General features: G+C 69.1%; 54 protein-coding genes and 1 tRNA gene (2 of these 55 running past the window's edge). 38 read left to right on the top strand and 17 right to left on the bottom strand.

The genetic code is table 11. From position 1 onward, the window contains the following. The 6 genes from ATL31_RS07595 to ATL31_RS17085 all read left to right on the top strand — a co-directional run. Positions 1–878: the 3' portion of a cellulase family glycosylhydrolase gene (locus ATL31_RS07595; protein WP_101395239.1), read on the top strand. 235 nt of this gene lie to the left of the window's left edge; only the last 878 of its 1113 coding nucleotides appear in the window; the start codon falls outside the window, past its left edge; its stop codon occupies positions 876–878. After that, positions 868–1701 carry a phosphotransferase gene (locus tag ATL31_RS07590; protein ID WP_101395238.1) on the top strand — a complete coding sequence of 278 codons (834 nt, stop codon included), beginning with the start codon at positions 868–870 and terminating at the stop codon, positions 1699–1701. Before ATL31_RS07595 ends, ATL31_RS07590 begins: the two co-directional genes overlap by 11 nt. Positions 1702–2047: 346 nt before the next feature. Further along, positions 2048–2644, top strand: a complete 597-nt coding sequence (locus ATL31_RS07585; RefSeq protein WP_158239805.1) for a sugar transferase — start codon at positions 2048–2050, stop codon at positions 2642–2644. Beyond that, positions 2644–3939 carry a glycosyltransferase gene (locus ATL31_RS07580; protein WP_143598357.1) on the top strand — a complete coding sequence of 432 codons (1296 nt, stop codon included), beginning with the start codon at positions 2644–2646 and terminating at the stop codon, positions 3937–3939. The genes ATL31_RS07585 and ATL31_RS07580 overlap by 1 nt, the downstream gene beginning before the upstream one ends. Beyond that, positions 3936–7043 (top strand): LamG-like jellyroll fold domain-containing protein, encoded by a 3108-nt coding sequence (locus ATL31_RS07575; protein ID WP_101395235.1) that lies wholly within the window; start codon positions 3936–3938, stop codon positions 7041–7043. Before ATL31_RS07580 ends, ATL31_RS07575 begins: the two co-directional genes overlap by 4 nt. Positions 7044–7048: 5 nt before the next feature. Further along, a complete protein-coding gene (locus ATL31_RS17085; protein WP_143598356.1) occupies positions 7049–10267 on the top strand; it encodes a fibronectin type III domain-containing protein in 3219 nt (1072 codons plus the stop codon). Between the two features lie 61 nt (positions 10268–10328). Here ATL31_RS17085 and ATL31_RS07565 read toward each other — a convergent pair whose 3' ends face one another. The 3 genes from ATL31_RS07565 to ATL31_RS07555 form a co-directional block, all read right to left on the bottom strand. Next, positions 10329–11834: a S10 family peptidase gene (locus tag ATL31_RS07565; protein ID WP_143598355.1), complete on the bottom strand. Its 1506-nt coding sequence runs from the start codon at positions 11832–11834 to the stop codon at positions 10329–10331. A gap of 18 nt (positions 11835–11852) precedes the next feature. Next, positions 11853–12431, bottom strand: a complete 579-nt coding sequence (locus ATL31_RS07560) for a TMEM165/GDT1 family protein (protein WP_101395233.1) — start codon at positions 12429–12431, stop codon at positions 11853–11855. A 226-nt stretch (positions 12432–12657) separates the two neighbouring features. Beyond that, the gene (locus ATL31_RS07555; protein ID WP_245862048.1) at positions 12658–13128 is read right to left on the bottom strand and encodes a MarR family winged helix-turn-helix transcriptional regulator; all 471 of its coding nucleotides are present in this window, start codon (positions 13126–13128) and stop codon (positions 12658–12660) included. Between the two features lie 76 nt (positions 13129–13204). Between ATL31_RS07555 and ATL31_RS07550 the strand changes: the two genes are divergently transcribed. The 3 genes from ATL31_RS07550 to ATL31_RS07540 all read left to right on the top strand — a co-directional run bounded on the left by ATL31_RS07550 (position 13205) and on the right by ATL31_RS07540 (position 15611). Next, entirely contained in the window at positions 13205–13396 is a 192-nt protein-coding gene (locus ATL31_RS07550; protein ID WP_170062492.1) for a hypothetical protein, read from the top strand. Positions 13397–13484: 88 nt separating this feature from the next. Then, on the top strand, positions 13485–14513 hold the full coding sequence (locus ATL31_RS07545) for an NADP-dependent oxidoreductase (RefSeq protein ID WP_101395230.1): 1029 nt from the start codon (positions 13485–13487) through the stop codon (positions 14511–14513). A gap of 141 nt (positions 14514–14654) precedes the next feature. Next, positions 14655–15611 carry an aldo/keto reductase gene (locus ATL31_RS07540; protein ID WP_101397361.1) on the top strand — a complete coding sequence of 319 codons (957 nt, stop codon included), beginning with the start codon at positions 14655–14657 and terminating at the stop codon, positions 15609–15611. A 27-nt stretch (positions 15612–15638) separates the two neighbouring features. Here ATL31_RS07540 and ATL31_RS07535 read toward each other — a convergent pair whose 3' ends face one another. Both ATL31_RS07535 and ATL31_RS07530 read right to left on the bottom strand, forming a co-directional pair. Then, positions 15639–16115 carry a CoA-binding protein gene (locus ATL31_RS07535; protein WP_101395229.1) on the bottom strand — a complete coding sequence of 159 codons (477 nt, stop codon included), beginning with the start codon at positions 16113–16115 and terminating at the stop codon, positions 15639–15641. Beyond that, positions 16112–17407, bottom strand: coding sequence for an O-acetylhomoserine aminocarboxypropyltransferase/cysteine synthase family protein (locus tag ATL31_RS07530; protein WP_101395228.1), 1296 nt, complete (start codon positions 17405–17407; stop codon positions 16112–16114). Before ATL31_RS07530 ends, ATL31_RS07535 begins: the two co-directional genes overlap by 4 nt. 622 nt (positions 17408–18029) lie before the next feature. On the opposite strand from ATL31_RS07530, the gene ATL31_RS07525 reads away from it, so the two are divergent. Then, positions 18030–19616, top strand: coding sequence for an N-6 DNA methylase (locus ATL31_RS07525; RefSeq protein WP_101395227.1), 1587 nt, complete (start codon positions 18030–18032; stop codon positions 19614–19616). 31 nt (positions 19617–19647) lie between these two features. Here the strand turns inward: ATL31_RS07525 and ATL31_RS07520 are convergent, their stop codons facing one another. Beyond that, complete coding sequence (locus ATL31_RS07520) at positions 19648–20844, bottom strand: phospholipase D-like domain-containing protein (protein WP_101395226.1); 1197 nt, start codon at positions 20842–20844, stop codon at positions 19648–19650. Between the two features lie 115 nt (positions 20845–20959). Next, on the bottom strand, positions 20960–21700 hold the full coding sequence (locus ATL31_RS07515; protein WP_143598354.1) for a hypothetical protein: 741 nt from the start codon (positions 21698–21700) through the stop codon (positions 20960–20962). Positions 21701–21805: 105 nt separating this feature from the next. On the opposite strand from ATL31_RS07515, the gene ATL31_RS07510 reads away from it, so the two are divergent. Then, the gene (locus ATL31_RS07510; protein WP_101395224.1) at positions 21806–22456 is read left to right on the top strand and encodes a hypothetical protein; all 651 of its coding nucleotides are present in this window, start codon (positions 21806–21808) and stop codon (positions 22454–22456) included. 294 nt (positions 22457–22750) lie between these two features. Here the strand turns inward: ATL31_RS07510 and ATL31_RS07505 are convergent, their stop codons facing one another. Beyond that, a complete protein-coding gene (locus ATL31_RS07505) occupies positions 22751–23569 on the bottom strand; it encodes a nuclease-related domain-containing protein (RefSeq protein ID WP_101397359.1) in 819 nt (272 codons plus the stop codon). Positions 23570–23706: 137 nt separating this feature from the next. On the opposite strand from ATL31_RS07505, the gene ATL31_RS07500 reads away from it, so the two are divergent. The 7 genes from ATL31_RS07500 (at position 23707) to ATL31_RS07465 (ending at position 31942) form a co-directional block, all read left to right on the top strand. After that, positions 23707–23895, top strand: coding sequence for a helix-turn-helix domain-containing protein (locus ATL31_RS07500; RefSeq protein ID WP_101395223.1), 189 nt, complete (start codon positions 23707–23709; stop codon positions 23893–23895). Between the two features lie 516 nt (positions 23896–24411). Continuing rightward, on the top strand, positions 24412–24666 hold the full coding sequence (locus ATL31_RS07495; RefSeq protein ID WP_101395222.1) for a hypothetical protein: 255 nt from the start codon (positions 24412–24414) through the stop codon (positions 24664–24666). A gap of 3 nt (positions 24667–24669) precedes the next feature. Then, complete coding sequence (locus ATL31_RS07490; RefSeq protein ID WP_143598353.1) at positions 24670–25095, top strand: hypothetical protein; 426 nt, start codon at positions 24670–24672, stop codon at positions 25093–25095. After that, positions 25092–27635, top strand: coding sequence for an ATP-binding protein (locus tag ATL31_RS07485; RefSeq protein ID WP_101395220.1), 2544 nt, complete (start codon positions 25092–25094; stop codon positions 27633–27635). Before ATL31_RS07490 ends, ATL31_RS07485 begins: the two co-directional genes overlap by 4 nt. Position 27636: 1 nt before the next feature. Then, positions 27637–29700: a type IV secretion system protein gene (locus ATL31_RS07480; RefSeq protein ID WP_143598352.1), complete on the top strand. Its 2064-nt coding sequence runs from the start codon at positions 27637–27639 to the stop codon at positions 29698–29700. A 572-nt stretch (positions 29701–30272) separates the two neighbouring features. Beyond that, positions 30273–31349, top strand: coding sequence for a C40 family peptidase (locus ATL31_RS07470; protein WP_101395217.1), 1077 nt, complete (start codon positions 30273–30275; stop codon positions 31347–31349). Positions 31350–31489: 140 nt separating this feature from the next. After that, entirely contained in the window at positions 31490–31942 is a 453-nt protein-coding gene (locus tag ATL31_RS07465; RefSeq protein WP_211283983.1) for an HD domain-containing protein, read from the top strand. On the opposite strand, the gene ATL31_RS07460 is transcribed toward ATL31_RS07465, so the two are convergent. Continuing rightward, positions 31934–32404, bottom strand: coding sequence for an NUDIX hydrolase (locus ATL31_RS07460; protein ID WP_101395216.1), 471 nt, complete (start codon positions 32402–32404; stop codon positions 31934–31936). The genes ATL31_RS07465 and ATL31_RS07460 overlap by 9 nt on opposite strands. Positions 32405–33077: 673 nt before the next feature. On the opposite strand from ATL31_RS07460, the gene ATL31_RS07455 reads away from it, so the two are divergent. The 8 genes from ATL31_RS07455 (at position 33078) to ATL31_RS07425 (ending at position 40460) form a co-directional block, all read left to right on the top strand. After that, entirely contained in the window at positions 33078–34205 is a 1128-nt protein-coding gene (locus ATL31_RS07455) for a hypothetical protein (protein WP_101395215.1), read from the top strand. Between the two features lie 76 nt (positions 34206–34281). Beyond that, positions 34282–35220, top strand: coding sequence for an HAD family hydrolase (locus ATL31_RS07450; RefSeq protein ID WP_211283982.1), 939 nt, complete (start codon positions 34282–34284; stop codon positions 35218–35220). After that, on the top strand, positions 35217–35867 hold the full coding sequence (locus tag ATL31_RS07445) for a hypothetical protein (protein ID WP_211283981.1): 651 nt from the start codon (positions 35217–35219) through the stop codon (positions 35865–35867). Before ATL31_RS07450 ends, ATL31_RS07445 begins: the two co-directional genes overlap by 4 nt. A gap of 353 nt (positions 35868–36220) precedes the next feature. Further along, complete coding sequence (locus tag ATL31_RS07440) at positions 36221–38083, top strand: DUF262 domain-containing protein (protein WP_101395213.1); 1863 nt, start codon at positions 36221–36223, stop codon at positions 38081–38083. Positions 38084–38094: 11 nt separating this feature from the next. Further along, positions 38095–38535, top strand: a complete 441-nt coding sequence (locus tag ATL31_RS07435; RefSeq protein ID WP_211283980.1) for a GIY-YIG nuclease family protein — start codon at positions 38095–38097, stop codon at positions 38533–38535. 208 nt (positions 38536–38743) lie between these two features. After that, on the top strand, positions 38744–38866 hold the full coding sequence (locus ATL31_RS17080) for a hypothetical protein (protein ID WP_281256260.1): 123 nt from the start codon (positions 38744–38746) through the stop codon (positions 38864–38866). 82 nt (positions 38867–38948) lie between these two features. After that, the gene (locus tag ATL31_RS07430; protein ID WP_101395212.1) at positions 38949–39170 is read left to right on the top strand and encodes a hypothetical protein; all 222 of its coding nucleotides are present in this window, start codon (positions 38949–38951) and stop codon (positions 39168–39170) included. Positions 39171–39233: 63 nt separating this feature from the next. Further along, the gene (locus tag ATL31_RS07425; RefSeq protein WP_101395211.1) at positions 39234–40460 is read left to right on the top strand and encodes an IS256 family transposase; all 1227 of its coding nucleotides are present in this window, start codon (positions 39234–39236) and stop codon (positions 40458–40460) included. Between the two features lie 343 nt (positions 40461–40803). Here the strand turns inward: ATL31_RS07425 and ATL31_RS07420 are convergent, their stop codons facing one another. Continuing rightward, a complete protein-coding gene (locus ATL31_RS07420; protein ID WP_101395210.1) occupies positions 40804–41547 on the bottom strand; it encodes an XRE family transcriptional regulator in 744 nt (247 codons plus the stop codon). A 144-nt stretch (positions 41548–41691) separates the two neighbouring features. Between ATL31_RS07420 and ATL31_RS07415 the strand changes: the two genes are divergently transcribed. The 8 genes from ATL31_RS07415 to ATL31_RS07385 all read left to right on the top strand — a co-directional run bounded on the left by ATL31_RS07415 (position 41692) and on the right by ATL31_RS07385 (position 47434). Next, complete coding sequence (locus ATL31_RS07415; RefSeq protein ID WP_101395209.1) at positions 41692–42120, top strand: plasmid replication, integration and excision activator; 429 nt, start codon at positions 41692–41694, stop codon at positions 42118–42120. A gap of 1 nt (position 42121) precedes the next feature. Further along, on the top strand, positions 42122–42370 hold the full coding sequence (locus tag ATL31_RS07410) for a hypothetical protein (protein ID WP_101395208.1): 249 nt from the start codon (positions 42122–42124) through the stop codon (positions 42368–42370). A gap of 93 nt (positions 42371–42463) precedes the next feature. After that, the gene (locus ATL31_RS16425) at positions 42464–42715 is read left to right on the top strand and encodes a hypothetical protein (protein WP_158239804.1); all 252 of its coding nucleotides are present in this window, start codon (positions 42464–42466) and stop codon (positions 42713–42715) included. Next, a complete protein-coding gene (locus ATL31_RS07405) occupies positions 42712–44163 on the top strand; it encodes an FtsK/SpoIIIE domain-containing protein (RefSeq protein WP_158239803.1) in 1452 nt (483 codons plus the stop codon). The genes ATL31_RS16425 and ATL31_RS07405 overlap by 4 nt, the downstream gene beginning before the upstream one ends. Continuing rightward, on the top strand, positions 44160–44558 hold the full coding sequence (locus ATL31_RS07400; protein ID WP_101395206.1) for a WhiB family transcriptional regulator: 399 nt from the start codon (positions 44160–44162) through the stop codon (positions 44556–44558). Before ATL31_RS07405 ends, ATL31_RS07400 begins: the two co-directional genes overlap by 4 nt. Next, positions 44533–46062, top strand: a complete 1530-nt coding sequence (locus ATL31_RS07395; RefSeq protein ID WP_101395205.1) for a replication initiator — start codon at positions 44533–44535, stop codon at positions 46060–46062. Before ATL31_RS07400 ends, ATL31_RS07395 begins: the two co-directional genes overlap by 26 nt. Continuing rightward, positions 46059–46262, top strand: coding sequence for a helix-turn-helix domain-containing protein (locus ATL31_RS07390; protein ID WP_101395204.1), 204 nt, complete (start codon positions 46059–46061; stop codon positions 46260–46262). The genes ATL31_RS07395 and ATL31_RS07390 overlap by 4 nt, the downstream gene beginning before the upstream one ends. Then, positions 46259–47434, top strand: a complete 1176-nt coding sequence (locus ATL31_RS07385) for a site-specific integrase (RefSeq protein ID WP_245862043.1) — start codon at positions 46259–46261, stop codon at positions 47432–47434. Before ATL31_RS07390 ends, ATL31_RS07385 begins: the two co-directional genes overlap by 4 nt. 82 nt (positions 47435–47516) lie before the next feature. On the opposite strand, the gene ATL31_RS07380 is transcribed toward ATL31_RS07385, so the two are convergent. The 4 genes from ATL31_RS07380 to ATL31_RS07365 form a co-directional block, all read right to left on the bottom strand. After that, positions 47517–47591, bottom strand: a tRNA-Lys gene (locus tag ATL31_RS07380). 155 nt (positions 47592–47746) lie between these two features. Then, positions 47747–48040, bottom strand: coding sequence for a DUF4193 family protein (locus ATL31_RS07375; protein WP_055816891.1), 294 nt, complete (start codon positions 48038–48040; stop codon positions 47747–47749). A 278-nt stretch (positions 48041–48318) separates the two neighbouring features. Continuing rightward, entirely contained in the window at positions 48319–49437 is a 1119-nt protein-coding gene (locus ATL31_RS07370; RefSeq protein ID WP_245862040.1) for a serine/threonine-protein kinase, read from the bottom strand. Between the two features lie 109 nt (positions 49438–49546). Next, positions 49547–50692 (bottom strand): YihY/virulence factor BrkB family protein, encoded by a 1146-nt coding sequence (locus ATL31_RS07365; protein ID WP_211283978.1) that lies wholly within the window; start codon positions 50690–50692, stop codon positions 49547–49549. Positions 50693–50820: 128 nt separating this feature from the next. Between ATL31_RS07365 and ATL31_RS07360 the strand changes: the two genes are divergently transcribed. The 4 genes from ATL31_RS07360 to ATL31_RS07345 all read left to right on the top strand — a co-directional run bounded on the left by ATL31_RS07360 (position 50821) and on the right by ATL31_RS07345 (position 53729). After that, on the top strand, positions 50821–51465 hold the full coding sequence (locus ATL31_RS07360; RefSeq protein ID WP_101395203.1) for a hypothetical protein: 645 nt from the start codon (positions 50821–50823) through the stop codon (positions 51463–51465). Between the two features lie 294 nt (positions 51466–51759). Next, positions 51760–51984: a hypothetical protein gene (locus ATL31_RS07355; RefSeq protein ID WP_101395202.1), complete on the top strand. Its 225-nt coding sequence runs from the start codon at positions 51760–51762 to the stop codon at positions 51982–51984. 120 nt (positions 51985–52104) lie between these two features. Further along, a complete protein-coding gene (locus ATL31_RS07350; RefSeq protein ID WP_101395201.1) occupies positions 52105–52728 on the top strand; it encodes a DUF47 domain-containing protein in 624 nt (207 codons plus the stop codon). Between the two features lie 5 nt (positions 52729–52733). Beyond that, positions 52734–53729 (top strand): inorganic phosphate transporter, encoded by a 996-nt coding sequence (locus ATL31_RS07345; protein WP_170062491.1) that lies wholly within the window; start codon positions 52734–52736, stop codon positions 53727–53729. Between the two features lie 67 nt (positions 53730–53796). On the opposite strand, the gene ATL31_RS07340 is transcribed toward ATL31_RS07345, so the two are convergent. From ATL31_RS07340 to pstA, 3 genes are all read right to left on the bottom strand, one after another. Next, a complete protein-coding gene (locus ATL31_RS07340; protein ID WP_101395200.1) occupies positions 53797–54837 on the bottom strand; it encodes a hypothetical protein in 1041 nt (346 codons plus the stop codon). Between the two features lie 177 nt (positions 54838–55014). Next, complete coding sequence (pstB, locus tag ATL31_RS07335) at positions 55015–55791, bottom strand: phosphate ABC transporter ATP-binding protein PstB (RefSeq protein WP_101395199.1); 777 nt, start codon at positions 55789–55791, stop codon at positions 55015–55017. A 46-nt stretch (positions 55792–55837) separates the two neighbouring features. Further along, on the bottom strand, positions 55838–56169 hold the 3' portion of the coding sequence (gene pstA / locus ATL31_RS07330) for a phosphate ABC transporter permease PstA (protein ID WP_101395198.1). Its footprint extends 595 nt past the window's final position; the window shows 332 of its 927 coding nt (coding positions 596–927); its start codon lies off the right edge, out of view — the gene reads right to left on this strand; it ends in the stop codon at positions 55838–55840.

Here is a 56169-nt window from a genome sequence, read left to right as displayed (position 1 = left end):
TGCGCCTCGACGTCGCTTGGGCCTCCCTCCAGCCGGACGGCCCGAACCGCTGGGACATGGGATGGGGGGTGCCGCGGGTCGACGAGGCCATCCGGATCGCCCGGGCCCAGGGCCTGAAGGTGCTGCTCGAGGTCTACTGGGCGCCCCCGTGGGCCACCGACGGCGGCGGCAAGGCCGCGCATCCCGACCCGCACGCCTTCGCCCGCGCCCTCCGCTGGATGGCCGAGCGCTGGGGTGCCGACGTCGACGCCTACGAGATCTGGAACGAGCCCAACGGCAAGCGGTTCTGGAACCCGCCCGACGCCCGGGCCTACGCCTCGCTGCTCAGGGCCGCCTACCCGGCCGTGAAGATCGCCGACCCCGACGCCCCGGTCGTCGTCGGCGGGCTCGAGTACGTCGACATCGACTGGGTCGAGCAGCTGTACGCCGCCGGCGCCAAGGGCTCCTACGACGTGATGGCCGTGCACCCCTACCCGAGCCCCGGCGACCTCTCGCCCGGCACGGCCGCCGACGGCACGCGCTACCGCTTCCTCAACCTCGACGAGCTCGTGGTCGTCATGCGCGCCCACGGCGAGGCGAAGGTGCCCATCTGGCTCACCGAGGTGGGCTGGTCGAGCCACGAGAACGCCGCCGACGCGCCCGTCTGGGCCCTGGGGGTGAGTGAGGCCGAGCAGGCGCGCTTCCTCTACGACTCCGTGCGCATCGTCGCGCGCCGGTACCCCCAGGTGAAGGGCTGGTTCTGGTACACCGCCCGCGACACCGCGCTCGGCGACGTGCACCAGGACGGCTTCGGGCTGCTGCGGGCCGACGGCTCGCGCAAGCCCGCCTGGGCCGCCCTGCGCTGTGTCGCGTCACGGGTCTGCCCGGATGCTCCCTGAGCCGGTGCGCGCCGCGGTCCGGGCCGCCGGTGCCGATCCCGACGCCCTGTCCGAGGCCGTGAAGCCGGGGCCCCCCCGCCCCGTGCGCCGGTGGGTCGACGACACCCTCGTCGTCGACCTCGCCGCCTCCGAGGCCGGGCGGCGCCTGGTCCGGCTCGAGGTCGACGGCCGACGCTGGGCCACGGCCGCCGGCGTGCCGGTGCCCGCGGTGCACGGCGCCGCGCCGGACGGCTCGTGGCTGGTGGGGGCCCGCGCGCCGGGTACCTCGTGCCGGGGGGCCGAGGCCGTGGGCGCCGCTCTCGACGCCGCCGACCGCATCGCCGCCTGCCCCGCGCCGCTGCCGGCCGAGGCGCCCTCGACCTGGCGGGCCGACCGTCGGACGCTGGCCGTGCGGGTCGTGCGCTCGGTGGCCGGCGGACTGCCGATCCCGAGGTTCCGGGCGGCACGAGCGGCGGCCGCGGGGCTCGCCGACCGGGTGCCGGGCCACGGCGACCTCTACCGCCGCAACGTCCTCGCCGACGGGGCCGACGTGCTCGTCATCGACTGGGAGTTCCTGGGCGGGCATCCCCGCTGGACCGACCACGTGCGGCTGTGGTCGACGCTCACCGACCCGGCCGACCGCGCGGTGGCGCTGCGGCGCATCGAGGGGTCGGTGCCCACGTCGGGGCACCCCCACGTGGCCGTCCTGGTCCGGCACCTGACCCTGCGGCTGCTCGCCGAGAACCTCGCCTCTCCTGTGAGGCAACGCAACGGCGATGACCTGGCGCACGCCCGGCGGATGGTCGGCGAGGGCGAGGATCTCGCCCTGCGGCTCCTCTCCTGAGGCGCGCCCACTCTTCGCAGCGGCGTTCCGCGGCGGATGGAATACCCTGCCCGGCAGAGGTTTTCATGCACCTTCGTGACCGACCTCGCCCCGGGTGTATCACGAGCGCCCTCCGGCTGTCCTGAGAACCGACAGCTTCAGGGCCGTTCGGGCCCGAGTCCCGCGCGTCGTCCACATGGCCCGTTCGGCCAGTTGCGCAATGGCGTGGGCCTCGGTCACTATGGCCTTTTCCGCGACTTCGCTCTTGCAGGGGGAGCTCATCGTGGCGTTTATCGACGACCTCGTTTCGCGGCCGGCATACCCGGTCGCAGCACGTCCACTTCCGGTGGCACCGCGTCTCGAACGCGTGGCCAAACGGATCCTCGACGTTCTCTTCGCCTCCGTGGCGTTGGTGATGCTCGCTGTCCCCTTCGTGGTGGTGGCGGTCCTCATCAAGCTCGACTCCAGCGGGCCGGTCTTCTTCCGGCACACCCGGGTCGGCGAGCACGGGCGGTCTTTCCGTATGTGGAAGTTCCGCACGATGGTCAGCGACGCGGAGGCCCGCCTCCGTGAGCTGTCCGCCGCCGGCAACGTCTACGACGCGGGCCCGTTCGTGAAGATCGCGCACGACCCGCGCATCACGCGCCTGGGCTCCTTCCTCCGGAAGACCTCCGTCGACGAGCTGCCCCAGCTCCTCAACGTGGTCACCGGCCAGATGTCGCTCGTCGGCCCACGTCCGCTCATCGCGGCCGAGGTCGAGGCGCTCGGCGCGGCCGGCGACGAGCGGCTACGGGTGGCCCCGGGCATCACCGGGCTGTGGCAGATCTCCGGGCGGTCCACGACCACCGCCGACGAACGGCTCGAGCTCGACCTCGAGTACGTGCGCCGCCGCGGCCTGGTCTTCGACCTGCGGATCCTCCTCCTCACCATCCCCGCCGTGCTCTGGGGCCGGGGTGCCATGTGATGCCGTCCGACCGGGCCCCCCGGGTCCTGCACGTGTCGCAGCCGGTCACGGCCGGCGTCGCGGTGGCCGTCACGGGGTACACGCGCATGCTCGCCGAGCGCGGCTGGGACGTCGTCGTCGCCAGCCCGCTCGGCGGTGACCTCCCGTACACCGCGCGGGAGGCCGGCGGGCGCTGGACCCGCTGGGACGCGACCCGTTCCCCGGGCCGCTCCGCCGTGGCCGAGGCGCGGGCGCTGTCGGCGGTCGTGCGGCGCGAGCGCCCCGACCTCGTACACCTGCACAGCAGCAAGGCCGGCCTCGCCGGGCGGCTGCTGCGGCTCGACGTACCCACCGTCTTCACCCCCCACGCCTGGAGCTGGCACGGCGCCGAGGGCGTCGTCTCCCGCGCCGCGCGGTCCTGGGAGCGGCTGGCGGTGGGGCGCACCGACGCGCTGCTGCTGTGCGGCGACGACGAGGCCGTCGAGGGCGTCGATGCGGGGGTCGAGGCCACCCGCTCCGAGGTGCTCGGCAACGTCATCGACCCGCGCGACCTCCCGCCCTCCGACCGCGCCGCCGCCCGCGACGCGCTGGGTGTCGCCCACCGCGACCCGGTCGTGGTCTGCGCGGCGCGACTCAGCCACCAGAAGGGCCAGGACGTCCTGTTCGAGGCCTGGGCGCGTGCCGGCCGCCCCGGAGTGCTCGTGCTGGTGGGCGCGCTGAAGGGCGCGCCGGCCCTGGTCGACCAGCTGCCGCCCGGCACCACGGTCGTCATCCCGGCCTCGCGCCGCGACGTGCTGCTGTGGTGCGCCGCGGCCGACGTCGTCGTCGCCCCGTCGCGCTACGAGGGCATGTCGCTCGGGGTGCTCGAGGCCGCGGCCATGGGTGCCCCGGTCGTCGCCACCGACGTCGGCGGGATGCGCCAGGCCCTGGCCGGCACGCCCGCCACGTTCGTGCGGCCCGAGGACCCCGCGGCCCTGGCCGCGGCCCTCACCGGCGCCGTCGAGGCCCGCGCCGAGCTCGCCGAGACGGCGGCCCGCGCGGCCGTCGTCCTGCGCGCCCGGCTGGCCCACGACTGGTCGGCCGGTGCCCAGCGGCTCGACGCGCTCTACCGCGACCTCACCGGGCTGCCCGCCGCGGTCGAGGCCCACCTCCCCGTCGCCCCGGCGACCACCGACCAGCTCCCGGCGCACGTGCCGGGCAGCCACCGTGGGGCGCCTCTCGCCGCGCCCCGCGAGCACGACCGGGCACGTCCGCCCGCCGTGCGCCACCACTCCCCGGCAGTCGTCGGGAACATCCCCGTAGGAGGATCCCGATGATCCGTCGTCTCGCATGCGTGCTGCTCGCGGCCGCATCGATGGTCATCACGCTCCCGGCCCAGGCACCCGCCCTGGACGCCGGGATCGAGACGCTCACCGCCACCCCGCTCTCCACCTGGCAGACCAACGGCACGGTCTGGGCCATCCAGGTCGTCGGCAACGTCGCCTACGTGGGCGGCAGCTTCACCGCGGTGCGCCCCCCGGGTGCCGCACCGGGCACGCAGGAGGTGGCGCGTCGCTTCGTCGCGGCCTTCGACGCCCGCACCGGGGACCTGCTCCCCTGGAACCCGATCGTCTCGGGCACCGTGTCGACGAGCACCGACGCCAACTGCCCCAAGGTCACCAGCACCACCCGCGAGTGCGGCACGGTCTGGGACATGGACGTCACGCCCGACGGCAAGACGCTCTACCTCGGTGGTGACTTCACCAAGGTCAACGGCCAGTGGCGCCTCGGCCTGGCCGCCTTCGACACCGCCACCGGCAACCTCGCCGGCGGCTACAAGGTCGGGATGTACGGCCGCGTCATGTCGGTCACGGCCAGCGACAGCACCGTCTACGTCGGCGGCAGCTTCACCAAGCTGTCCGACAGCACGGTGCGCACCCGCCTGGCCGCGTTCAACCGCACCACCGGCGACACCCTCCCGTTCGCCCCGGCCGCCGACAGCACGGTCCGCAAGATGAAGCTCACCCCCGACGGCTCCAAGCTCGTCGTGGGCGGCAACTTCAACACCATCAACGGCACCGGCCCGCGGCGCCTCGCGGCCGTCGACCCGGTCACCGGGGTGCGCGTCTCGTTCAACGACACCAACAACTTCAACTCCGCCGCGTGGGTCGAGGACATCGAGGTCTTCAACGGCCTGATCTACGTCGCCGGCGAGGCCAGCGGCTCGATCAACGAGGGCGTCGACGTCTACGACCCCGCCACGGGGCTGCGCAAGAACTTCGACAACTGTCTCGGTGCCTCGCACTCCATCGCCGTGCTGCGCGGGGTCGTCTACGCCGGGTCGCACTCGCACAACTGCGGCCAGATGGTCGACGGGTTCCCGGAGCAGTACCAGAGCACCGACCCCGAGACCTCGCGTCGCTACAAGCTGCGCGCCGAGGTCCCCACCAGCAACGGCAACTTCCAGCTGCTCAACTGGACCCCGCAGACCGACGACGGCAACGGCCCGCGGGAGATGGCCACCGTCGGCAACGACATCCTCTGGGTCGGCGGCGAGTTCACCCTCGTCAACGACAACCAGCGGCAGCAGGGTCTGACCCGCTTCGCCTACAAGGACGCCGGCGGCGTGCAGCAGGCGCCCCAGCGTCCCGGCGCGCCCATCGTCTCCAGCTCCACGCCGGGCCGGGCCACGGTCAACTGGTCGACCAGCGAGGACCGTGACAGCCGGATGGTGACCTACCAGGTCATCCGCGACGGCAACACCGCCGCGCCGGTCTACTCGGTCACCACCGAGACCAAGCCCTGGTTCCCGGGCTGGATGTCGTTCACCGACACCGCCGTGCTGGCCGGCTCCACGCACACCTACACGGTGCGCGGGGTCGACCCTGACGGCAACGTCGGCCTGCAGTCGGCCGCGAGCACCGTCACCGTCGCGTCCGCCGTCCCGGCTCCCGCCGACGTGCAGCGCCTCGACGCCGCCCGCCTCTTCTACCCCCTCGACGAGACGTCCGGCAGCACGGTCCGCGACGTCGTCACGGGGCGGACCATGACGGTCGGCTCCGGGGTCACTCTGAACCGGCCTGGGGTGCCCAACCTCGGCCAGGCGGTCACCCTCAGCGGCGCCAGCGGCGGTGCCATCGTCGACCAGACCAACGAGTGGGCCAAGAAGCAGGCGAGCGTCGAGCTGTGGTTCAAGACCACGACCACGTCGGGGGGCCGCCTCGCCGGTTTCGGCAACTCCAAGACCACCACGGGCACCTCGAGCAGCACCGACCGGGCGGTCTACATGACCAACGACGGCAAGGTCGTCTTCGGCAGCGGCGAGCCCCGCCGCTACTTGAGCTCCGCCGCGGGCCTCAACAACGGCCAGTGGCACCACGTGGTGGCCACCATCGACTCGCTCGCTGGCACCAAGCTGTACGTCGACGGCAGCCAGGTGGCGGCCGACCCCACCAACAACGCCATCGTGCGCTGGAACGGCTACTGGCGCATCGGCGGCGACAACCTCAGCGGCTGGGCCTCGCGCCCCGCGAGCGACTGGTTCTCCGGCACCATCGACCAGTTCGCGCTGTACACCTACCCGATGCCGGCGGCCCAGGTCGCCCGGCACGCCACCCTGGCCGACGCGCCGGTGGTCGACAGCCAGGCGCCGTCGGTGCCGGCCGGTCTCACGACCTCGGTCAGCGGGCAGGACGTCAGCCTGACGTGGCAGGCCTCGACCGACAACGACGCCGTCGCCGAGTACCGCGTGTACAAGGGCACCTCGGCCGACTTCACGGCCGACGCCGCTTCGCTGCTCACCCGGACGACGGCCCTCTCGGCCGCCGACCCGAACCAGGCGACCGGGACGTACTACTACCGGGTGGCGGCCGTCGACCCCACGGGCAACGTCAGCGCGGCGTCCGATGCGGTCGCGGCGACCATCGCGCCGCCGCCCCCGCCGCCGCCGACGACGTCCAACCTCGTCCCCACCGAGGACACCTGGGTCAACGCGGCCAGCCCCACGGCCACGGCCGGCAACAGCTGGGTCATGCGCAGCAAGGGCGGCACGTCGCCGCAGACGTCGTACCTGAAGTTCCGGGTGCCCGCCGTCCCCGCCGGGACCTCACTGCAGACCGCGACACTGACCCTCTCCACGACCGCGAACTCGTGGGCCTCGAGCGTCGACCCGCAGCAGCTGATGCTGGTCACCGACTCCAGCTGGTCCGAGGCCACGATGACCTACGACACCGCACCGGCGGTCTCGGCCACGGTCCTGGGGTCCTTCACCGGCATCGGGGTCGACGGGAGCACGACAGTCACGCTCGACGCCGGCGCCCTGGCCGCGTACGCCGGGCAGGACGTCACGATCGCGATCGTCGGAGGCGGCAACGACAACGCCGAGTTCGACACCAGTGAAGCGCCCAGCGGGCAACCCGTCCTCAGCGTCCTGATCGGCTGACGACCATGAGCGAGCACCGTCGAGTGGTTCTGACCATCCTCTCGGCGGTGCTCGCCGCTGTCTCGGCCGTCGTCGTCCCCGGGGTCGCGCGTGCGGCCATCGACGACGGCACCGTCCTTCCCTCGTGGCGCCCCGACAACGGGCACGTCTACGCCCTGGTCCGCGCCGGCGACACCATGCTCCTGGGTGGTGACTTCACCTGGATGCGCTCGCCCGACGGCGCCACCGTGCAGCGGCGCAACGGGCTCGCGGCGGTCAGCGTCAGCACCGGGGCGCTGCTCGCCTGGGCACCCTCGGTCACGGGCACCGTCCGGGCCCTCGAGCTCACCTCCGACGGCGCCTCCGTGTACGTGGGCGGCGCGTTCTCGGCCGTCGGGGGCATCTCCCGGGCCAACCTGGCCGTGGTCGCGCTGGCCGGCGGGGCCGTGGGGTCCTTCCGGGCCGACACCGACGGCGAGGTCCGCGACCTCCAGGTGGTGGGCGGCAACCTCTACCTGGTCGGGTCCTTCGCCCGGGTCGCGGGGCAGAGCCGCAGCCGGGGGGCGGTGGTCACCGCGGCCACCGGGACCGTCGGCGCCTGGAACCCGCGGGCCAACAGCGGCATCCGGTCCTTCACCCTGTCCCCGGACGGTGGCACGGCCTTCCTCGGGGGCACCTTCACGACGCTGTCCGGGGCGGGCCGGCCCTACGTCGGGGCGGTCGACGTCAGTGGGGGCGCGGTCACGGGGTGGGTGCCGAAGTCCTCCTGCAACGACCTCACCAACCCCTGCTACGTCTTCGAGACCGTCGTCACCGACGACCTCGTCTACCTGTCGGTCGGGGGCCCCGGCGGCCGCGTCACCGCCCTCGACCGCGCCACCGGTTTCGAGCGCTGGTGGGCGGGCACCGACGGCGACGTGCAGACCCTCGAGCTGCGCGACGGCAAGCTCTTCGCCGGAGGCCACTTCGACACCGCGTTCGCCGGGTCGCCACGTGCCGGTGTCGTCGCCCTCGACGCCCGCAGTGGCGCCGTGCTCCCCGACATCGACGCCCGGGTGGTCGGCTGGTCCGGGGTCTGGGCGATGACGCTCGACGGCTCCCGCCTGGCGCTCGGCGGCCACTTCGAGACCGTGGACGGCGCGACGGTCCGCCGCTACGCCGCCTTCGCGGTCACCCCCGACCCGGCCGACGGCTCCCCGCCCACCGCCCCCACCTCGGTACGGGCCCCGGCCACCCTGTCCGACGAGGTCAGCCTCACCTGGAACCCGGCCGCCGACGACGTCGCCGTCTCCCACTACGTCGTGCTGCGCGACGGCGTGGCGATCGGGCAGGCCAACAAGACCTTCTACCGCGACCGCACCGTGCTGCCCGGGACCCCCTACCGCTACACCGTCGCGGCGGTCGACACCTCCGGCAACACCGGCCCCGCCGCGTCCGCGCCGCTCCTCACCACCGAGTCGGCACGGTCGCTGTTCGTCGGGTCCGGCACCCCGGTGCGGTTCTGGTCCACCGGCACCGCGCCCGCGGGGGCCTGGACCACCACCGCGTACTCCGACACGGCGTGGTCGACCGGTGCCGGTGAGCTGGGCTACGGCGACGGCGACGAGGACGTCGTGATCAGCCCGCTGGGGGTCACCCACTACTTCCGCACGGCGTTCACCGTCCCGTCCCTCGCGTCGGTCGGCAACCCCCGCCTCCGGCTGCTCCTCGACGACGGTGCGGTCGCCTACCTCAACGGCACCGAGCTGGTCCGCGAGAACATGCCCACAGGCGCGATCGGCGACACCTCACTGGCGGTCAACGGCATCGGGGGCACCGACGAGATGGACTGGTCCTCCTACGCCATCCCGGCGGGGCGGCTCGTGCAGGGCGCCAACGTGCTCGCCGTCGAGGTGCACAACTCCTCGACCACCTCGAGCGACGTCAGCTACGCGGCCCGCGTCGAGTACACCTCATCGGCTCCCACGGCGCCGGCCGCACCCACCGGGGTCACCGCCACGCCCTCGTCCGCGACCTCGGTCGAGGTGTCCTGGGCCGGGTCCGCCGGGGCCACCGGCTACCTGGTGCAGCGCGACGGCGTCACCGTCGCCACCGTGGCCTCGACTGCGTTCTCCGACAGCGGTCTCGTGCCGTCCACCAGCTACGGGTACCGGGTCATCGCCACCAACTCCACCGGTGCGAGTGCGCCCAGCGCCACCGTCACGGCCACCACCCCGGCCGCCCCCACCCCGCCCCCCACCCCCGGTGCGCCGGTCGTGGGCACCGTGGGGGCCACGAGCGTCCAGCTCGGATGGACGGCCGTCGCCGGCGCCACCGGCTACACCGTCCTGCGCGACGGCCGGCCGGTCGCCGCCACGGCCTCCACCGCCTACCTCGACACCGGGCTCACCCCGGCCACCGCCTACGACTACTCGCTGGTCGCCTCCAACGCGGCCGGCCCCAGCGCGCCCGGCCCCGTCACCACGGTCACCACCACCGCGGTCCCGGCCGCGCCGCCGCCCGCCCCCACCGGCCTGACGGCCTCCGGCGTCACGTCCACGACGGCGGGGCTGTCGTGGCAGGCGTCCGCCGGCGCCGACTCGTACACCGTGCTCCGTGACGGCGCGCCCGTCGGCACCACGGCGGGCACCTCGCTCACCGACACCGGCCTGTCGGCCGACGTCACGTACTCCTACACGGTGACGGCGGCCAACGGCAACGGCGCCAGTGCGCCCGGCACCGCGCTCATGGTGCGCACCCGCACCCTGCTCCTCAGCGGAGACGCGTGGCGGATGAACGGCACCGGCGCCGATCTCGGGACCGCTTGGACGGCGCCGTCGTACGACGACTCCCGGTGGCAGCTCGGTGCCAGCCAGTGGGGGTTCGGTGACGGCGACGAGCGCACGGTGCTCACCTGGGCCACCAACCCGCGCCCGACCACGGCGTACGGGCGCACGGTCGTCGACGTCGGGCCCACGACGGCCGGCATCACGGCCCTGCGGATGCGCCTCCTGGTCGACGACGCCGCAGTCGTCTACGTCAACGGCACCGAGGTCTACCGCTTCAACCTGCCGACCGGCCCCGTCGCCTACGACACCCGCGCGCTGCGCTACATCGCCGGGAGCGAGGAGAACCTCTGGCGCACCGTCGACGTCCCGGCCACTGCGTTGGTCCCGGGTCGCAACGTGGTGTCGGTCGAGGTCCACCAGGACCAGCCGAGCTCGAGCGACATCTCGCTCGACCTCGAGCTGAGCCCGGTCCGCTGACCCGGCGGGCCCGGACGCCCCGGAGGCTCCGGGCCCGCCGACGGCGGCGCCGCCCCGCCGGTCAGCCGCCGCTGGCCCGCCGGACGAAGTCGGCGAGGTCGGCGCTCTGCCGCACCCGGGTGGGCTCGTGCACGTACATCATGTGACCCGCCGGGTAGGAGTGGTGCTCGATGTTGGCGGCCAGCTCCGGCGGCAGCCCGAGGCGCGAGAACGTCTCGCGAGCGGCGAAGTACGGCGTGGCGCCGTCGTGCCAGCCGTACGCCACGTGCACCTTGAGGTCGGGGTTGGTCCGCATGGCCCGGGCCAGCCGCCCGGTCACGTCCACCGGCCGTCCCTCGAACTCCTTGTACGACCACTCCTCGTGCGCGGCCGTGGAGAGCTGCTCGTAGGGCAGGTCGCTCTCGTAGCCGAGCTCGGTGCGCACGTAGTGGTTCCAGGCCGCGACGTACGGCCCGGTGATGGCGTCCATGCTCGGGTCGGCATCCATCACCTCGGCCACCGGGTTGCCGGCCGGCCCCGCGAACCGGCCGTCGATGCGGCCGACGACCTTGCGCTCGCGCCGCAGCAGCTCGGCGAAGAAGTGCAGGTGCTCGATGCGCAGGTCGCTGAGGTCGACGTACTCCTCGCTCAGCCCGGTGAGTCGGGCGATCGTGGCGACGGCGTCGCCGCGCTCGCCGGCGCTCAGCCGGTCCCCGCGCGAGAGGACCCACGGGTAGTCGCGCTCGGCGTACGCCTCGGCCTCGGCCAGCACATCGGCCAGCGGCCGGTCGCCGTGCCGGCCGTGGTGGTGCGCGATGGCCGCGTAGGTGGGCAGGTAGCCGACGTGGCCGCGGTCCTCGGGTTCGTGCAGCCCGATCGAGCCCAGGTCGAGGACGCTCGAGACCAGCACGACGCCGTTGAGGTACATCCCGCGCCGGGTCTGGAGGTGCTCGGCCACCGCGGCCGCCCGCACCGTGCCGTACGACTCGCCGGCGAGGAACTTCGGCGACAGCCAGCGGCCGTTGCGGGTCGTCCACAGCCGGATGACCTCGGCGACGCTCTCGACGTCACCGGTGAACCCGTGGAAGGGCCCGGCCTTGCCGCCCTCGACCGCCCGCGAGTACCCGGTCGAGACCGGGTCGACGAAGACCAGGTCGGCGACGGTGAGGAGGGTGTCGAGGTTGTCGGCGAGCCCGTACGGCGGGGCCTGGAGGCCGCCCACGTCACCGGAGACGACGCGCCGCGGCCCGAGCAGCCCCAGGTGCAGCCACACCGAGCTCGACCCGGGGCCGCCGTTGAAGGCGAACACCACCGGCCGCGGCCGCTCGTCCGGTGCCTCCACGACGTAGGAAGTGAGGAAGACCTCGGCCTTCGGCTGCCACCCGGTGAAGGTGCCGTCGGTCGACACCTCCTCGCGCAGCACGACCCGCCCGGTGGTCGCCGTGTAGGTCAGTGCCCCGCGGCCGTCGCCGAGGGTGTGCTCCGTGCTGACCAGGTCGTCGCCCGGCGGGGCGGGCGTGGCCCCGGTCCGCTCGCCGGGCGCTGGGGGCGGCTCGGGCGTCGTGGAGCCGGCGGGGCTGTCGTCCATCCCGCGACCCTAGTGGTCTCAGAACGCGCCGAGACCCTCGGCGATCAGGAGCAGGCCGAACACGACGAAGGCCGCCGCGGCACCGTACTTGATGGCCTTCTCGGGCAACGTGCGGCCCAGGACGGCCCCCACGCCGATGGCGAGCGCGTCGGCCGCGACCATCCCGACGGTGCTGCCGATCCAGGTACCGAGCCAGCCCTCGCGGGTGGCCAGGGTGATGGTGGCCAGCATCGTCTTGTCGCCGAGCTCCGCCAGGAAGAACGCGCCGCCGACGGCCAGCAGCGCGGCGCCGGTGCTGCGGCGCGCCTTGTCCGCCTCGTCCTCGGTGAGCTCGTCGCCGCGCAGCGTCCACGCGGCGAAGACCAGGAAGGCCACGCCCGCCACGATCGAGATCGCCCCTTGGTACTGCGAGAAGGCGGTGCCCACCAGCGCCCCGATACCCACCGAGAGCAGGTGCACGACGGCGGTGGCGGCGGTGATGCCGACGAGGACGTCGCGCACCCGGTAGCGCGTCGCGAACGTCATGGCCATGAGCTGGCTCTTGTCGCCGAGCTCGGCCACGAAGATGACGGCCGTGCTGATCAGGAAGGCGTTCATGTGATGGTCTCCTCGCGGCCGGCGAGGATCCTGGGGAGGACGTCTCGGCCGGACACGTCCTCGAAGGGCGGTCGTGAGCTGGCCGAAAGTCTCGTCCGCCACCGAAGGTGGCCCACCGCACCGGACCCGGGGGTCAGTGTGTCGACACGGCGATTGGGGACTACTCCCTTTCGGCGGCCAGGATAGCGGCGGTGCGGCGGCGCCGCGAAATCCGTCCCGCGGCCGTTCAGGTGGCGTTGCGGGTCGCGTCGATCAGGCCGGTCAGCCGGTCGCGGATGTCCTCGAGGTCGCCGATGTCCATGCCGAGCCGCGCCAGGACCGCGGGCGGGATGCGCTCGGCCCGGCGACGCAGGCGACGGCCGGCGGGGGTGAGCGACACCGCCACCACCCGCTCGTCGCGGGGGTCGCGGTCGCGGCGCACGTGCCCTGCGGTCTCGAGGCGCTTGAGGAGGGGCGAGAGCGTGGCGGGCTCGAGGCTGAGCCGCTCGGCGATCTCGGACACCCGCAGCGGGGCCTGCTCCCACAGCGCGAGCATCACGAGGTACTGCGGGTGGGTGAGGCCCATGGGGTGGAGCAGCGGCCGGTAGAGGGCGATGACGTTGCGCGAGGCCACGGCGAGCGCGAAACAGACCTGACGGTCGAGGGCGAGCAGGTCCCCGGCGGCCGGGCCGGGTTCGGGGGCGAGCTGGGTCGTCACGATTTCCATTCTAGGGCGACCAGGGATAGGTTCGTGCCACAACACTTAGGGCACTAATCAAATGGAGTGGGTCACTGTGGCACGTGCGGACGTCGAAGGGCTCTCGATCGGGTACCGCATCGGGTGGCGGTTCCGGTACCTCGCGACCAGCGTCTTCGGGCCGGCGCAGCTCGGCACCGCCGACGACCCCCAGCAGAAGCTGCTGCGCGAGCGGCAGCGGCGGGTCGAGCGCCTCCGGGCCGAGAAGGCGGCGCGCGCCGGCGGCTGAGCGGCCCCTGGGGAGCAGCGCACGGCATACCTGCACGGCCGTCGTCGTTGGACCTACCTGTTGCCCATCCGTCGACAGGAAGGTCGTCATGACCGACACCACCAGCGCCACCCCCTCGGCCGCCCCGCGAGAGGTACGCCTCGCCGCGCGACCCGTGGGCTGGCCGACGCCCGACGACTTCGAGCTGGCCACCAGCGACGTCCCCGCGCTCGCCGACGGGCAGCTGCGGGTGCGCAACGCCGTGATGTCGGTCGACCCCTACATGCGCGGCCGGATGAGCGCGGCCAAGTCCTACGCCGCCCCCTTCGCGGTCGGTGAGGCCATGGGTGGCGGAGCGGTCGGGGTCGTCGAGGAGTCGCGGGCCGACGGGTTCGCCGTCGGGGACCACGTCCTGCACGCGCTGGGCTGGCGCGAGGTGGCGGTCGTCGACGCCACGAGCGCGCGGGTCGTCGACGTCGACCGCGCCCCGGCGTCGGCCTACCTGGGCATCCTCGGGATGACCGGGCTCACCGCCTACGCCGGCCTCACCCGCATCGCGTCGCTGAAGGAGGGCGACGTCGTGTTCGTCTCCGGGGCAGCCGGGGCCGTGGGGGGCGCCGTGGGCCAGCTGGCCAAGGCGCTCGGCGCGAGCCGGGTCATCGGCAGCGCCGGCTCGGCCGAGAAGGTGCGCCACCTGGTCGAGGACCTGGGCTTCGACGCGGCCTTCAGCTACAAGGACGGGCCGGTCGCGAAGCAGCTGCGCGAGGCCGCGCCCGACGGCATCGACGTGTACTTCGACAACGTGGGTGGCGAGCACCTCGAGGCGGCCGTGGGCTCGCTGAACCTCGGCGGCCGCATCGCGGTCTGCGGGATGATCTCGGTCTACAACGACACCGAGCCCACGCCCGGCCCGCGCAACCTGGCGCGCCTCATCCAGACCCGCGGCCTCATCCAGGGCTTCCTGGTCGGCGACCACTACGACCTGGCCGGCGAGTACGCCGAGCGCGCCGCCGGCTGGCTGGCCGACGGCACGCTCACCTCGCGCGAGACCTTCGCCGACGGCATCGAGCACGCGGTCGACGCCTTCCTGGGGGTCCTCAAGGGCGAGAACACCGGCAAGATGGTCGTCCGCCTCTGACGCCGGCGCCGTCGCGCGGCACTCCCTTCTCGAGAGGAGGCGACACGCGGAGGTCCCGTCCCTGGAATCCGCGTGTCACCTCCTCTCGACCGCGCCGTCGGGCCGGCTCGCCGCGCGACGTAGGTTGGCGGCATGAGCGAGATGACCTACCGCCCCCTGGGTGACAGCGGCCTGATGGTGTCCGTCGTCGGCGTCGGCTGCAACGCCTTCGGCTCCCGCATCGACCTCGACCGCACGTGCGAAGTCGTCGACGCTGCCATCGACGCGGGCATCACCCTCTTCGACACCGCCGACTCCTACGGCGACGGGGCCAGCGAGGAGCTGCTGGGCCAAGCCCTCGGTTCCCGCCGTGACCAGGTCGTGCTGGCCACGAAGTTCGGGATGGGCGAGCACCACGCCGAGCACTTCGGCGCTCACGGGTCGCGCCGCTACGTGCGCCGGGCCGTCGAGGCGAGCCTGCGCCGGCTCGGCACCGACCACATCGACCTGTACCAGCTGCACCGGCCCGACCCCATCACCCCGCTCGAGGAGACCCTGGGCGCGATGAGCGAGCTGGTCACCGAGGGCAAGGTGCGCTACCTCGGCTCCTCGAACCTGGCCGCCTGGCAGGTCGTGGACGCCGACTGGGTCGCGCACTCCAACGGGCTGCAGCGCTTCGTCTCGGCGCAGAACGAGTACTCGCTCTACAACCGGGTGGCCGAGGACGAGCTCGTCCCCGCCTGCGAGGCCGTGGGCGTGGGGCTGCTGCCCTACTTCCCGCTCGCCTCCGGGCTGCTCACCGGCAAGTACCGCCGGGGCGCGGCAGCACCGCAGGGCTCGCGCCTCGAGAACCAGGCGCGGCGTCTCGAGGAGGCCGACTGGGACCGCATCGAGGCACTCGAGGCCTTCGCCGCCGAGCGCGACATCTCGATGCTCACGCTGGCCGTCGGGGGGCTCGCCGCGCAGCCCGCGGTGTCGAGCGTCATCTCGGGCGCGACGCGCCCCGAGCAGGTGCGCGCCAACGCCGAGGCCGGGCTCTGGGACCCGACGCTCGAGGACCTCGCGGCGCTCGACGCCCTGCGCGAGCCGCCGGCGTTCTCGTACACGACCTTCGCCTGAGGGTCGAGCCCCGGCGCCGGACGAGCCTCAGCGGCGGCGGGCGGAGATGACACCGGTGTCGAAGCCGGCCAGGTGCAGGCCGCCGGCGAACCGGGCGTGCTCGATCTTCAGGCACCGGTCCATCACGACGTCGAGCCCGGCGGCGGTGGCGCGCTCGGCCACCGCGCCGTCCCAGAGCCCGAGCTGGAGCCAGATGGCCTTGGCGCCGACCGCGAGGGTCTCGTCGAGCACCTCGGGCAGGTCCGAGGCCTTGCGGAACACGTCGACCAGGTCCGGCGCCTCGGGCAGCGCCGCGAGCGACGGGTACACCGGGTGGCCGAGGATCTCGGTCACGGACGGGTTCACGAACCACAGCGTGAAGTCGGTGCTCGACAGCAGGTAGGTCGCCACGAAGTAGCTGGCCCGCGAGGGCTTGGCCGACGCCCCGACGATCGCGACCGTGCGGGTGCGACGCAGGAGCGCCCTGCGCTCCTGCGCGGATGGGGGCGCCCACGCGGCGCTCATCGGGCGTCCTTCTCGGCGGTGGCCAGGGCCTGGTCGAGGTCCCAGAGGATGTCCTCGACGTCCTCGAGCCCGACGCTGATCCGCACCAGGTCCTCGCCGACCCCGGCGGCCTCGAGCTGGTCGACCCTCAGCTGCTGGTGGGTGGTGCTCGCGGGGTGGATGACGAGGGTCCGCGCGTCCCCGATGTTGGCCAGGTGGCTGCACAGCTGGAGCGACTCGATGAACCGTGCCCCGGCGTCCCGGCCGCCGCGGACGCCGAACGAGAAGACCGCGCCGGGGCCCTTCGGCGTGTAGCGCTGCGCCCGCTCGTGGTGCGGGTGGTCGGGCAGCCCGGCCCAGCTGACCCAGCCGACCCGCGGGTCCTGGTCGAGCCGGCGCGCCACCTCGTGGGCGTTGGCCAGGTGGGCGTCCATCCGCTGCGGCAGCGTCTCGATGCCCTGCAGCAGCAGGAACGCCGAGTGCGGCGAGAGGGCGGGCCCGACGTCCCGCAGCTGCTCGCTGCGCAGCTGGGTCAGGAAGCCGTACTCGCCGAAGTTGCCCCACCACTCGATGCCGCCGTACGACGGCACGGGCTCGGTCATCCGCGGGAACCTGCCGTTGCCCCAGTCGAACCGGCCGCTTTCGATGACCACGCCGCCGAGCGTCGTCCCGTGCCCGCCGAGGAACTTCGTCGCGCTGTGGATCACGATGTCGGCGCCGTGCTCGATGGGGCGGCACAGCCAGGGGGTCACCGTGGTCGCGTCGACGACCAGCGGGATGCCGGCGGCGTGCGCGACGTCGGCCAGCCCGGCCAGGTCGGCGACCTCGCCGCTGGGGTTGGCCACGACCTCCGCGAAGAGGCAGCGGGTGGCCGGGGTGATCGCGGCCGCGTAGTCGACCGCGTCGGTGCCGCGGACGAACGTCGTCTCGACCCCGAAGCGGCGCAGCGTGACGTCGAGCTGGGTCAGGGTGCCGCCGTAGAGGCTGCCGGCCGCGACGATGTGGTCGCCGGCCCCGGCCAGGGCCGCGAAGACGAGGAACTCGGCGGCCAGCCCGCTGGCGGCGGCGACGGCCCCGATGCCGCCCTCGAGGCTCGCCATCCGCTCCTCGAAGGCCGCGACGGTGGGGTTGCCGATGCGGGTGTAGATCGAGCCGTACTTCTGCAGCGCGAAGAGGCTGGCGGCGTCGGTGGTGTCGTCGAAGACGAAGCTGCTCGTCTGGTAGATCGGCACCGCTCGCGCGCCGGTGGTGGGGTCGGGTGCCCCGCCGGCATGCAGGGCGCGGGTGCGGAACCCCCAGCTGCGATCGGTCATGACGTCAGGATCCCATGGTCACGGTCGTGGGCCCGTGCGAGGCAGCGAGGAAGCCCGGTTCCTGGACAGGGCCCGGCGCCCCGCGAGAGTCGCGGGATGCCGTGCGACTCCCGAGCGGGACTCAGTGGGCGCCAGGGCGTGTAGGTGGTGGGCCCCGTGGGACTCGAACCCACAACCTACGGATTGGGAATTCAACATGCTCGGGCGTTCCTGACGTGGTCCCTCACCTGCCCAGTTGTCGACGGGCGGTGGTGACTGCTGCTGGTCCCCCACGGGCGCATGTGTCCTGCCATGTGTCCCCGCTCGCACCCCTCCATCAGCGTTTCGTTGGCCATCCGGTTTGGACCCCGACTCCGGACGGCGAAGGGGCGGGGCCTGCCCGTCATGGTGGTCCGGAGGCAGCCGCACGTCGCTACCAGCCATCTTGGTGCTTCTCGCGATCGATGGCCACGGCAGGCCAGCGGGACGACTCGCTGCCCGCTGATGGAACCCTCCCCGTGTCAGAGCGGCGCGGTAGATATGGTGCAGCGAGGCGAAGCAGGGAGCACCACCCATCGCAGGATGGCCGTCGCCCGTTCCAGCCCTCAGGTGTGAGGCAGACAGAGAACCAGGAGGCTCACGAATGACCACGGCACTGTCGGAGCGTCAGGTGAGCATTCAGCGACAGATGGGCGCGTACTACACGCCGTCCTCCGCGGCCGAGTACATGGCCGACTGGGTGCTGCGCGGTGACCAGGACACTATCCTCGAACCCAGCTTTGGAGATGGTGCGTTTCTAAGGGCGCTAAAGATAGTCGCCGCGAAGCGTGAGTTACAGCAGATGCACGTTCGCGGTGTGGAACTGGATGAGCCCGCGGTGGGCGCGGCTGTTTCTGGACAACTGATCCACGAATCTGAGGTCGTGAGCGGTGACTTCCTCGCTCAGCCGCCACACCCGGTGGATGCTGTCATCGGCAACCCGCCCTATGTGCGGCTTCGTCATGTGGACTCAGCGGCACGGAGCCGCGCGCTCGCAGTCGCACACGACCGCTTACCGTCAGGGATGGAGCCGAGTGGAAGCATTTGGATGCCCTTCGTCATTCATGCGTCCAACTTCCTGCGTATAGGCGGGCGACTGGCATTCGTATTGCCATATGAACTGACATACGTGCGGTACGCGCGCCCACTGTGGCAGTTCTTGGGACAGAACTTTTCATCTCTCCGAGTCGTACGTGTCTTCGAGCGGGTCTTCCCAGACATTCTGCAAGACGTGGTCCTTCTCTTTGCGGATGGCCATGGGGGCCGGAGCTCAACAGTGGAGTTCGAGACCTACGAAGCAGTGGCCGACCTCGCGCTCCATCGTCCCGCAACCGTTTCCACCTTGGACGTCGAGCGGATTGTCCAGGGTGAACGCGATTTCGTCCGAGCCCTACTTGCCCAAGAACTACGTGACCTTCTTGATCGGCTGGCCCCGATAACGCGGCCGGCTGCCGAAGTAATGAAGTTGAGAATTGGCTACGTATCAGGGGATAAGACGTTCTTTCATCCCAGTCCAGAGACGGTCAAGGCATACAAGCTGCCGCGGGGAGTGCTCCGACGAGCTGTGACAACGACTCGCAGCCTCCGGGGCAGAGGGTTGTTCACGTCTCACATGCCAAGCTACGACACGCTCTTCCACCCCGCATCAAAAGGAGGACTCTCCGCCGCGGAAGCAGACTACGTTGCCGAAGGGGCTCGGAGAGGCGTCGCCAATCGCTATAAGTGCAAAGTGCGTGATCCATGGTATCTGGTGCCTGGAGTGCTGACGCCGGACTTGATTCTGTCCGTTTTCAGCTCCACCCCCCTCCTCATGGTCAACGACGCAGGGTGCGTAGCGAGTAATAGTTTGCTGTGCGGGTACCTGTCTAAGGGTTCAGACCCCGCGCTGATTGCAGCCAGTTGGTATACGTCGCTGACCTTGCTCGAGTGCGAATTGAGAGTTCACTCGCTGGGTGGTGGTGTCATGGTGATGATCCCGGGCGAGGCCTCAGAGGTGCGCATTGCTATGGCCTCTACTTCCGAGCACGCGGTGCTCATCGATCAGCGCCTGAAGTCTGGGGACATCCGGGGGGCATACGAACTGGGTGACGAGGCGGTCCTCCGCGGGGGGCTCGCGCTGTCGGATCGAGAGGTTGAGCTCATCCGCGACGGAGTGGATGTTCTCACTCGGTGGCGTGAATCTGCTCAGTAGTGCAAACGTGCGACTGGGGTCCGGACGGCATTTACAGAAAGGGTCCAACCGCATGGCGGTCGAGAGTTAGACGGTAGGTGCCGTCGCTGAGCTTCTCCAGGGTGACGATATCTCCCGTGTGATCGACTCGCTTTCGCAGGTACTCGCTCAGGGTGCTTCCCCAGTGCAAAAACGAGGACCGGTTCCCTTGGCCGGACTCAAACAGGGTGTTGTGTTCAACGACCAAGTTGAACGTTCCCAGATCTTTTCCTCTGGCGATAACTTCAACAGTCACTGTCGCGACCTCCGTGGTTGCTCGTCTACCTGGTGCCCAAGCGGCATCGCCGAAGAAGATGTTGCGGAAGTACGTGCCTTGTCTAATCGGGTGGGGTTGTTGCCCGGGGATGCCTGGACCTTGCGTGAGGGTAAGGTGCCCTTGGGGGTTGGTGTTGCCTCCCACCCGGCTCACGCTTGACGCAGGTACGCGCTTGTACCAGCGTCGCAGAACAGTTGCTGGCGATGCGGTCGGATTCCCGGCCGTTGGGACACGTTTCGTCGTGGCAGCAGACGAGCCCGGACCGGTACGACTTCCAGCTGCCCTTCGGAGATTCAGCGTCGAAGTGCCAAAGAGTGAGTTCCCGCCTCCTCCTGCCGCACTCGCGGCTCGCCCGTTGGCCCTGTCCGGGGCGTCCTCGTCTCCAACTAGGTATCTAGGATCAGAAATGAGCTGCGCGAGGGTTCCAAGGGTGAGCTCTTTTGTGGCCTCGTCGTCACCTATTAGAGTGTCGATGTATTCTTGGAATTGTTGGACCACGACCTCGTCGGAAGCAGAGGATCTGTCCGCCTCTAACAGCGCGCCAACTTCGAAGTTGGTTACAAGGCCACCAAGGGTAAGGTTGTGAGATCCCACCAATAGCGTGGCATGATCATCACCATAGCCGGCGTAGACCTTAGTGTGAAAGGTTCTCCCAGCATGGTGAACAATGTACGCTTCAGTCGCCAATTCGGCCACGAGCTCTAGGCCTTGACGAGTCGCCCCTCCCTGGCTGACGCCCGTGACGATTCGGAGAATGCCTCCGCGCGAGGTGAACGAGCGCAGGCTCTCCGCGACCTGACTGAACCCGCTTCGTTTGGCCCAGGCCACGGCGATGTCAATCCGGTCAATCTCGGCGTCCGCAGCCAGCGCAGCGATCACCATGGCGGCCGTGGGCGAATGGGTCAACGGTTGAGTCACCAGGCTGACGCGCATGCGTGCAGCATGCCCTAATTGTGATCAAGAGGGTCGGAAGTGGATCTCGCCGGGAGCGGCGTGGCGGATTGTCGGTCCTAGCGAAGGTGTGCGGCGCGGGCCCTGAACCCGTCTCCTACTGGAACATGTCCATCCAGATGTGCCTGTCCTTAAAGGTGCTGATCATGCGATCTGTGAACGTGGAAACACGCAGGTCATTCTTTGCGAGAGGAACGCCAGCTTGTACCAGCCCGTCGTCGACGGTCGGAGGCTTGGCGTCGAAATCTACTACCATGTACGCGAATTGGTCGTAAACGCCTCGAATGTCTTTGTAAGAGGTGCCGTCACGTCCGGTAATGGCGCTGTACATCTTGGCGTAGCGAGCATGATCGGGGAATTCGTCTCCCAGGACCTTCTTCCCGTTGACGGTTCTCCACTTCTTACTCACCTTCGGATGCAGGTAAACGTATCCGATTACGGCCATAGGGAACCGGTCCTGCAAACTGATGCACTCGCCAACTATTCCTTGGTAGTACTCCAACACATTGTTCCCAATGGAACTCATTTGGCTGCGCACGCCGACGATCATCAATGGCCCGTTGTGGGGGTGGACCACGGCAACGTCCGCATCCTTGGGCTTATGGGAACCAAAGAGTTTCACCTCCTTCATGACCTGCACGCCTTCCCGCCGAGCGCTGTCCAGGAGGGAGGCGTCCAGCTCGCCCGCGAGATGATCATGGAGGGTCTTGATAAAGGCTTGGCTGCGTACGGCGGCCACCGGATCGGCGCGGTATTTCGCGCCCATGTCCGCGAGGACATCGTGAAGGGGGGGTGCAATCGTCAAGGGAGTCGCGCCGGTCCGCCGGCTGGGAGGCATGAGTGGAACGATATCCGCTGTGGCTCCTCCGATGAGGGCGGTTGGTGCCACTCCGACCGAAGGATGGGGTGCCTGGTGCTGAATTCGGATGTGGACGGTCCTGCCGTGATTGTCGACCAGCTACAGCTACCGATCCCAGGTGTGCGCGCTCTCTCCCTGGCAGAGCGCCTGGAGGAGTGGTTGGATGCATCGCCAGTCGACTCGGCGGACGGCTTGGTCGCGCGCCTGTTCCTTCAGGACCGCGCAACGCGACGGGAACGGGCCCGCCGTTGGGGTCTTGTCCGCGACATCGAGACGAGGCACGAGACTGGCTGGGGGCAACTGTTCCACGGAGGCCTAGAGACCATGTGGCTAGTCCACGAGAGCGCACTCTGTCTCATTCGCGGGCAGAGCCTGGCCTCGCTCATGTGCGCGCATGCTGCCTGCGAGCGACACCTCGCGGGCATCCTGTCGATCTCCGACGATCTTCCGGAGAGATGGGAGCGATGGGGGTTGGGGAGACTGATGACGACGGCAGCCGACAGGGGTGTGATTACGCAGGAGTTACTGTCGCGGTTGAGCGCCCTCAACGAGGCGAGGAAGGTGTCTGCGCATTTCAAGGCTCCTCTCCACAAGTCATCTCTGATGGCGAGGGCGCAGCTCGCCGAGGACCTTGAGCCGGATGTGGAGCGCCGTCTGGATGCGATCGCAGAGAGTGACGCGCTAGAAGCATTGGATGTGGCGCTCACTCTTGTGCATTCCGCTGTTTGGCCGTAGACACCACCGGACCGAGGACGGCGCGCCAGCGCCGCCCGCAGGGCCGCGGCGCGCAGCGCCGCCTTGATCCTATAGAGGCAAATTCGGCAGAGCATCGGAATGGTCCACGCCGGAGGTAGCGACCCACACGCTCAGTCAGAGGAGGTCGCGCAACCAGCTGGCACCTCATAGGCGGTGCTCCTGTCGACCGGCCGAGCCTCGTAGGCTGGCAGCGCGGGCATTCTGGGACGGCCGGTCGGCGTATTCTCCCCCCAACCCATAGCGCGTTCTTCGCCGCTTGGGCACGGATACACCTCAGGACGCCGGCAACGCCTTTGCGAGAATGCCGTGCACCTCGGCGATGGTTTCGGTGGTGAGGGGGCCTTCTGCTTGGAGCTTCGGGTAGAGCTTCTTGGGCCAGAGGGCGTGCACGTCGCGAATGGTGAAGTTGCCGCCGAGCAGTGGCCAGTCGGCCTCTATGAAGCAGAGGGCCCCGTGCACTGGTACCTCGGGCTCGAGGAGTGCGCGCACGACGTCGACTTGTTTGAGTACCCCGTCGACGAGCTTGGTGCAGTCGCGTGAGCCGATCATCAGCCGTTCGACGCGTGGCCGGAAGAGCCCACCGTCGATCTTAAGGTGCGGGCGGCCGCGGTACTTCTTGGCGTCGATGACATAGACGCCGGTCGGTGTCACGGCCAGGTGGTCGATGTTCGCCCTGCTCCTTGGCATCCGACGGTCGTGCAACAACCGGATCTTCCCGGAGGCGAGGCGGTCGAGGCCCCCGCCGAGCTTCTCCTCGCCTAGTGCGCCGGTGTTCCATGCGTTGGTGGACTGAGGTTCTTCGGAGACGGCGAGGATCAAGCCGCCGAGTTTCGGGTGCTTGGCACGGATCCGCTCTTCGCGCGCTGCTTTGCGCCGTTCGAACTCCCGACGCGCTGACGCTCCTGCCGTTCCGGTAGGAACCACCTCAGGAAGAGCGAGGTCGAGCTCGTGACCGGCTGGCACAGCATCGGGCGTACTGACCTCATGGGTGACACATCGCACCGTCCTAGTCACCCGTTCGTAGATCGCATCCCCTTTCGCTGGCAGCTGCGACCCACAGATTCGGCATGTTCCGGCGTAGCGCAGGCGCATGCGCTCCTCCTCCGTTCCCCCGTCCATGTTCCCCACGGTATTTCGCCGCGGTCGCTCAACGCAGGAGGTTGCGTCAGATCCCTCCTTCAGCACCGGTAACCCTCAGTCCCGTGAACCTGTGGCTCTACTCTTAAAGCATGGTCAAGCGGCAATACGAGTCATTGGCTCAAGCCGCCGATCGTACTGGCATCAGCGTGAAAACGCTTCGGCGCCGGATCATCGATGGCGAGTTGGTCGCCTACAGGTCGGGTCGACTGATTCGGGTGGAGCCCAAGGCGGTGGATGCGATGTTCCGGCAGGTGCCCACGAAGGGCTTTCTCCGATAGCCCGCCGACGAAGTCACACCGCCGGGAGCTGGTATCGCACGGGAACCTCGTGCCGCCACTGGGCGAGGGGTCACGTCTGGCCGAATACTCTGCCTTCCTAGCCGACGCCGCCGGATGATCGCATCGCTGCGTGATGGAGCGCAGCCAAGGTCTCGTTGATGCACAGCCTGACCTATCCGGTTGAGCGAGTCCCTGGCCCCATACCGGGCTGGTTCCTCTTAGCGGAGCATCTGTAGGGTCCGACGGGTTGGGTCAAGGGTGGCCGGAGGCCATCACGCAGTGACGCCGTAGGCGCCCTTGACGCGTTCCGCCGGGCCCGGATGATGGGGAGCGGGGGAGCCAGACCGAACAGTTCCTCCAACCTGCAGACCTGGGATATCGCCGCCTTGGTCGTCATGGGCCGCTCGTTGACGAGATATCCACAGTTTGCGACATCTCCTTGAACGACGCGTACGCGTCTGGCGGACTGGATAGCAGGGGACCTTCCGGCCTCTGCCGTTCGATCAAGGGGACACCATGAACGAGTTCGTTGCGCTCGCGCGCGTCACAGGGGACACCGCCAACCTGCAGTCGTGGATCAAGGGCAACATCATCCCGCTGCTCCTCCTACTCATCGCTGTCATGCTTTTCGTCTTCGCCCAGCGTGGAGACAACGCCAAGGCAATGCGCGTCGTGGCCGGCGTGATCGTGGCGCTTGCGGTGCTTGGCGTGGCAAGCAGCGGTCGCGCCGACGAGGTTGGCACCTGGCTCGCGTCGCTCGTCACGGGTTGAACGATGCGCCTGCCTGTGGACGATGAGATTTACGACGTCAACGCCGTCTGGCTCGGCCCACCGGGCAAGACGCTGCCATTCCGCGCTCGCTACGTCGCCTACGGCGTTGGCGCAGCGGTCTTCGTCCTGCTCCAGATCGCCGAACGCCGGCTCGGTATTGGTGTCGGGTTCTTCGCGCTGGCGTACACGCTGCTGGTTACGGTGGGCGTAACGAAGGTCATTTTGCGCGTGGTGGACCATGACCGGCCGCTTAGTGCGGTCCTGCGCGGGCTGATCAACGAGGTCAACGCACCGCGTGCCCAGAAGCGAGGGAAGACCTCTATCCTGCGTCCGGCCCGGGTCCGCGCTGTCCCCCCGCGCCCGGGCCGGATCCGGCGCCGGGGGCGCCACTCCGCCGTCGCGGAGCTCAACGACCGGGCCACACGATGAGCAGCCGGGGCCTGTCGCTGCGGCGGATCACCGGGCATTGCACGGTGGCGGGTGACCGGGTCACTGCCTGGTACCAGCTCGCGCCACAGGGCTGGTCGTTCCGCCCTGACAATGCCCGCGAGCGGCTCATCGTCGACACCGCCGACGCGCTCGCACAGCTGACGAAGCGAAAGCTGCACCTTCGAGTGACAACGCGGCCCTACCCGGTCTCGAGGTGGGCGCAGGCGCACGACGCGAATGCCCCTGCCCCGTTGCCGGGTTGGCCCGAGCACCTCATCCGCGATCAGGTGCAGCTCGCCAGGCGCAACATGGCGGACAAGGAGGTCTACCTCGGTGTTGACCTAGGGACGTCCCGGCGAGTTCTGCACGCCCTGAGCGGCTTGGCCGGAAGAGCGGCAGATAGGGAGGTCGCCGCGATGGCCAGGCCGATCCGTGAGGTCGACGACCTCCTCCGGCACCCGGGGTTCGAGGGGACGCCCGCATCACCCCGGCAACTGGAATGGTTGCTCCACCGGTCCTGCTCACTGGGTCTGCCGGCACCCCTAACGCTGGGGGCGGCCGAAGTCGCGCACTGGGAGCAAGACGACCTGGACGAGTTCACCGACCATGTCACCTGGACCGCGGTGCCCTACGGGCGAACGATCATTGTCCGAGGCGAGGCAGACGACGTCGAGATCCAGCGTCACGTCTGTGTCCTGTCGGTGGGGCGCATGACGGACCTCGATATCCCGCCAGGCGTGCCCTGGATCCAGCGCACTGACCAGCTGCCGTTCCCGGTCGAGTGGTCGGCGAGAGTGACGATCGAGGATGCCGGTCGCGTGGGAATGGCGATGCGGCGCAGCATCCAGCGCATCCGCTCGCAGAAGGAGCACTACGAGCACGAGCACGCCGAGCCGGCGCCCGGGGCGCTCGACCGGCAGGCCTCGAAGGCACTGGTCGTGGAGGACGAGCTGTCGAGCGGTCTGTCCGGCCTCAGTACTCGCACCGCCGGCTGGTACCGCATCGCGGTGTCTGGGGTCTCGGAGGAAGAGGCGCTCGACAGGGCCGCCGCGGTGCGTCAGCTCTTCGCTCCGCAGGTGACGATCTCCCGGCCCGCCGACCAGTACGCGGTGGCCCGGGAGTTCATCCCGGGGGAGAAGCTGGCAACGACGGCTTACAGGCGCCGGATGCCGGTGACGACTTTGGCTGCAGCGGTCCCGACCGCCACGGCGAAGGTCGGCGACCGTGTCGGCATCCACCTGGGTGAGACGTCCGGCACGTCGTCGAGTGTGGTCACCTGGGAGCCGTGGAAGGCGACCGAGCAAGCTGAGGAATCCGGGCTCGCGGTCATCTGTGCGGGACTGGGCGGCGGCAAGTCGACCGCCGGCGGCAACATCATCTACCGCACTGTCATGCAGGGCGTCTCGTGGACCGTCCTCGACCCGTCGGGCAGGCTCACTGCTTTGTGCCGGCTGCCTCAGCTCGCCGCCGCCTCCAAGTCGGTCGACCTGCTCGACGCCGCCCCCGGAGCACTTTGCGCGTACCGGGTCATCGCCGAACCCCGCCGCGAGCACTACTACAACGAGGTTGAATGGCGCGTAGCCCAGGTCAACGCTCAGGCCACCCGACGACTGCTGGCAAGCAGCGTGCTGAGGTCTGTCCTGCCGCGACAGATGCAGGACCACGTGCTCACCGAGGTTGCGTTGATGCGTGCGGTCGGCGCTGTATCGGCCACGGTGACGTCCAGCCTCTCCGAGGTGGTCACCGCGCTGGGGCGAGTTGACGGTGACCCCGAGCTGCAACGGCACGCCGGCTACATGCACGACTTCCTCGCCGAGGCCGCGCGGACCAGCCATGGGCGGCTGCTCTTCCCGCCCGGATACCGCAACGACTACGACGCCGAGGAGTCGCTCCTGACCGTGTACTCCCTGCGCGGGCTGACGTTCCCCGACGAGAACGCCAAGGGGAGCGAGGACCTCGACGAGCGGCTGAGCATGTGCGTGCTCTACATGGCCGCCTGGCTGGCCCAGCGAGCGATGTACCTCGGCGACGTGCATGCCCGCAAGGGCATCTTCATCGATGAGGCCTGGGCGCTGTCGACGTTCACGACGGGGCGCCGGTTCATCGAACGCGCCGGTCGCGACAGCCGCAAGCACAACACCCGGGTGCTAATGGCCAGCCAGAACCCCTCCGACCTGCTGCGGCTGGACCTCGCGAACCTCGTGTCGGCAGCGTTCATCGGCCGACTCACCGACGAGACAGCACAACAGGATGCCCTGCGGTTCATCCCCGGCATCCAGCCGGGTCAGGGATACGAGGCCATCTTCGAGTCGCTCTCGCGGCCGACCGCGACGGGTCGTCGAGGGCCCCGTGAGTTCGTGTTCAGCGACGGCGCGGGAGGGGTGGAACGGATCCGTATGGACCTGTCCGCCCACCCCGAGGTGCTCGCGGCACTGGACACCACTGCTGACCCCACGAAGACCCGAACCCATGGTGCAGGGCACGTCCGGCCAGTTGCCGTCGACCGGGCCTTCAATGGCGTTGCGCGAGAGAGCGCCTGACATGAGGTCGCGCATCAGAGCCCTGGTGCTTCTCGTGACCGCCGCGGGTCTCGGAGTGGCCACTGTTGTTGCTGCTCCGAGCGGAGTTGCGGCGCCGCAGGGTGGGGTATCGATCGTCCGGTCCCTTCCCGGCATCCCGGGTGTTCCCGACTGCAAGGACGCGCCGATCCCGGAGCGGCCGGGAATGGGCCTGCCGGGTGCGTTGGACCCGGCGCCGAAGCCGTTGCCGGCGGTGGCCGACCCGTTCGCCCAGAACGCTGGGACGAGCGTCTATGAGCAGTACGGCTACGCCGGCCTCACCTGGCACACCTACGACCTGGGGTGCGGGGGATCAGTTCGCGACCCCGCGGCCGCGACGGACACCATGATCGGCAACGTCCTCCTGTCGTGTGCGGTGTGGCTGACCGCGGCCACGAACGGTCTGCACAACAAGGTGGCGGACCCGGCCTCGTACATGGGCCCGCTCGACGACGTCGTCGAGACGGTGACCTCCCGACTGCACGACTCGATCTGGAGCCCCTGGGGCACCGTTGCCGTCTTGGGCGTCGGCGCGCTGCTGCTGTTCCAGGCGATGCGGGCCCACTTTCCGGCCGTCGTCGCGGGTGCAGCCTGGGCTGCGCTGGTCCTCGCCGTCGTGGCAGCGATCACGCAGTACCCCTCGCGCGCCAGTGGCTTCTTCGACGACACCATCACCTCGACCATCGGGTCGATGCAGGCCCGTACGGCCGGGGTCGATGCGTCGACCACGCCCGGCGAGTCCAGTGCCCGAGCGCAAGGCGCGCTCACGGTCGACCGCGTCCTCTACGACGCATGGCTGCGCGGGCAGCTCGGATCCTCCGACTCGTTCGCAGCCGACCGCTGGGGATCGGCCCTGTTCCAGGCCAGCGCGGTCAGCTGGTCGGAGGCGGAATCGGCTTCCACCCCGGAAGCGATAAACCAGCTCAACGAGGAGAAGGCCGAGCAGTGGAAGGAGACGGCCGACGAGATCGCCGAGCAAGACCCCGCCACCTACGCCATCCTGCAGGGCAAGGCCGGCGGGCGGATGGGCACCGGACTGATGGCACTGTTCGGCGCCGTGTTCGTCGACCTGTTCCGGCTCGTCGCCGACGTCTTCCTTCTGGCGGGTCTGGTCATGCTCCGGCTCCTTGTCATGTTCCTACCGGCGGCGGCAGTCATCGGGGTATTCGCTCCGCTGTCAGGTGTGGTCAAGCAGATGGCCAACATGGGTGGGGCTGCCGTCGTCAACGTCGTCGCCTTCTCGGCAGGATCAGTCGTCTACACAGCGGCGATCTCGGCGGTGTTGAGCACGGCGGACGACATCGGCATGGGGGTCATGGTGCTCGTCCTATGCCTAGTCATCACGCTGGCGGCGTTCGTGCTGATGGCACCCCTGCTCTCGTTCACCCGCATTCTCGGGCACTCGGGTAGACGGATGCGGCGCCGTCACCTCGGCCGCCAGCTCACGCGCTACGTGGTGACCCGTCAAGGAGTCAACGACGGCACGAAGAAGGCCATCGAGGACACCCAGGCCGAGGCTCCCGAAGCCACAGTTCCGACGGAGGGCGGGGGTCAGCGGGCTGCTGAGGCTTCGCCTCGAGCCGAGACGTTCGCCCGGGCGCAGGTGGTCTGGGACGTGACGAGCGACAGAGGTCTGAGTCGCACGTCAGTATCGCCCCAGTCACGCGTCGACCGGAGAGTGCCGATGACGCGGGCCGCCCTCCCGGTCTCGTCGGACGTCAGGCCTGACGCAAGCCGCTCTGGGCAACGATATGAGGGTTCCAGCGAGTGGCGCAGTTCCGCACCGACGGTTGCATCCAAGGACGGTCGCGAGCCTTGCACGATGCCTCCCCTGCTTGACGTTCCCCGCAGTAGCCACAGCGTGCTGACAGGGCAGATCCTGACCGAGTCCCTGGATCGCGGTGGTCACCGTTCGACCGGACCGGCACACGACGGCAACTCGGAGCTCACGGATGACGGCCTGGCCTACTTCGTCTACGACCCTCGTACCGGCGCCATGCTGCATCGCGGGGTCGAGTCGGACGACCAGGCCGGTGATGCGTCATGACCGGCAGTCGTGAGGCCGGGTGGTGGCGATGGCCTCTGTGGTCCTGGCGCAATTTGACCGCCACGCTGTTGGGCGCCGCGATGCTCGTTACCGGGCTGGGCCGCATCTCAGGAGGATCGGAGGTTGTGGACTCACAGGCGGGACTGCACGAGGTAACAGTCACGGTGTCCGGTGCTCCCTCGCCCTCGCGGTCGCCGATGGCGACGTCCACATCATCGACGTCAAGTGGCACCCCCGGGGTCCGCGAGTCGCCCGAGGCTGTTGCAACCGATTTCGTGCGCATGTGGGCCAGACCCGATGCCGACGTTGAGGCGTGGCGGGCAAGCTGCCAGGCCATGTCGACAGCTCGCTTCGCGTCGGTCTTGGATGCCGCTTCCTCCGCGGCGGTGCCCGCATCTCGCGTCGTCGGGGACACCGAGGTTCTCGAGCGCAGCGAGGCCAGCTCGCTAGTCCGGGTGCCGACAGACGGTGGGGCGGTGCTGGTCCGGCTGGAGCGGACGTCGGCGGGGTGGCGGGTCGATGGCATCGAACCCGAAGAGCTGGACATGAGGCTGGCGGGGAGGAGCTGAGTCATGGACCCTGTGACGGCACTCGCGGCCGCTGAACTGAAGATACGTCTCTGGCGTGCCCTCCGCCGAGTGCTCGTGGTCGTCCTGCCCGTCCTGCTCATCGGTGCTCTGTCGATAGGGGTCTTCACGTCAACGCTGTTCGCGGGCGACTCAAGCGGGCATCAGGAGAACGCCTCGTTCGGCTGCGGTGTCGTGGCGCGCCCAGCGCCTGTCGATATCGGTTCGTTGGATGCCGAGCAGCTGGCCAACGCTCAGACGATCGTTGCGGTTGGTCGGGCGCTCGGCGTGGCGTCGAAGGGGTGGGTCATCGCCTTGAGCGCGGCGCTGCAGGAGTCGACGCTCCGCAACCTGCCCTACGGCGACCGCGACTCCATCGGGCTGTTCCAGCAGCGCGACGCCTGGGGAAGTCGGGCAGAGCGACTCGACCCGGCGACCTCGTCCGAGATGTTCTTCACCGGCGGGCGAGGAGGGCAGCCGGGTCTGCTATCCATTCCGGACTATCTCAACCTGTCCGTGACTCGGGCCGCCCAAGCGGTGCAGGTGAGTGCGTTCCCCGATGCCTACGCCAAGTGGGAAGGTCTCGCTCGTCAGCTGGCGGGGAGCCCCAGCGTCTCCGGCGCTGAGTGCGCGGCCGCCGTTGGCGCCGGCGAGGGCTCGAAGGTGGTTGAGGTCGCCCTGACCCAGTTGGGCATTCCGTACTCGTGGGGCGGCGGCACGTTGAACGGTCCAGGGATGGGGTTCGGCAAGGGGGCGTCCACGGTTGGGTTCGACTGCTCGAGCTTTACGCGGTACGTCTGGTTCCAAGCCACGGGAGTCACGCTGCCTCGCGTGGCCAGCGACCAGGCCGCGGCGGTGACTCGGGTGCCGCTCAGCCAGCTCCGGGCCGGAGACCTCCTGTTCTTCCACGACCCTCGTGATCGGCCAGGCTTCTTCCACCACGTCGGCCTCTACGACGGGGAAGGCAACATCATCCACGCGCCCACGACCGGCCGAACCGTCGAGGTGAAGCCCATCGACCTGACTGTGGCTCGCCCCTGGGGCGACTCAGTCGTGGCTGGCCGCCCGGCTCCCGCGTCGTGAGCGATGAGCACAGGCCTACGGCGGCGTGAGTGACGATCCGGCACGTACCGTTGAGCCTCGTGAGGACAGAAGACGCTAAGCGGCTCGCTGAGGGGTGCCTGGCGAGGTCTCACCCCGACCGGTGGCGCCATGTTCAGGGGGTGGCCGCGCGAGCCATCGCGGTCTCACCGTCGGGAGTGGATGACGACCCGGTGGTGAGCGCGGCCTGGCTGCACGACGTTGGCTACGCACCGATGGCACGCGATTCGGGTCTGCACGCCCTCGACGGGGCGACGTACCTCGCCGGTCTTGGAGCTGACGCCGTGGTGGTGTCGCTTGTCGCCTTCCACACTGGGGCTGAGTACGAGGCGGAAGAGCGAGGCCTGGCGCGTGAGCTGGCAGCCATTCCCCGGCCCGAGCAGGGGCTGTTGGATGCATTGATCCTGGCCGACCTGACCGTCTCGCCGACAGGTGAGTTGGTGGCCGTGAGCGCGCGATTGGACGAGATCGTGGCTCGGTACCCCGGTGGTGACCCAGTGCATCGCGCGGTGCTCAGGTCGCGGGCGTACCTCGAGGCCTGCTGCGAACGCGCACAGAGCGTGCTGTCAGCCTAGGTACGGCGTGCTGCGCTTCTCGAGAGCGTGTTCGATCCGCATCCGCATCGACGGGTGCATGTCCAGGGCGCCGATCTCCTGAGGGCGCACCCACACAACCTCACTGCTCTCACTGCTGGTTTGAGCCTCGCCGCCGACGAGTCGGGCGCGAAACGCGATCGAGAATTGCTGACGCACCTCGCCGTCCTCGTACGCCATGACATGGCGGGGATTCGTGTAGGTCCCGGTGATGCTCTCCACCTCGACGTCGTAGCCAGTCTCTTCCTTGACCTCGCGAACGACGGTGTCGACGATCGACTCCCCGATCTCATGACCACCACCGGGCAGCGCCCACAAGTTGTTATCCGTCTTGTGAATCAGCAAGACTCGACCAACGTCGTCACGCACGATGGCCACCACAGAGGGCACGACGCTGTTGGCGTCAGGTGCTCCCGGGTCGTCGACGTAGTCGATTCTCCCCATGCGGCGACCTTAGCGCGCCATGTCCGCGAGCCTCGATGCTGGCGCGGATGGCTGGCTGCCGAGGCTCGCCCAGAGCGGATGATTGTGCCTCGGCGTGCAGGGGCCTTACGCCGAATCGCAGTCGAAGGGCTCCTGCCGTCACTTCAGGCTGACACACTGGGGCAGAGTCACTACGAGGTGGGGGTGGGCGGTGCATCTTCTCTACGTTGTCGAGTTCGATGTCGAGCAGGCAACGGCGGGGCGGTCGGCGTACGAGTCCCTCCTTGGGCACGTCGCTCGATGGTTGAGCCGTGGATCGACCGCCACGGTCAGCGAAGCGGAGCTTGCGTCTTCAGGTGCAGCTGTTCTGCCCCCGGCCGGTTCTGGGTCACCCTCAGACATCGAGCGCTCCGCCTCGTGGGAGGTCCTGGGTGTGCAGGCCGATCGCGCGCTTCGGGTCTCTGTGCAGCACCCTTTGGACTCAGGGGTTGAGCTGACCACCAGAATCACGGTCTGTGAACAGGCAAATAGAGCTGCGCTCCGCGTAGGGATGAGCCGCGAATACCCATCGGGGGCACTGAGTCCAGTCCGCGCCACGCCAGTGTTCCAGCCAGGCATCGTTCGGGACGTAGCAGAGGACGGTGGCCTAGTACTCAGCATCGCTGGGCAGCGCATCGAGCCGCGGTTTGCCACAGTGCGTGACCTCGAGGAGGTCAACGATCTGGTCTTGACCCTCCGGTCACCAGGGAGGCTGCCCGTGCTTCTGGTCCATATGCGCAGTCTCGCCTCAAGGGATGCGGCCTACATCGCGTCCCGCAAGCTCATCGGCCTCACCCATGTAGTGACGCTCAACCACGCTTCGAGGGAGGCGCTCACGCGCGCGGTTCCGGGACTGGTCGTGCCGTTCGGGGGCGCTCGACTCGTCTGGTCGGAACTGGACGTCCCTGGGCCGTCGGTTCCTTCTACCCAGATCGAGAGTTCTGACCGAGAGGTGCTGCGTGACGCACTTATGCCGCGACTAGCGCCTGTCTCGGCCTTGGCTCGCGGCATCGACAATGGTTGGCGACAGGCGCGGAAGGCAGCGCAAGGCTCGGCCCGAAGGGACGCGGACGAGCGCCTTCGCCTTGCCCAAGAGGCAGCAGACATTGCTGGTCAACGCGACGCCCTGGAGATGAAGGTCGACCTGCTCGAGGCCGAAGTCGAGCAAACCAACGCTCTGGCCGAGGCTTTCGCCACCGAAGTCACTGAACTGCAGGATCGGTCTCGCTCCGTTGAGGACCTTCAGCTGCAGCTGGACTACTGGAAGGGGCAATATCTGGGGCAGTACGAGGGCGAGAGCGAGACCGAGGGCGAAGTCGACCTCTGGGAGAAGATCCCAGACCTCGTCGCAGGAGGCGACCCAACGGACACCTTCCTCGCTCTCACCGACGCCAGCGAGTCGCGGATTGTTTTCACGGAGGCCGCCGAACGTTCTTGGAAGAAGATCTCCTACCCCCACCCTGATGACATGACGGAGGCGCTCACCTCACTTGCACAGGCAGCACATGAGCTCTACGGGGGTGAACCAGTCAAAATGGGCTACGTGGATGAGTGGTTCAAGACGGCATTCGGCCTCAACGTCTCCACCGCCGACGACACCATCGAGAAGTCGAAGGCGTTGCGCTACTTCGACTACGAAGGTCAGCGCCGAGACCAGACCCCCCACGTAAAGGTGGCTGACGCCGTGAAGCCAAACGAGGTCGGGCGAATCCACTTCGCCTTCGACAAGGCCGGCGGCCGCCTCATCGTCAACCACGTCGCGCTGAAGCTGTACGGCCTGTAGCCGCCCCCAGAGCCGTACCACCTAGGGTCATCCTCTTGTGCGACGGGGAACGTTGGCCCCCGGGTCGCATCTGGGTATGGGAGACGCCGCCGGCCACCTGATGTCGGTCCCACCCTCTACGGTGAACAACATGGACGCACGTCGGTTGCTCATCACCGACCTCGACAACACACTGTGGGACTGGTTCGAGGCGTGGTACCAGTCGTTCACGGCACTCGTTGACGGTCTTGTCGCAATCAGCGGTATCGACCGCTCGCTCCTCGAAGAGCAGATCAAAGCGGTGCATCAGGGTCGCGGCACCACCGAGTACTCCAATCTCGTGCGTGAGGTCCCGGCGCTGGTCGAGTTCGCCTCTGGGCGCGATCCGTTCGATGTGTTCGATGCCGCGCTTCACGCCCAGAACTCGCGTCGGAAGGCCGCCACTTCTCTCTATCCAGGAGTCGACGAGACACTTCGCGCGCTCAAGCGGGCCGGCGTCAGGATCGTGGCCTACACCGAGTCCGGGGCGTACTGGAGCGAGTGGCGGATTCGGCACACTGGCCTGGACGGGGTCATCGACACGCTCTACTCGTCACCTGACCACGACATCGCCGCGGGCGTCGACATCGCTGGTCTCAGAACCGGGCGGTATCAAGGGGGGTACGGTCTGCAGAAGACGGAGCACCTGCACGTCGATCTCGGCGTCCTCAAGCCCAATCGTGAGGTCTTGAACACCATCCTTCATGGCCAGCGGTGCAGTCCCGTTGACGCGGCCTACTTGGGCGACAGTCTTATGAAGGACATCGCTATGGCGCAGGGTGCTGGAGTGCTTGATATCCACGCAGCTTACGGGCAGGTACAGAATCGTCCGGAGTACGACCTCTTGAGAAGGCTCACGCATTGGAGCGACGCAGACGTGGCGGCTGAAGCAGCCCTGGCGAGGTCGAACGGCGTCGTCGTACCGACGCTGGTGTTGCGTGATGGCATCTCCGAGGTCCTCCCCGTTTTCGGTTGGCCTCTGGTCGGCAGTCGATGAGTGCCTCGGAGCCCAGGGTTGACGGGGGCGGAACACCTCCGCCAGACAAGGGAGACGCCACAACGGAACCGGCAACTAGCCTCACCCTCGACCAGCAAGTGGGCTACTACGTCGACATGTGGAAGCAGAGCGTCGATGTACAGATGCACTTCAACGACATCGAATGGCGAATCCGTGGCCTAGCCCTGACCGTTGCCACCTTCGCAATCGGAGCGGCTGGTGTTGCCGCGAAGGACGGCACGCGAGTGGGGTGGTTCTCCCTCGGTGCCCTCGTCATCATGATCGGACTCCTCCTCTGGTACGCGTTCTATTTTGTCGATCGAGTCTGGTATCACCCTCTTCTCAAGGCGTCCGTCGCCCACGGAACGGAGATCGAGAACGAGATCAAGAAGGCGCTCCCCCGCGCCGGCATGACCGCCGCCATCACCGCAGGCAGCGAGTACGAGACGGCCGGTTTCGTGAGATTGATCAGCCGTCGGAAGGAGATGCACTCAGATGACAAGCTCACCTGGTTCTACTCAATCGGCGGCCTCGCTCTCGCGCTGGCCGCGATCGCGCTTCAGATCGGGGTGCTTACCGGAAGCCACTCGGACATTGATCCAATGCCGGCAAAGCCAACCCCTTCCGCGACAGCCAGTGGCTCATAGTGGGAGCCTGCTCTGGAGGCGCAACCCCGGACGGGTGGCGGCCTCATCTGCCGAGCGCCGAGGGGCGAGGATGCCGTCGACGAAACGGTCAACGGGTGCGGCGATACCTTTGAAGGCCGGTGGCTCTTGAACGCAGCCAGCCCACCGGGAGCGAAAGAACTCGAGGAGGCGTTCACCTCGATCCGCTCAGACTCGCCGAGTGAGCTCAGGCTCCCACTCGGCCCTGGGCGTCCTCGAACTGAATTTCAACCGAGTGAGACGTGTGAGATGTTCACCCCAGTCCCGCAGTTGAGCGACTAGGGGCGGCACGCGGGCATCTAGTCTGCATTCGGAGACGAACCCGAAGGGAACCCATGAAGGCGGACGCGCTCAACCCGCGTGAACTGTTCGGTACGACCGTGCACTACGAGATCCCGGCGTTCCAACGGCCATACGTCTGGACGCTTGAGGACCAGTGGCAACCGCTGTGGCAGGACATTCGTCGAGTGGCCGAGAAGGTCATCGGCGCGGGAGGGGACGAGGCCGCTTTGGAGGCGGTCGGCGGTCACTTCCTCGGTGCCGTGGTGTTCAAACTGAAGTCCGCGACTGCGGGTGACGTCACGAGGCAGTCCGTGATCGATGGCCAACAGCGCAGCACAACGCTGCAGATCATGCTCGACGCCGTTCACGAGGCGATACTGAGCCGGGGGCACGAGGTCGAGGCCGAAGCGATCGAGGAGCTGATCCTCAACCAAGCCAAGCGCTTCGCTGGACGGCCGGAGCGGTTCAAGTTGTGGCCGTCACGATCTGACCGAGCCGCCTTCGAGCTCGCCATGGACAACACCGGTTCGCATACCGGTGACCACCTGATCGTGGAAGCCCACGAGTACTTCCGGACCGAGGTCGATGAATGGCTCGCCGGCGTCGTCGAGGAGGGCGAGGAAGCGGCCGGCGACGAGAAGGACCGCGTTGTAGCCCTGGCCGACGTCGTTCAGTCTCGGCTTTACGTAGTCGCGATCAACCTGACCGGCCACGACGACGACCAGGTCATCTTCGAGACCCTCAACGACCGCGGCACCCCGCTGCTCAAGGCAGACCTCATCAAGAACTGGATCTTCCAGGTGGGCGAGAGGGTCCACGCCGACGTCGACTCCTGGCCAGAGAAGTACTGGGCCGATTTTGACGACACCTGGTGGCGGGACGAGATCACTCAAGGCCGTCACCTGCGGTCCCGTATCGACATCTTCTTGCAGTACTGGCTCACCATGCGCCGCCGTGACGACGTACTGACCGATGAGGTGTTTCGCGAGTTCGTCGCCTACGCCAAGCCGCTGATGACGACCGCGGGGGACGCCGAGGGGCTCCTCGCCGAGCTGCGGCGAGACGCGAACACGTTCCGCGGCTTCGCCCAACTCTCCCGTGACACGGTCCAAGGCAGGTTCTACGGCCGAGTGGTCGAGTCACTGGAGCTGGCATCCACGACCCCGCTTCTTCTGTGGATGCTCTCGGAGAATCACAAGGTCCCCGACGACCAGATCGCTGTTGCACTGGGGGCCCTGGAGAGTTGGGTTATCCGCCGCACCCTGCTACGCAGCACGATGAAGGACGTCAACAAGATGATGGTCGCTATTCTGGCGGCCCTCGACCCAGTCTCAGTCGAAGAGGTCGGCGCTACGGTCAGGGACTACCTTGCCAACCAAACCTCGGACGCCCGAACGTGGCCCAGCGACGACGACATGATCACAGGTCTTCCCGGCATCAAGCTGTACGGGAATGTGCGCCAAGCACGGCTCCGGGTCGTCCTTGAGGCCCTCGAGCTGCAGATGCGGACCCATCGCCACGAGGCAGTCACGGTCCCCCCGAAGCTCTCGGTCGAGCACGTCATGCCACAGGGATGGCGGAGCCACTGGGATCCCGAGCCCAAACTCTCGCCCGAAGAGGCCGCGGACCGTGACAGGCTTGTCAACACCCTTGGCAACCTCACGCTCGTCACCTCGGACCTCAACGGCACCCTGTCGCACCGTCCGTGGACCGACTCCGATACGGCCCCGCTGAAGACGACCGGCGAGAACAAGGGCCTCGGGAAGCGTTCCCTCCTCAACAAGTACAGCGTCCTGCTCCTAAGCCGCGACATTGTTGATAATCACGTCGATGCCTGGTCCGAGGACGACATCGCGCTGCGCTCGGTGAAACTCGCCGAGGTGCTGTGCGAGGTCTGGCCGCGGCCGACCTCGTGACTCTGCCGAAGATGACCGACGACTTGGCCGACTGGTCTGCGTGGGCCCCGCTCATCGAGTCGGTGGCTGGCGCGCCAACGGTTCCAGGTGTGTACATGGCTCGTGAGAAGCACAGCGGTCAGGTCGTCTACGTGGGAATGGCCGGTGAGCGCAGCGGCCGCGGGCTACGCGGTCGTTTGCGCGTCTACCTGTCCGGCAAGGCAGCTGTTTCCGGCCTTGGCGAGGCAGCCATGGACCGTGCTCTGGCCGATGCAAACTGGTTGGACCAAAGGCTCGCGGAGGTACGAGCCGGGAGCCCCGCTCGAACCCGGGCCTGGGCATCGCGCGCGCTGACCCGCGCTGACCTTGAAATCCGCTGGGCAACCTGCACGGACAAGGCGGCAGCGGCGGCTTTGGAGCGCCAGACCATCTCGACGCTCGCTGGTACTGGGCTTTGGAACCGGGCGCAGTAGCTAGCAGCAGTCGGTTGGGGCCGAGCGCATCGCGCGCCGCGGTGACTGACCACCGCTGATGACGGAACACACGGATGTGGGACTGTCGCACGCAATGGTGGCCGCCACCACCATGAGCACGCCTGCCCAGCTTCATCGTTCACCAGACGCCCCCCAGGCGGCTTGGATAAGATTGATCTAACCCAAATCAATCTTTTAGGAGCCGAGCATGGCACGTACACCTGGTGCAAAGAACAAGACACCCCGGGAACTTCGCGCGGAGGCCAAGCGGCTGAACGAGAAGGCCAGCCTTCTCGAGAAGATCCAGAAGCTCAAGAGCGAAAAGAAGTAGCCGGGCATGCGGCGGACATTCAGGTGCTCGGAGGTCCGAGTAGCGGACTGGCAAGCACATTCGACGGCGGGGAGCTAAGCACATGGGAAGGAGGAACATCCCCGACGAGGGATGGACCGAGGAGGGGGCGCTATGGCTCAACAGCCTCTCGGTGGAGGACATGGTGGATCTCAAGTGGCTTCAGGAGCACGGAGTCGAAGACGACGAGGACCAGCAGAAGCTCGACACGTTCCGTGAGAGCTACGAGCAGACAGCGCCCCGTGGAGTGGTGGGGTTTGGGGTGACGGCGCGGCGTCCTGAGTGAAGGGGGCCACCGGCGAGATTCTCGATGTGTACCGCCAAGCACGCATCGAAGGAGACCTCACCGATGGCCTTGTCCCAGTCTGCCGTGTCCGAGCTGTTCGAGGTGTTCCGCACCGGCGAGGGCACCGATTTCATCCGTGAATGCGTCCGGGTGGCGATGCAGGAGCTGATCGAGACCGAGGCGGCGGCCGCGGTCGGCGCCGGCCGCTACGAACGGTCCGAGTCCCGCACCACCGAACGCAACGGGTCCCGGCCGCGGCTGTTGACCACCCATGCCGGGGACGTCCAGCTGGCGATCCCCAAGCTGCGCGCGGGCTCGTTCTTCCCGAGCATCCTGGAGCCACGCCGGCGGATCGACCAGGCGTTGTACGCGGTGGTCATGGAGGCCTACGTCCACGGCGTCTCGACCCGCTCCGTGGACGACCTGGTGGTCGCTCTCGGTGGGTCGGGGATCTCCAAGAGCGAGGTGTCCCGCATCTGTGCCGGGCTGGATGAGACGGTCCGGGCGTTCCGCACCCGCCGCCTGGACCATGTCGAGTTCCCCTATGTGTACCTCGACGCGACGTACCTGCACGTGCGCACCGAGCAGGCCATGGTCACCTCCAAGGCCGTCGTCGTGGCCACCGGCGTCACCAGCGAGGGCCGGCGGGAGATCCTGGGCCTGGACGTCGGCGACAGCGAGGACGAGGTCTTCTGGCGCGGTTTCCTGACCTCGCTGAAGAAGCGCGGCCTGACCGGGGTCAAGCTCGTGATCTCCGACCAGCACGCCGGCCTGACCGCGGCCATCTCCCGTGCCCTGCAGGGCAGCTCGCATCAGCGGTGCCGGGTCCACTTCATCCGCAACGTCCTGGCCCACGTGGCCAAGGGCGAGTCCGAGATGGTCGCCGCGGTCTTCCGCACGATCTTCGCCCAACCCAGCCTCGCACCGATGAGCAAGCAGTGGGACAAGGTCCGCGACGAGCTCGCCGCCCGCTACCCCAAGATCGGCCCCTTGATGGACGACGCCAAAGCCGAGGTCCTCGCCTTCGCCGCGTTCCCCCGCGAGCACTGGCGCAAGATCTGGTCCACCAACCCCCTGGAGCGGCTGAACAAGGAGATCAAACGCCGCTCCCGCGTCGTGGGCATCTTCCCCAACGAAGCCGCCGTCATCCGCCTCATCGGAGCCGTCCTGGCCGACACCCACGACGAATGGGCCACCGACGAACGCCGCTACCTCTCCGAAGAATCCATGGCCAAGATCGGCGCAAAGGACGACACTGGAACCGTCGCCCTCACCGAAGGCGACCGGTAGGCATCGACGACCTCAAAGCCCACCACTCCACGGGACTCTTACTACGAGCAGGCAACTGGCGAGACCTGGGACTGACTCGCCTTCAGCCCGTTCACCCAAGCGCGCCGCACCGAACGTCACCGCAACCACTCCGAGGGGCCGCGGATGAAGCGCGGAGACTACCTCCCTACAGAGAGGACCGAGCGGGGCAGCGGTTGGCCGGCCAGATCCAGGCGCATGGAGGCGAGGCCTTCGTGGTTCTCTACGACTCCTGACCCAATTGGTCACTGCCAGGGAAACGTCCGGATTTGCCGCAGTCCGATAGCGAAGATCGGCGGCACCGTTGGGCGCCGCAGCGCGACCATCAGCGTGGCGCCTCGGACGCCTCCGACCAGACGCGTTCGAAGGACTTGACGTGATGGTCGAAGAGCCGACCACCCACGAGTCGGCGCATGTGCACAACCGGCGAGTGATTCGCGGGCGCGCCTAAGAGGTGGTGGTTTGCCAAGAGGTCGTTGTCGAAGCGGAACATCGAGCAGTAGAGCGTCGTCGAGTGAGCTCGCACCGAGACTTCCGGCTCAGCGAGGATTGGATCGAGGTACTTCCAAGTCAGTCGGCACCGTTCTGCGAGTGACTCGCCAATGCCCTCTTCGATGCCACGAATGCGGACGGCTTCGCAGTTGGGGTCGCCGAAGGCCAGGCGTACTCGAACTCCAGAGCGAGCCTTGGCGACAAGTAGTTCGTCGACGTCCGGCATCGTGTCGTGCAAGAAGCTGGCAGCGAACGCCAAGACATCGATGGATTCGGAGGCGTTGTCAAATAGGCTGTGCCACAACGAAGTAGGGATTGACCCCCGAGTCGGATATACGGTGACCACCTCAGCGCGGCTCGCTGCTGAGGCCTGCGAGTCGCTCACTGCGTCCGGCCACAAGTAGTCCTCGTCCTGCGCCAACACCGCGGCGACTCGCTGCCGGTTCGAACGATGCGGGATGCGCCCGTTCGCGATCCAGCGATCAACGGTCTTGGCGTCGACCTGGAGGCGCTCGCCGAGCTCGGCCGTCGTTATCGACGCAGACGCGAGAGCGCTCCTGAGCCTGTCGTTGGTCATGACCCCTCCCCCGGACGTTTCGGACGTCTCCTCGAATGTAGGACGTCCCGAGACGTCCCGCGAGGCGGTACCGGCGTGCTGTGGATAACGGTCTGCTGGTCGTAGCCGATTCGGCTATCCAGATTCCTAAGAGGGGAAACGACCATGGCCATCGCACGACGCTTCAAGATCTCGCACCACGAGGTGTTCCCTCATGGTGCGTTCATCGTCTCGCCCGTAACGGCGGTGCTGGACTTCGACCAGTCAACACGTGACGCCAAGGTGCAGCAGGTCGACAAGGAAACGGGTGAGCTCATCTGGTCCGTCGACGTGCTCGATGCCGATCCGGAGGCGCCCAAGAAGTCCAAGACCGTGAGCATCAAGTTCCTCGCCAAGGTGCAGCCGGTGCCGCCGGCGAACGACAGCACCTCGCCGTTCACGCCCGTGGAGTTCTCCGGCCTTACAGCCCTGGCGTACATCGATGACAACGGCAACCGTCCCCGGATCGCGTGGTCGTTCCGCGCGGACTCCATGCACGCACCTGGCAAGGCCGCCCCGAAGGCGACGGCGTCCGGCGAGGGTCGGGCGGCGTGACGTGCGTGCCATCGACACTGTCGCCTGGACGGAGACTCTCGGCGTCGGCCGCAAGGAGCTTCCTTGGGCACTGAAGGCCAAGGCGCGTCAGGTCGCCGATCTGTACGAGGACGTCAACCGCATCCGGGCGACGCTCGCACATGGGCCGGACGAGGAGCTCGTGATGATGCTCACCGCTGCCACGCGCTCGTTGGCTGCAGCCGGCACCCGGATCGCCGAGACCCTCGGCGACGTCAATAGGACGGCTTGACATGCGACGCCATGCTGCCAACTCGGCCTCAGACGACGAGGTGCTTCGGCTCATGGGGCCCGTGTGCGCGGCGCCCAAGCGGGAGCGTTCCTGATGCGCACCGGGAGCCTGCTGGAGTGGGCGCAGCTCCTGGGCGTCGGGCCCGACGACCTCCCTGCCCAGACCCGAGCCCTAGTGCGGGGTGTCGACATCCTCGACGAGGCCATCGTCGCTCTCCGCGCGATGCTGCACACCTGCCCCGACCGCGAGCTGGACCGGGCCGTCATGCAGCTCGAGCGTCAGGTCGCAGAGGTGGCGGGTCTGCTCCGAGAGGTGCACCAGGACGTCGTGCGGGAGCTGTCATGAGAACGCGCAGTGACGACATCTACGTCGCACCCGACGACCCGTTGTCGATCGTCCTCGAGGCCGTTGTACGCGCGACGTGGCTCCTCCTGCGCCTCGTCGCCGCAGTCGTGAAGGCAGCGGCTCGCAACGTCGGCACTGCGACCATTTTGGTGGTTGTCGCGGCGACCGTATGGCTGCTCAACCTCTACGCTGCCGGCGGTCTGGTGGTCATAGTCGCCGCAGCACTCACGACATGGCGGTTTGCGCACCGCGCGTCGTTCACGCGGCAGGCTGCGCCACGGCTCATCCTGCTCTGGCGTGCCCCGTTGTACCGGGTGCGCTGGCGACACGTCGCGACTCGCTGTGGGCTCGTAATCCAGCCGCACGGAATGGCGGCCCTTGACCGGTCGAAGAAGCAGCTCGTCCCCCACATCTTGCGCGTCGTCGTCGACCGCTCCGGCCGCGACCGGCTGCTCCTGCGCCTACCGGTTGGGATGACACCGGATGACGTTGCCGCCCACTCAGATGCGGTCGGGCACGCCTTCGGCGTCGACGGCACGCAGGTCGTCACGGCGCGACCGGGTCGGGCCTGGCTCGAGCTGCGCCGATGCGACCCGCTCCGCCACGCGATCCGCCCCGAACCCGCCAAGGACGTGGCGCTGGCCGGCATTCCCGTGGGTTTGGGTGACGACGGCCGAATCTGGCGCTTTCGAGTGCAGGCGACCCACGCGCTTATCGCCGGGGCGACCGGCGCAGGAAAGGGCTCGGTGCTGTGGAGCCTGGTACACGGGCTCGCGCCGGCGATTAGCGACGGCTGGGTGCAGGTGTGGGCTCTCGACCCCAAGGGCGGGATGGAGCTCGGACTCGGCCGCGGCGCCTTCGCCAGATTCGAAGGCGGGTCACCGGAGGCGATGTGTGACCTGCTGGAGGAGGCGGTCGACCTCAAGACCCGGCGAAGCCTTAACCTCGCCACTCACGGCAAGCGCGTCCACCAACCCTCTGCCGAGAGCCCGCACCTGGTCATCGTCATCGACGAGCTGGCGACGCTCAGCGCCTTCGCCGAGCGCACAGTCGTGCGTCGCATCGAACACGCATTGGGCCTGCTGCTCACTCAGGGTCGGGCCGTCGGCATCACCGTCATCGCCGCCGTGCAGGACCCTGGCAAGGACGTCGTGAGTTGGCGTGACCTGTTCCCCACGCGCATTGCTATGCGCCTCGACAACCCGATCCAGGTCGACATGGTCCTCGGCGACGGTGCCCGGGAGCGAGGCGCTCGCGCCGACCACATCTCCGAGCTGACTCCGGGCGTGGCCTACGTGCGCATCGAGGGCAGCCGCGACGTGCGCAGGGTCCGCTCCGCGTACCTCACGGACGAGGACGTACTGGCCCTCTCCACGTCCCTGAGCGCCTCAAAGGACCAGAACGAGAGAGAGCAACAGATCAGAGATAGGGAGGGGGAGGCGGCATGAACAACGTCGCCATTCAGGCACACAGGGTCGCGTTTCGATCGTTCGGCATCCCGCTTGCGCACGTGCGCGCAACAGCGGCCGCGGTCAGAGAACTCGACGGACTCCGCTGGCGTCTGCGCGGCCGGTGCTCCAACGACGAGAGCGGCGCCTGGTTCATGGACCCCCGAACGCCGGCGGCTCGGTCGGCCCGTTCGGTCTGCGCCTCGTGCCCGGTTCGAGCGCGCTGCCTGTCCGCCGCGTTGCTGTACGGCGAGGAGTACGGCATCTGGGGCGGTCTCGACACCGAGCAGCGTGCTGCTCTCGATGGCCGTCTGCAACGAGGGGAGACGCTGCGTGCGGTGGTGACGTCCGCGTTCGCCCAGCGAGTGGATGGGGATCTCGATGAGGCCGTCTGACGTCCCGCTCGATGCCGTGCAGGAGTACGCGGTCAAGGAGCGAGTCTGTATCCGCCCTCTCCTGCGTCGGGTGATCGACCGGGAGACAGGCGAGGCAGCGCTCGTCGCCCTGCCCTGCCAGTCGACGCGCGAGTCCCGATGTCCCTCATGCGCCGCGCGAGCGCGGACCCTGCGCATGCATCAGTGCATCGCTGGGTGGCACCTCGAGGACGAACCCGACATTCCTGTCCGCCCCAAGGAACCACCCCGTGAGTCCGAGGCCGTCGATGACGCGGCGACGACACGTCAGGGTCGAACGACCCGTCGACGTAATGATGCTGCGGATCTGCCTCGACGGCCTCAGGAAGACCGCACCATTGGCCAGGTATTCCACGCTGGTGACGGCAAGACGTACCGACCATCCATGTTCATCACGCTCACACTGCCTGGCTACGGACGGATCGCGCCTGGCACCGGTACGCCGCAGAACTGGAGCGACTACGACTACCGACGGGCAGCTCTAGACGCACTGCACTTCCCCCGGCTCCTGGACCGGTGGTTCCAGAACCTCCGGCGTTGCGCCGGCTTTAAGGTGCAGTACTTCGGGGCGGTGGAGGGGCAGCGTCGGCTAGCGCCCCATTTCCATGTCGCGGTCCGCGGCGCGATCCCCCGGGCCGTGATCACGCAGGTGACGCGCGCTACCTACCATCAGGTTTGGTGGCCCCAGATGAGCAGCCCGGTATACGGGGACGTACTCCCTGTGTGGGACGGCCTCGACTATCTGGACCCGCACACCGGCGACCCGCTCCAGACTTGGGCCGACGCGCTGACAGAGCTGGCGGAGGACGAAGATGCGCAGCCTGCGCACGTGATGCGGTTCGGCCGCCAGCTCGACGTGCAGGGGTTGCTTGCCGGCACTCCCGACGCCGATCGGTCGGTCCGCTACCTCACCAAGTACCTCACCAAGGCCGTCGGCGAGACCTATGTCGATCAGTCCCGGGACTCGAGCTACGAAGCGCACATCGACCGACTCCATGACGAGGTGCGCTGGCTTCCGTGCTCTCCGGACTGCGCGAACTGGCTCCGCTTCGGCGTCCAGCCCAGGAAGGCCGGCCCCGGACTGGTGCCGGGTCGATGCCTCAGCAAGGCACATGACCGGGAGCACCTCGGGGTTGGCGGGCGTCGCGTTTTGGTCTCGCGCGGCTGGTCCGGAAAGACACTCGCCGATCACAGGGCAGACCGGGCCGCGGTGGTCCGCGAGGCACTGGAGGCTGCGGGGATCGAGGTCGAGTCGGCTCGTCGCATGGCGGCTGAGGTCGAAACGCCGGACGGCACAGGGCGGTTCGTGTGGGCCGCGGTCGTGAGCTCTGGGGGGACGTCGGCGACCGTTCTGATGGAGACGGTTCTCGAGCGGCGCCGTTGGCGGGAGCAGTACGAGTACGTCAAGGCGCTTGCGGGCGCAGATCCACCTGTGGACAACCATTCGGCAACGGCGGCTACGAGCATGAGGAGGCGAGCAGGATGACCGACTGGGCACTGGCAGAGGATCGCCTGTGGAGTGTCGAGGACGCCAGCTACTTCCTCGGTGTCCCGGTGCAGACCCTTTACTCGTGGCGTGGACAGGGCGTCGGCCCTCCGGGGCGCCGGGTCGGCCGTCGGCTCCGGTACCGCCCGGAGGACGTTAAGGCCTGGGTGGCTGGGCTTTCGACCGACGTCGCGTCATGAGGCGCCTGGGGCTGGGGGAGTACGGCGACGTCACCTACTCCAAGGAGGGCCGCAGCGTCGTCGCGATGCTCTACTACCGGGACTACTCCGGCAGGCGACGTCGGATTCGGCGGAACGCGCCGACGCGAGCTACTGCCCGGCGGGAGGTTATGACGGCTCTCCAACTCGCATTGACCGTCGGGGACGAGCCCGGGTTCACGGCCTCGTCGTCCCTCGCCAAGGCGGCCGATGCGTGGCTGGAGGTTCTCGAGGAGCGAGTCGAACGGGGCACGCGTAGCGCCACGACGCTCGACCTCTACCGGCACGCCGTCCAGAAGCACATCCGCCCCGGGATCGGTGAATTGCGCCTCGGTGAGCTGACTGTTCCCAGGGTCGACCGCTTCCTTCAACGCGTACTCCGGACCAAGGGCTACTCGACCGCGAAGCTTTGCCGGACCGTACTGTCCGGCATCTCTCGGTGGCTCGTGCGGCAAGGGGGCCTTCCGTTCAACCCGGTGCGCGACACAGCGCCCCTCGAGCTCGACCGAGATCGGACGGCTCGAGCCATGACGCCGGCCCAGATCCGAGAATGGCTCGACATCCTCGACGCTGACGAGTTCGCTCGCCGCCACGACCTACCTGAGCTGGCCCGCTTCATCCTCGCCACGGGCCTCCGCCTCGGCGAGGCGCTTGGAGTGAGGTGGAGCGACATTGACCCCGATCGAGGGTCTCTGCGCGTGCAGCGCACCATCGTCCGCGTCAAGGGAAAGGGTCTCGTCGCGTCGCGGCCCAAGACGCGCTCCTCGCAGAGAGTGCTCGTGCTGCCGGGGTGGTGCCTCACGATGCTCCAGGCCCGCCGGGCCCGGCTCGGCGTAGTAGGAGGCCCGGTCTTCGCCGATTCGCTCGGTGGCTACCGCGACCGCAACAACGTGGGAGCCGCATTCCGGCGAGTTCGCACCGGCACGGGCTTTGAGTGGGTCACGCCGCACACATTCCGGAAGACAGTCGCGACGCTACTCGACAGCAAGGGAGCCAGCGCCCGGATGATCGCCGACCAGCTAGGCCACTCGAGGGTCTCGATGACCCAGGACGTCTACATGGGTAGGCGCGCGGTGTCGGCCGAGCTCGCCGAGGCGCTCGAGTCCCTGGATGACCATCAGCGGCCGCAACCCCGTCGTCGGGACGGGCAATGAGCGACACGTGTCCTGTCATGTGTCCTGCCGCCCCGTGTTGGGTCGGCATTCTAACGACCAGCACGTCGCTGACGTGCAGTGATGGTGGGCCCCGTGGGGCTCGAACCCACAACCTACGGATTAAAAGTCCGCAGCTCTACCATTGAGCTAGAGGCCCGCTGCGCCGACCGATACCGACCGAACGCGCGACCGACAGTAGCGCGCTGACCCTGTGGCGACGCATCCGCCGCCTCATCCGACGACAACGGGCGGGGTGCCGGTCTGGAGGAGGGGCCGGCACCCCGCCCGTGGGCGGAAGGTGTTGAGGGTGTGTCAGGCAGCGCAGTCGCGGCAGAGGTGCGTGCCGGGCTTGGACTCCTGCGAGCGGTGCACCAGGAGGAAGCACCCGATGCAGGAGAACTCGTCGGCCTGCTGGGGGATGACGTGGACCTCGAGCGAGAGGTCGGAGAGGTCGGCACCCGGCAGCGTCAGGCCGTCGGTCGCCTCGGTGTCCTCCTCGAGGAGGTCGGTGGTCGTGCGGGAGCGGGCGGCATCGAGCTCGACGAGGGTGTCGTTCTTCTCGTCCTCGCCCTCGCGTACCCGGGGAGCGTCGTAGTCAGTGGCCATCGTCGTGCACCTTCCGTCGTGATGAGGGTCCGTCGTCGATCCCGGGGGTGTTGAGTATGCCCAGGTCAGCGGGGTCCGTCAAAGGTTTGTCTCATCTTTTGTGCATTCGTGGGGCCGTGGGCCGCGGCCGGACTGCGTCAGGTCCCGTGCTCCAGTTGTGAGGGTCAACGCCCGGACGCGTCCAGTTGTGCCCGATCGGGCTGGGGGAACGCTGTGAGCTGCCTCGGAGATTCCCGGGCCGCAGGGCGCCGTGCCCGACGACGTCGCCCGGATGCTCGTCACCGCAGGGCCGCCAGCACCAGGGCGGTGGCCAGCACGGTGAGGACGCCGGTCGCCGGGATCCATGCCCAGTGCACCCGGGTGCTTCGCGGGCCGCGCACGCGGCGCACGATCGGCGTCGCCGCGGCAGGCCGGTGGGCACCGGCCGGCCGGTGCGGCACGGGGGTGTGCACCGGCCCGGGCCCGAACATCGTGCCCGCGGGACCTCCGGGCGCCTCGGCGGCCTCTACAGCGATGGCCTCCGCCTCGGCGGCGGCACCCAGGACCTCCACCGCGGGGACGGCATCCCCGCTGACGGCGACATCGTCGAGGGACCCCAGCCGCTCCCCGAGCTCGCGGGCGCTGGCCGGCCGCGCACTGGGGGCCTTGGCCAGGCACTGCTCGACGAGCAGCCGCAGCGCCGGGGGCACGTGGGCCGGCAGCGGCGGGGGCGGGTCGTTCACCTGGGCGAGGGCGGTGGCCACGGGCGTCAGCTTCTCGAAAGGCCTTCGCCCGGTGAGCAGCTCGTGGGCCACGATGCCGAGGGCGTAGAGGTCGGAGGCGCCGGTCGCGGCCTCGCCCATCGCCTGCTCGGGAGAGAGATAGTGCGGGGTGCCCAGCACCTCACCCGTGCGCGTGTGCCCGGAGCCGTCGAGGGCTCGGGCGATGCCGAAGTCAGTGAGCTTCACCGTGCCGTCGGGGCTCACCAGGATGTTGCCGGGCTTGACGTCACGGTGCACGACCCCGGCCTCGTGCGCGGCGCCGAGAGCGAGGGCGGCCTGCGCCATCACCGACCGGACGAACTCGGGCGACTGGGCGCCTTCACGCTGCACGGTGGTCGACAACGGCTCACCCGGCACGAGCTCCATCACCAGGTACGCGAGCGAGTCCTCCTCGCCGTAGTCGTAGATCTGCGCGATGTTCGGGTGGCGCAGCCCGGCGGTGAAGAGGGCCTCGTCGCGGAAGCGGCGCGCGAAGACGGGCTCCCCGTCGGTGAGGGGGCGCAGCACCTTGACGGCGACCGTGCGGTCGAGGGTGCCGTCGTGGGCGGCCCAGACGTCACCCATCCCCCCGGACGCGATCCGGGTGTCGAGCAGGTAGCGACCGCCCAGACAGTAGTCCTGCTGGAGCCGGTTCACCGGCGTCGTCCTGTGCTCACGTCGACCAGGGTAGTGCGGCGACAGGCGCCATCACGCCGGTGCTGACCTGCAATGTTGAGGGTTTGTGAAATGCATTCGGGGGTAGGGCTCAGGCCCGCGTACGCGCACGTGCCCCCTGGGACGGGAGGGGCTCGAGGTGGACGGGCCGCCCGGCCTCCGGCGTCTGCTCCTCGCGCGGCCCGCCGCCGGCCGACGCCAGGCGTAGCTCGCGGCCGGCGGCCACGCGCTCCTCGAGCTTCTCCTTGGCCTTCACCGACCCGCTGGTGTCGCGCGGCGGCAGCTGCAGGGAGCGCTCCGCCGGGATGCCGGCCTCGAGCTCGCGCACCCGTTCGAGCTCGGCGTCGACCTCGGCCCCGAGCAGCAGCGCGATGTTCGTGATCCACAGCCACAGCAGGAAGACGATGACGCCGCCGAGGGAGCCGTAGGTGGCGTCGTACTTGCCGAAGTTCGCGACGTAGAAGCCGAACCCGACCGACGCCAGCACCCACACCAGGATGGCCAGCACCGCGCCGGGCGAGACCCAGCGGAAGCTCGGCTGCCGCACGTTGGGCGTGAAGTAGTAGAGCAGCGCGACCATCACCATGACCACCAGCAGGATGACCGGCCACTTGGCGATGTCCCAGACGGAGGCCGCCTGGTCGCCGAGACCGATCACGCCCCCGATCGCGCGGGTGACCGGCCCGGTGACGACCAGCCCCACGAGCACGAGACCGCCGAGCAGCACGAGGCCCAGGGTGACGCCGAGGTTGAGCGGGCGCAGCTTCCAGATCGGGCGCCCCTCGTCGACCCCGTACACGCGGTTCAGGGCCCGGCCGAACGCCCCGACGTAGCCGGACGCCGACGACAGGGCCGTGAGCAGGCCGATGACGAAGGTGAAGCCAGCCGCCTGGCTCTTGACCATGTCCGCGATGGGCCCCCGCAGGGTGTCGGCGACGTCGCCCTGGCCGAGCTGCCCGAGCAGCCCGAGCATGGTGTCGACGGTGCTCTGCCCCTGGCCGACGAGCCCGAGCAGCGAGACCAGCGCCAGCAGCCCGGGGGCGACCGAGAGCACCGAGTAGTAGGTGAGCGCGGCGGCCAGGTCGGTGCACTGGTCGCGCTGGAACTCGGCGACGCTCGAGCGCAGCACGACGCGCCACCCCCGCTGGGTCACGTCGGTGGGGGAGTCGGCCTTCACGTCGGCGTCGGGGGCGGGTGCGTGAGCGGCCTTGGCTGCGGCCGAACCCTCGTCGGGCATCGGTCCTCCTGGGCTGAGCGGACGGCGTGGGTGCGCCTCGGGTCCGGTCCAACCTAGCCGCCGGTGGCACGACGTCGCAGGTGACGGGTCCGCAAGCCCCGGGCAGGGCCACCTGTCAGACTGGCTCGATGACCAGCGACGGAGGCCGCCCGCTCCCGCGGCGACCGCTCCAGTTCGGCCCCGAGAACCTCGAGGCCCATGGCGGCCTGCTGCCGGGGCCGGCCGAGGTGACCGAGGTCGCGCACGAGACGGCCGCCATCCTCGTCGGCACCGGCCGGGCGGCCCGCGACCCCGAGGTCACCTCTCGCCTCGTGGGCCTGGTCGACGACCTCGGGCTGCCCACGGTGGCCGACCTGTGGGCGGCGCGCCCGGCCCGGTCCCTCCCCGGTGCGCTGTGGCGCCTCTACGCGCTGCGCGAGTGGGTCCGCCGCAGCCCCGAGGAGGCCAGCCGCGAGTACGCCGCCGGCATCCGCTTCACCGACGTGGCGCACGCCGTGGCCGGCATCGCCGAGCCGCCGCGCCCCGAGGAGCTGCAGCGGGTGGCCGACCAGATCCTGGCCGGCGTCTTCGACGGCGACCTCGCCGTGGCGCTCGAGCGGGCCGCGGCCTTCTGCGCCGTCATCGCCGCCGGCCGCGCCGAGCTCGCCCACGACCAGGACGCCCTCGACCCCGCCGGCGCCAGCGGCCTGACCCGCAGCGGGGCCGCGCTGCTCACCACCGGCGAGGACCTGCGCAAGAGCGCCGCCCTCTGGCGGGCCGGCGACCTCGACTGACCCCGGCTGGTCGGCCCTTCGTCCCGCTGGTGGACCCGCGGCCCTCCGGATGCCGCCCTCCCGGGTTCGACGGGCGGAACACATCCGCCGGGGTGGGGCGTTAGGGTCTGTCGTGGGTGCAGGACCGCGGCAGCCCCGGGTCCCAACATCAGCCGCTACGAGCGGCCTCGCACCGAGAGGTGCTCCCGGTCCTGCACCCACACCCCTCCTCCGTTCGGCGCCGCGACCCGGCCGATGCGACATTGCCCTGTGGACAACGAGCGGGGGTGGTCGGGTCGGACCTACCGTATGAGGATGCAGGGTGACCCTTCCTTGACCGACGACGATCTCCAGGGCGAGATCGACCTCGTCGGTGCCCTCGTGCTGGCCGCGGCCGACGCCGACGGGCCGATGAGCCAGTCGACCATCGACGAGGTGCTGGGCGTCGACGGCCTCGAGCAGCCCGGCGGGGCGGAGGCGGCCGAGCCCCCGGCCGAGGGCGTCGTGGCCGATCCCGGCCCCGACGACGCCCCGCGCTAGGCGCGTCGCCCCACCCCACCGTCCACACCGGCACCCAGGATCCGCGGACCCTGTTCGTGAGCGGCCCGCGCTGGCTCTAGCCTGTAGCCAGCACTGGGCCGACCATCCGGAGACCGAACCGTGGGCTTTCGCCTCACCCCGCAGGACCCGACGTTCTACGCGCTGTTCGCCACCTCGGCCCAGCAGCTGGTCGAGGGTGCCCGCGAGCTGACCCTGCTGCTGGGGGCCGACGCCGACGAGCGCGAGGACATCCTGCGCCGGATGCACGACATCGAGGCCGCGTCCGACGAGGCCACGCACGAGATCATCCGCCGCGTCGCCGGCTCGTTCGTCACCCCGTTCGACCGGGCCGACATGCACACGCTGGCGATCGCGCTCGAGCAGTGCGTCGACCTGATGGAGGCCGCGGTCGACCTGATCGTGCTCTACCAGGTCGACGAGGTGCTGCCGCGGGTCGCCAAGCAGGTCGAGATCATCTCGCGGATGGCCGAGCTGACGGTCGACGCGATGCCCAGGATGCGCTCGCTGAAGGAGCTCGGCGACTACTGGGTCGAGGTGAACCGGCTCGAGAACCGCGCCAACAAGCAGTACCGCCGGATGCTGGCCGACCTCTTCAACGTCAAGAAGGCCGACCCCCTGACGGTGATGAAGCACAAGGACATCATCGACGCGCTCGAGGCCACCGCCAACGGCTTCGAGCACGTGGCGCTCACGCTCGAGGCGATCGCGGTCCGGGAGTCCTGACCGTCGTGGACTGGTGGCCCGTCGCGCTCGTCGTCGTCCTCGCGATGGGCTTCACCTACACCAACGGCTTCCACGACGCGGCGAACGCCATCGCGACCTCGGTGACGACGCGGGCCCTCACCCCGCGCATCGCGCTGGGTCTCGGGGCCGTGATGAACCTCCTCGGCGCGTTCGCCGGGATGCGCGTCGCCGAGACCATCGGCTCCGACATCGTGGTGGTGCCCACCGGGGCCACCGGGATCGTGCTGTGCGTCGGGGCCCTCGTGGGGGCCACCGGGTGGAACCTGCTGACCTGGTGGCGGGGGCTGCCCTCGTCGTCGACGCACGCCCTGGTGGGCGGGCTCGGGGGCGCGGCGCTGGCGGCCGGGGCGAGCGTGCAGTGGGGGAGCGTGCGCGACAAGGTCGCGATCCCGATGGTGGTGTCGCCGGTGGTGGGCGTCGTGGGCGGCTTCCTGGTGATGACCGCCATCCTGTGGATCTTCCGGCGGGCCTCGCCGGGGCCCACGGCGCGGGGCTTCCGGTACGCCCAGACGGTCTCGGCCGCGGCGATGGCGTTCGGGCACGGGATGCAGGACGCGACCAAGACGGCCGGCGTGGTGGCGCTCGCCCTGGTGGCGGCCGGGCACCAGCCGGCGGACGACCCCTCGGTGCCGCTGTGGGTGATCGCGCTGTCGGCGGTGGTGCTCAGCCTGGGCTCGGCGGCCGGGGGATGGCGGATCATGCGCACGCTCGGGCGCGGCATCATCCACCTCGACCCGCCGCAGGGCTTCGCGGCCGAGGCCACGGCGGCCTCGGTGCTGTACGTGGCGACGGCCACCGGCGCGCCCATCTCGACGACGCACGCCATCACCGCAGCCATCACCGGGGTGGGCGCGACGCGGTCGGCCAAGGCCGTGCGGTGGGGCGTGGCGCGCTCGATCGTGCTGGCCTGGGTGCTCACCTTCCCCGGGGCCGGGCTGGCCGCGGCGCTCGTCTACGGGCTGCTCTCGCCCCTCACCTGAGCGGGCCGCCCGCTCCGCCCTCATCCGCCCGGCCCCATCCACGACCTCGTGCGACATCGGTGCGGTTCTACGCGGCGGACGCCCAGAAATCCGTACCGATGTCGCACGAGGTCACGGGCGCCCCGCAGCAGGAGCAGGTGAAGGTGGCGCGGATGCGGCGCGGGTCGGTGCGCTGCACCTCGGAGCGCCACCGCGCGGTGACCAGCAGCTGCTGGCGCGTGATCTCCGTCGTGGTCCACCGCACCACCCCGACCCCGCACGAGCGCAGCCCCACCTCGCGCTCGCCGGCGGAGAGGACGCGGCCGGCCATGGCCTCCGGGCTGCGGTCCAGGGCAGGGTCGACATCGCCCAGATACTTGCCGCGGCCGTCGGCCTCGGCCACGACGCCGAGCTCGGGCCAGAAGCCGTCGACCCGACCGAGGAAGCGGTCGTGCTCGTCGCGGACGACGACCTGGGGCATCCACCGGGGCAGCTCGAGGCGCTCGAAGGCGGCGGCGGACCACGACTCCAGCCAGCCCTCACGCCGGGGGTCGAGCAGCCGGAGCACCTGGTCGGCGCGGGTGACCCCGGGCCAGTGGCGCTGGGTGTCGCGCATCGACCGGAGGGCCGCCGGCGAGGTCACGCCGGCGCGCACCGCGGCATCCGCGATGGCGAGAGCGTCACCGACCGAGAGGTGCCGCGCGCAGTCGACGACCGTGCGGGCGGGCACCGTGCGTCGTAGCCCGTCGACGGTCTCCGTGTGCTCGGCGGGGAGCTCGCCGCGCAGGAGGGTGGCCCACGCGCCGGGTGACCGCGAGCGGAGATGGTCGTCGACCGTGACGGCGGGCCTGGGGAAAGGGCCACGCGGGTTCGGCAGCGCGAGGGACAACGCCGCGCTAACGTGGCTCACGGCGCAGCCCGTGACCGCGCGCTGGGCGGCCGCCGCCATCAACGTGTGCCGGGAGACGGCATCCGTCGGCCAGCGGGCGGGATCGGCGTAGAGGCCGCGAGCGAGGCGGAGCAGCTGCCCGTTGCCCACCCCGGTGGACAGCCGCCGGGCGTCGAGCCGGAGGTCCGCCGCCTCTCGGGCGAGGAAGACGGCGGGAAGGGCGCCGAGGTCGAGGTGCATCGCCCGATGCTCGCCACACGAGCGGAGGGGCGGCAACGGCCCATGGCGCGCCTGTGGACGACGCCCCGCTCCGGCCGCCCCTGTGGATGACGGCTTCGTGCGACTTACACACGGTTCTCGCAGCCCCTCGCCGGCGAGAACGTGTGTAAGTCGCACGAAGTCGGGGTGGGGGGGCGGTCAGCCGAAGCGGCCGCTGATGTAGTCCTCGGTGGCCTTCTCGGTGGGGTTGGAGAAGATGCGCTGGGTGTCGCCGACCTCGACCAGCCGCCCGGGCTCACCGGTGGCCTTGAGGTTGAAGAACGCGGTCTGGTCCGAGACGCGGGCCGCCTGCTGCATGTTGTGCGTGACGATGACGATGGTGAAGTCGGACTTCAGGTCGTTGATGAGGTCCTCGATGGCCAGGGTCGAGATGGGGTCGAGGGCCGAGCACGGCTCGTCCATCAGCAGCACCTGCGGGTTCACGGCGATGGCGCGCGCGATGCACAGCCGCTGCTGCTGGCCGCCCGAGAGGCCCGCGCCCGGCTTGTCGAGCCGGTCCTTGACCTCGTTCCAGAGGTTGGCGCCCTGGAGGGAGCGCTCGACGACCTCGTCGAGCTTCTTCTTGTTCTTCATCCCGTTGAGCCTCAGTCCGGCGGCGACGTTGTCGCGGATGGACATGGTCGGGAACGGGTTCGGCCGCTGGAAGACCATCCCGACCGTGCGACGCACCGCCACCGGGTCGACCGTGGAGGCGTAGAGGTCCTCGTCGTCGAGCATGACCGAGCCGTCGACGCGGCCACCGGGGATGACCTCGTGCATCCGGTTCAGGGTGCGGAGCACGGTCGACTTGCCGCAGCCGGAGGGGCCGATGAACGAGGTGACGGAGCGGGGCTCCACCGTCATCGTCACCCCCTCGACGGCCTTGAAGTCGCCGTAGTAGATGTCGAGGTCCTTGACGTCGATGCGCTTGGCCATGGTGTCGGTGTCTCTTTCGTCCCGGGGTGGGGGGTCGGTGAGGCGGTCAGCCCTTGACCTTGCTGAACCGGCCGATGACGCGGCCCAGCAGGTTGAGGAGGAAGACGATGAGGATGAGGGTCAGGGACGCGCCCCACACGCGGTCGACGGCCGGCTGGAGGGCCTCGGTGCGGTCCTGGTTGATCATCGTGGGCAGCGTCGCCATCAGGCCGTTGAAGAGGTCGGTGGCGATGACCTTCGTGTACGGCCCCAGGATGATCAGCGGCGCGGTCTCGCCCATGACCCGGGCCAGACCGAGCAGGATCCCCGTGACGATGCCGGAGAACGCCGTGGGCACCACGACGCGCATGATGGTCTTCCACTTCGGCACGCCGAGCG

The organism is Phycicoccus duodecadis (assembly GCF_002846495.1).
In the GTDB taxonomy this organism is placed as follows: Bacteria; Actinomycetota; Actinomycetes; order Actinomycetales; family Dermatophilaceae; genus Phycicoccus; species Phycicoccus duodecadis.
Note: the sequence above shows the minus strand (reverse complement) of the source record. Positions and strands in the feature narration are given on the sequence as shown.

Excerpts from the sequence above, each read along its gene's own strand:
- ATL31_RS17085 (WP_143598356.1), top strand. The coding sequence starts at position 7,049 with ATGAGCGAGCACCGTCGAGTGGTTCTGACCATCCTCTCGGCGGTGCTC.
- ATL31_RS07590 (WP_101395238.1), top strand. The coding sequence starts at position 868 with ATGCTCCCTGAGCCGGTGCGCGCCGCGGTCCGGGCCGCCGGTGCCGAT.
- ATL31_RS07505 (WP_101397359.1), bottom strand. The coding sequence starts at position 23,569 with ATGCGCCTGCGCTACGCCGGAACATGCCGAATCTGTGGGTCGCAGCTG.
- ATL31_RS07360 (WP_101395203.1), top strand. The coding sequence starts at position 50,821 with ATGACCAGCGACGGAGGCCGCCCGCTCCCGCGGCGACCGCTCCAGTTC.
- ATL31_RS07545 (WP_101395230.1), top strand. The coding sequence starts at position 13,485 with ATGACCGACACCACCAGCGCCACCCCCTCGGCCGCCCCGCGAGAGGTA.
- ATL31_RS07565 (WP_143598355.1), bottom strand. The coding sequence starts at position 11,834 with ATGGACGACAGCCCCGCCGGCTCCACGACGCCCGAGCCGCCCCCAGCG.
- ATL31_RS07520 (WP_101395226.1), bottom strand. The coding sequence starts at position 20,844 with ATGCGCGTCAGCCTGGTGACTCAACCGTTGACCCATTCGCCCACGGCC.
- ATL31_RS07340 (WP_101395200.1), bottom strand. The coding sequence starts at position 54,837 with ATGCACCTCGACCTCGGCGCCCTTCCCGCCGTCTTCCTCGCCCGAGAG.
- ATL31_RS07415 (WP_101395209.1), top strand. The coding sequence starts at position 41,692 with ATGGCCATCGCACGACGCTTCAAGATCTCGCACCACGAGGTGTTCCCT.
- ATL31_RS07445 (WP_211283981.1), top strand. The coding sequence starts at position 35,217 with ATGAGTGCCTCGGAGCCCAGGGTTGACGGGGGCGGAACACCTCCGCCA.
- ATL31_RS07530 (WP_101395228.1), bottom strand. The coding sequence starts at position 17,407 with ATGACCGATCGCAGCTGGGGGTTCCGCACCCGCGCCCTGCATGCCGGC.
- ATL31_RS07535 (WP_101395229.1), bottom strand. The coding sequence starts at position 16,115 with ATGAGCGCCGCGTGGGCGCCCCCATCCGCGCAGGAGCGCAGGGCGCTC.
- ATL31_RS07560 (WP_101395233.1), bottom strand. The coding sequence starts at position 12,431 with ATGAACGCCTTCCTGATCAGCACGGCCGTCATCTTCGTGGCCGAGCTC.
- ATL31_RS07525 (WP_101395227.1), top strand. The coding sequence starts at position 18,030 with ATGACCACGGCACTGTCGGAGCGTCAGGTGAGCATTCAGCGACAGATG.
- ATL31_RS07485 (WP_101395220.1), top strand. The coding sequence starts at position 25,092 with ATGAGCAGCCGGGGCCTGTCGCTGCGGCGGATCACCGGGCATTGCACG.
- pstB (WP_101395199.1), bottom strand. The coding sequence starts at position 55,791 with ATGGCCAAGCGCATCGACGTCAAGGACCTCGACATCTACTACGGCGAC.
- ATL31_RS07460 (WP_101395216.1), bottom strand. The coding sequence starts at position 32,404 with ATGGGGAGAATCGACTACGTCGACGACCCGGGAGCACCTGACGCCAAC.
- ATL31_RS07355 (WP_101395202.1), top strand. The coding sequence starts at position 51,760 with ATGCAGGGTGACCCTTCCTTGACCGACGACGATCTCCAGGGCGAGATC.
- ATL31_RS17080 (WP_281256260.1), top strand. The coding sequence starts at position 38,744 with ATGGCACGTACACCTGGTGCAAAGAACAAGACACCCCGGGAACTTCGC.
- ATL31_RS07540 (WP_101397361.1), top strand. The coding sequence starts at position 14,655 with ATGACCTACCGCCCCCTGGGTGACAGCGGCCTGATGGTGTCCGTCGTC.
- ATL31_RS07500 (WP_101395223.1), top strand. The coding sequence starts at position 23,707 with ATGGTCAAGCGGCAATACGAGTCATTGGCTCAAGCCGCCGATCGTACT.
- ATL31_RS07390 (WP_101395204.1), top strand. The coding sequence starts at position 46,059 with ATGACCGACTGGGCACTGGCAGAGGATCGCCTGTGGAGTGTCGAGGAC.
- ATL31_RS07425 (WP_101395211.1), top strand. The coding sequence starts at position 39,234 with ATGGCCTTGTCCCAGTCTGCCGTGTCCGAGCTGTTCGAGGTGTTCCGC.
- ATL31_RS07575 (WP_101395235.1), top strand. The coding sequence starts at position 3,936 with ATGATCCGTCGTCTCGCATGCGTGCTGCTCGCGGCCGCATCGATGGTC.
- ATL31_RS07385 (WP_245862043.1), top strand. The coding sequence starts at position 46,259 with ATGAGGCGCCTGGGGCTGGGGGAGTACGGCGACGTCACCTACTCCAAG.
- ATL31_RS07470 (WP_101395217.1), top strand. The coding sequence starts at position 30,273 with ATGGACCCTGTGACGGCACTCGCGGCCGCTGAACTGAAGATACGTCTC.
- ATL31_RS07450 (WP_211283982.1), top strand. The coding sequence starts at position 34,282 with ATGGGAGACGCCGCCGGCCACCTGATGTCGGTCCCACCCTCTACGGTG.
- ATL31_RS07395 (WP_101395205.1), top strand. The coding sequence starts at position 44,533 with ATGGGGATCTCGATGAGGCCGTCTGACGTCCCGCTCGATGCCGTGCAG.
- ATL31_RS07435 (WP_211283980.1), top strand. The coding sequence starts at position 38,095 with ATGACCGACGACTTGGCCGACTGGTCTGCGTGGGCCCCGCTCATCGAG.
- ATL31_RS07580 (WP_143598357.1), top strand. The coding sequence starts at position 2,644 with ATGCCGTCCGACCGGGCCCCCCGGGTCCTGCACGTGTCGCAGCCGGTC.
- ATL31_RS07490 (WP_143598353.1), top strand. The coding sequence starts at position 24,670 with ATGCGCCTGCCTGTGGACGATGAGATTTACGACGTCAACGCCGTCTGG.
- ATL31_RS16425 (WP_158239804.1), top strand. The coding sequence starts at position 42,464 with ATGCGCACCGGGAGCCTGCTGGAGTGGGCGCAGCTCCTGGGCGTCGGG.
- ATL31_RS07400 (WP_101395206.1), top strand. The coding sequence starts at position 44,160 with ATGAACAACGTCGCCATTCAGGCACACAGGGTCGCGTTTCGATCGTTC.
- ATL31_RS07405 (WP_158239803.1), top strand. The coding sequence starts at position 42,712 with ATGAGAACGCGCAGTGACGACATCTACGTCGCACCCGACGACCCGTTG.
- ATL31_RS07365 (WP_211283978.1), bottom strand. The coding sequence starts at position 50,692 with ATGCCCGACGAGGGTTCGGCCGCAGCCAAGGCCGCTCACGCACCCGCC.
- ATL31_RS07480 (WP_143598352.1), top strand. The coding sequence starts at position 27,637 with ATGAGGTCGCGCATCAGAGCCCTGGTGCTTCTCGTGACCGCCGCGGGT.
- ATL31_RS07420 (WP_101395210.1), bottom strand. The coding sequence starts at position 41,547 with ATGACCAACGACAGGCTCAGGAGCGCTCTCGCGTCTGCGTCGATAACG.
- ATL31_RS07430 (WP_101395212.1), top strand. The coding sequence starts at position 38,949 with ATGGGAAGGAGGAACATCCCCGACGAGGGATGGACCGAGGAGGGGGCG.
- ATL31_RS07375 (WP_055816891.1), bottom strand. The coding sequence starts at position 48,040 with ATGGCCACTGACTACGACGCTCCCCGGGTACGCGAGGGCGAGGACGAG.
- ATL31_RS07515 (WP_143598354.1), bottom strand. The coding sequence starts at position 21,700 with ATGCCTCCCAGCCGGCGGACCGGCGCGACTCCCTTGACGATTGCACCC.
- ATL31_RS07495 (WP_101395222.1), top strand. The coding sequence starts at position 24,412 with ATGAACGAGTTCGTTGCGCTCGCGCGCGTCACAGGGGACACCGCCAAC.
- ATL31_RS07440 (WP_101395213.1), top strand. The coding sequence starts at position 36,221 with ATGAAGGCGGACGCGCTCAACCCGCGTGAACTGTTCGGTACGACCGTG.